Here is a 56,361-nt window from a genome sequence, read left to right on the forward strand (position 1 = left end):
ACCGAGCGCACTGTCAGCCGCAACCTCAACCCGTTAATGGAAGACCCATTCTTCCGTAGATTTTTGGAAGAAGATCCGCGCAACAAAACTCCCAGAGAAGAACGCTTACGCGGTCAAGGTTCCGGCTTCATTATTGACAAAAGTGGGATTGTGTTAACCAATGCTCACGTAGTTGACAAAGCCGATCGAGTAACTGTCACCTTAAACGACGGCCGGACATTTCCAGGAGAAGTCCAAGGTACTGACGAAATAACAGATTTGGCTGTTGTCAAAATTAATACTAAACAAGCAAACTTACCCGTGGCAACACTGGGAGATTCTGATGCGGTGAAAGTGGGTGATTGGGCGATCGCCGTGGGCAACCCCCTGGGATTTGACAACACCGTCACCTTAGGCATTATCAGCACCCTCAAACGCTCCAGCGCAGCCGTCGGCATTCCCGACAAGCGGCTCGATTTCATTCAAACCGACGCGGCCATCAATCCCGGCAATTCCGGCGGGCCACTGCTAAACAGCAGAGGAGAAGTGATTGGTATCAACACGGCGATTCGAGCCGATGCAATGGGTATTGGGTTTGCAATTCCGATCGACAAAGCCAAGGCCATCTACGCGCAGTTAGCCAAGGGAGAACAAGTCAGCCATCCGTTTTTGGGGATTCAGATGATTGCTTTGACTCCAGAAATGGCCAAAGAGAATAATGCTGACCCCAATGCTCCTGTGATTGTCCCGGAAGTTACAGGTGTGTTGGTGATGCGAGTTGTGCCCAATACGCCTGCTGAGAAAGCAGGGGTTCGGAAGGGGGATGTCATCGTTCAAATTGAGGGTGAGAAAGTGACTCAGCCTGAACAGTTGCAAAATTTGGTGGAAAACAGCAAAATTGGTCAAATTCTGAAACTGAAGGTGCGCCGGGGTTCCCAGATTAAGGAAGTTGCTGTGACAACGGCTCAATTGAGGGATTTTTAGCCGATCGGGAATCAGATCATCTGAACTCATAAAAAACAGGACACAGCACTGCTGTGTCCCTACAAATGAATTTAAAACCCAGTTTAAAAAGACTTAAAGTCCCCGCCAGACTGAGTTTTTTTACTCAACCAATCCTTACCCAATCTGATTGTCACATCCGACTGCAAAGCACCGGTACTCTCAACTAGCACCTCTCCAAAACCCAAAGACTGGCGAATCGCTTGGGCACCTTTAATGTCGCCGTCTTGAGCTACAATTGTTGTTACATCTAGCGGTTCAGACCAAGCTTTAGAAACCTGAACATTCCGATAGCCTGCCCGAGTTAAAGTCGTGACAAAATCTTCAACAGCCGATTGATCGCCCGTACTGTCTTGAATCGCCACCTTCAGAAAAGTCGAATCAGCATTCTCGATTGTCCAAGTATTTTGACCGTAGTCAAAATGCTCTGCCACCATAGTTTCGATCGCATTTTGGTCTGGCAACCAAAAACTTGCCTTGTAGTCCTTAGGATCGCTGAATTTGCCGGGAACCATCAACATCTGCACGCCAGCGCGATCGGTTTGAGTAGCAAAACCAGCTAAGGCCACCAATTCTTCTATAGTCAAATTCGTATCAAGGTGAGACTGAATCACCGACAAAATCTTCGGCAAGCGAGACAGCAAACCAACATTAACTTGCTCTTCCACAAAAGCCCGCATCAACAATTGCTGGCGCTGTACCCGCCCGATATCGCCTAAATCGTCGTGTCGGTAAAGCAAATAATGCACGATTTGTTCGCCGTTGAGACGCTGTTTGCCAGCCTTTAAATCAATATATAAATGCTGGCTTTCATCGGTATACTTCATGTCTTTAGGGACATTAATAGTAATCCCACCAAGGGCATCTACCAAACTTTTGATGCCTTGAATATTGACTGTGACATAGCGGTCAATTCCCACACCGCCCAGCAGTCCGCTGACTGACTTCGCTGACGAAGCCGGGCCGCCGTAGTAATTAGCTTCATTGATTTTCACAGTACCCCTACCTTCAACATAGGTACGGGTGTCTCGCGGAATGGAAAGCACACTTATTTTTTTATTTTGAGGGTCAAACCTCACCAACAGCATGGTATCGGTTAAGCCCTTGAAAGAGTTTTGCCAGACATCGTATCCCTGCTCCTTATCGGGATGGCCGTCGAGGTCTGAACTCAGAACCTTCAGTCCTAAAACTAAAATATTAACTGGGCGAGTGAGCTCCGGCATCTTCATGCTGAGCTTTGCCATGTCGCCTTGAGAAAACACTGCCGCTTCTTCAGGGCTCAACTTTTGTTGCTGAAGCGGTGTTGTGGAAAGAGAGACGGCTAGCAGCGCTCCGGCGGTGGCTGAGAGCATGGCTACTCCAGCCAAACCAAAACCAAAACCCAGCCAACGGCCTCGGTGCGGCTGGTGCGATTTTTTGGTTGGAGGTTGAGCAGTTGATTGTTGGATAGGGTCTTGATTAGGAGTTTTTTGAGCTGGCACTGGCTTCCTCACACACAACAAAAATAAAAAAGATCGTAGCAATATGTAGTATCAAGCTGAAAACGCACTCAATCAATACGGTAGGGGCTGAAAAGAACCCTAAATTATGATAAATGTTTGCCGACCACTTGCTCGGCTACGCGGCTAATTCCGGGCAACCATAGCGGTTGACGCTTCCAGAGGCGAACCATCAGTCCCAGAGCGACGATGAAATAGCTGGTTGTCAGCAGGCTACTCATTAATAACATGGCAAGTGTCGGAGATTCCGCAGAAATCGCGGCCCCTTCTAAAAGAATATGTCCTAAGAGCCAACTAAAAGCAAGGGCAATTGCCAAGCGGCTGACGGCTTGGCGTTCGGGGCTGCCCTGACGGCGGTAAAGATTCCAGAGGGCGGGAAAAAAGCCAATGACTGGGATCATTAATACAAACAGACTTGCACGATCGAGTTCAGGATTGTCTAAGGGATGTGTATTTTTCATAGTTGGCATTCAAAATTTACAGGAGGTCTAGTTTTGCACAAAACTTATTTGTTAGGCGGAAAATTTATATCCTAAACCAAAAATCCCAGAGCAGGGCACGTTTTGCACAAAAATTGTTGGTTAGAGGCCAAGTTTTTTCGCTAAACCTGCCCCTACCTATTATTCACAACTTTTCGACCCGGAGAGCCGTATTTTGATAAACTGGATACAGCACAGGAGACAGGAGACACAGACTTAGCCATGACCAAATCTCAAAAACCGATCGTTATTTCTCCATCCATATTATCAGCCGATTTTAGCCGTCTCGGAGAAGAGATTCAGGCTGTCGATCGAGCTGGGGCTGACTGGATTCACGTAGATGTGATGGACGGTCGCTTTGTTCCTAATATTACTATCGGGCCGATGATTGTCGAAGCAATTCGTCCCGTTACTACCAAGATAATCGATGTCCACTTGATGATTGTGGAGCCGGAGAAGTACGTCGAGGACTTTGCTAAGGCTGGTGCTGACATTATTTCCGTTCACGCCGAGCACAATGCTTCGCCTCACTTGCACCGCACCCTCGGTCAAATTCGGGAATTGGGCAAGCAGGCTGGTGTGGTGCTGAATCCTTCGACACCCCTAGAGTTGATCGAGTACGTGCTGGAACTTTGCGATTTGGTGCTGATTATGAGCGTGAATCCGGGCTTTGGCGGTCAAAGTTTTATCCCGGCGGTGCTGCCGAAAATTCGCCAGTTGCGTAAAATGTGCGACGACAAGGGCCTCGATCCTTGGATTGAGGTGGATGGCGGTTTGAAGACGAACAATACTTGGCAGGTTCTGGAAGCGGGCGCAAATGCGATCGTCGCGGGTTCTGCTGTGTTTAAGGCGAAGGATTACGCAAGTGCGATCGAGGGTATCCGCCACAGCAAGCGCCCGACTCCTGAGTTGGCTGCTGTCTAATCAAAAATTCGATCGCATCCGATGAATTACTAATAGACTTTTCCCAAAATTATCGCTTCACAGGCAAGATGTCTGTGAAGCGATAATTATTAGAGAGATGTATAGCCTTTCGATCTCTCATATTAGGTACGCGAACGGGATATGGCATAGGCCTCCGTGTAATGTAGTTGTAGAAGCCGGAACTTCCCACCCAGGCGGAATCATACCAATTTGACTGCTAACGTTACCGAGCAGTTTTTTCATCGGGATTGTAAATAAGCATAACTAAAGCCTTTTTCCCGATCGGCATTACATCCGTTACATCCGTTTCACAATCCGCTGCCCAACTTTCTTCTTCCTTTTACTTACTTGCTTTTTTAGTGTTCCCAGACACCAGCCTGGGAACCCATCTTAAATGACGCAGAATTGAGATTGCAACCAACAAGTTAAAAAGACCCAAAAACTTACTTTTTCGTGTCTCTTTCCCTGTTATTTGGAGACACTCGCGAGAATCTTTTCCATCTCAGAAATCTCGACAGCACCGGAGAAAGTTTTGCCATTCATAATAAAGAATGGAGTGCCTTCGATACCCAATTGTTGAGCCAGTTGCACGTCTTTCTGAATGGCTGCTTCGGCGGCGGGGCTGTTGCGATCGCTGTTGAATTTATCTAATTTGAGATTGAGCTTTTGGGCGATCGATCCGTATAGTGGCTCGCCTAACTCTTTCTGCCCCTCAAACAAAGCACTGTAATATTCCCAGAATTTGCCCTGCTGCCCAGCAGCCCAAGCTGCTTTAGCTGCTGGCAGCGCTTGAGGGTGAATAGAAGTCAAGGGAAAATGCTTGTAGGCTAAAGTAACTTTGTCCTGGTGTTTTGCCATAAACTGCTTGACATTATCGTAAGCGCGGGCGCAAAACGGACATTGAAAGTCAGAGAATTCTAAAAGTACAATCTGCTGCGAAGCTGAGCCGGTGGTGGGAGAATCCCCGATCGCAGATTTGGGATTTGTTTTCATCTCCTGCAAAAATGACTCCTGCGCTGCTTTGAGAGACTGCTGCTGCTGTTGCTGGTACCCTTGTACCGAATCTAAAATTGCTTGGGGGTTTTCGCGGATAATCTGCAAAACTTGCTCTTTCAACTTGGGATCGACTGAATTGCCAGCCGCTGACTGGGCGGGGGAACAACCGATAAATACCAGGCAACTCGCAAGCAGTGCAGCCAAGCAGAAGGCTTGTTGGCTGCGGAGTTTTCGCCAAATAGTAGAGATGTTCATCTTTTTTCCTGGTTTACGGCAACACTTAATCCTACATTTAATTTTGCGGAGTGTCAGGTACGCCTGATCTGATATAAAAGATCAAAGGACGATCGCCCGGGCGATCGTCCTTTTATTTGCTGCACGTATTTGCTGCACGTATTATCAGCCTTTAGGCTTTTCTGAATCCGAGATTATTTACGATTGCTGAGCCATTTAGCAGCAACTATTCCCAAAATACCTGCAACTACTGGATTCCCCAAAAACTTCATCAAACTCGGCTCTTGGGCGAGCACATCTCGGAAAATATCCGGGTGATTGTGATAGGTAAACGAGGCCAGCTTAGTAACATCATCAGCAGTCATGCGACTGGCGTGGTGGGTAGAAAGTGCTAGCTGCTTTTCCAATTGGCGATCGTTCAATCCTCTCTTGTCCAACTGCTTGAGGAACTCCCGCGCCACGTCGTCGAGTTCCTTTGGCTTAATTTGGGCGATCGCCTTTTGCAATTCCGGTTCCAACTGCGCCGGCGGTAGCGAGTCATGATTCAGAGAACTCCCGAATAATTTTTTGCGCTGATCCGGCGAAGTTCTCTGAGCAAAATCGTCAAAATTATCGTACTCTTCACCGGTTGTCTCCGGCATCACTTCTTTATTTCCCTGAGCCAAATCCTTCATGATTTGACTCTTATAATTATCGCTGCTACTCATGGTATTTCTTTCCTAATCTGCACAAATTTTCTGTTTCAAATCTCGATGATTTCGCCAGCCCTAAATTCCAAAATGCTATTAAAGCTACGCGATCATTTAAACTTTCTTACCAAATCAAGAATTGTATTCAATCTGATTTGATTGCTGGTCGTACTTAGCAGTCAAAATCAGTTTTTTATCAGGAGCGTACATCAAAACACTTACATCCTGGTTGGGGAAATTGCGGTGAAAACCTTGAGCTAAAGACTTCGCCAAATCTTTCACTTCATTAGGGCGGACTTGCGGAGTAATTACAACTCCCAACTTATTATTGTCACGCACGTAAGCATCTTGAACTAAGCCTTGAGCAGTCTTTGTTACCCATTGACCAAAGTCTTGACCTGCCGCAGTATTGCCGCGTTCTAGTTGCGCGTAATAACCCTGACTGCCGCCAATTGCTACAGGTACATTAGTCGGTTGTTGGGCGGAAACGCTGGGGGCGCAAGCAGTCGTAACGGCCAGCATTAAAGCCAACATTAGACCCGCAATAATTTTTCCGCTCTGCTGCAATAAACTCACCTTTTTTCCTCCGGTATGACAACATTTTCAATAATTGAGAGGGTCAGCTTTCTCGACCCTCTCAATTAGTATTAGAATTAGTCTAATTTCTTTTTGATTTCATCTTTCACATCTTCGACTGCGTGACGAGCTTGTGCTTCTGTTTGCTTCGCTTTGCCTTCAGCTTTGTCCTTGGGGTCGCCAGTAACATTGCCTAGGGCTTCTTGAGCCGCGCCTTCGATGTTTTTTGCAGTTGCCTTTGCTTTATCTTCAATGCTCATTTGTTTGTCCTTATCTGTATCTAGTTTTACACTTTCTACTTATTATCATAGGGAACAAGTAGTTCGGTTGCACTCTACCTGTAGGAATAAAGTTTGATGTATTCGGAGTGTACAGAATCTAACAGAAGTCAGGAATAGGGAATAGGAAATCAGGAATAGGAAATCAGGAAAAATTATTCTTGAATCGAGGATAGACTAGGACTTTCCTGCTGACCGTTTTTTGACCTAAATTACTAGCTGCAACGAACGAAGTGTAGTATCGCACAAAAAGTTCGGCGTAAAGCCATTGGTGCACCCAGAACAGTATTTTTTTAAACCCAAAAAAATTTAAAATTTAAAATTTAAAATTTATATTGAATGCGGCCGACTTCCATCGAACTTCAAAAAGCGGGTGTGGGCAAGACCGTCTCTTACCCACACCCTCTAAAAATTGGCATTCGTTTTAATCTGGCGTATGGTGACATTCTGTATCTATTTTTTGCTGCAGTTCTGCTTTTAACTGTTCGACAGCGCGCATAGTTTCAGCCTTTTGTTGTTTCTCCTCGCCTAGGGATTTTTCAGTTTCCTCGCCGAGCAATGTTTCTCTGGATTTTGGTAGCGTGACTTGTAGGTCGCTGACCCTGGTGGTTGCGTTTGGTTCAATATTCATTAGTTTTCACCCAACTCTTTGCAAAATTTATTTTTAAGAAGGCTACTTAAGAGTTAGCCTTAGATATATGCTAAGCGCGATCGCAAAGACTTTCCTCTGCCTGAAGGGAGATTAGGGCTGGGGAATAGTTTTTAGTTTTTATTTCTTAATTTAATAGTCAGACAAATCAGGCAAACCTGAATCGGCCGGAAGAGAGATATAGCTTTTCGATCTCTCATATCAGGTACGCGAACGGCATAGGGCATAGGGCATGAGGCTCTCCTCACTTTTTTGAGAACCGCTATATAGCAGTTACAGTTCTCATATGAGGTATCGCCCAATCTCCAAATCCAAAAATTGAAAATCTCAAATATTCACCTTTTTGAGAAAGGCTATAGGGGAAGGAGAATAGTGCTTGAGTGCGCGAGATTGCTTTGTGACTCGCGCGCGGGGAGTGTGGGGAGTGCGGGGAGTGTGGGGAGTGCGGGGAGTGCGGGGAGTGTGGGGGAGGGATAGAATTTTTGGGGTATCGCGCATTTATGGACTTTTGTCGTTTGTTTGATGAGGCGGTTTCGACATCGGTACAAGATTAAGAGAGAAATAGGCGACAGATTGGTGCAGACTGAGGTCAAGGCGATCGAGTTTGACGGTTAAAATCAACAGGGTGGGGGAATTCCCAAGTTTTGTGGCGATCGCCCGAACAAATCTGCTAAACCAGAGTTAGCATCAAGGCTGACTTCCTGCAGGATCGAACTAAAATTTATGTTATTAGTAAAAAATATCTAAAACCCTATGGGAGCAAGCAGCAGTAACCCTCTCGAAGCAGCAGGCCTAATTCGTGAGCCGATAAAAATAGGCGTGTTGCATTCGCTGACGGGCACGATGTCCATCAGCGAAATTTCTGTTAAAGACGCGACGCTGTTGGCCGTTGAGGAAATTAACGCTGCTGGAGGAGTGCTCGGACGCCCCTTGGCAGCGGTGATAGAGGATGGAGCCAGCGATTTGCAGACTTTTGCTCAAAAAGCTAAGCAATTGCTCTTAGAATCGCAGGTGGCGGTGGTATTTGGCTGTTGGACTTCGGCGAGTCGCAAGGCTGTACTGCCGGTTTTTGAGCAGGGCAACGGGTTGCTGTTTTATCCGGTGCAGTATGAAGGGCTAGAACAGTGTCCGAATATTTTTTATACTGGTGCGGCCCCGAATCAGCAGATTGTGCCTGGGGTGAACTATTTGCTGGCTCAGGGGAAGCGGAAAATTTTTCTGTTGGGTTCGGATTATATCTTTCCCCGCACGGCAAATCTGATTGTGAAAGCTCAACTGGCAGCACTCGGAGGAGAGTTGGCTGGGGAAATGTATCTGTCGCTGGGTTCTAGGGATGTGGATGAGGCGATCGCACATATTTTAGCAGTGAAACCGGATGCGATTCTCAATACTCTTAACGGCGACAGCAATGTGGCTTTTTTCCAAAAGTTGCGAGAAGCTGGCTTGAAACCGGAAAATTTGCCGGTGATGTCGGCGAGCATAGCAGAAGAGGAAGTGCGGGCGATCGGGCCGTCCAATATTGCTGGACATTTGGTGGTTTGGAACTATTTTCAAACGGTGGATACAGCGGAAAATCAGAAATTTGTCAAGGCTTATAAAGCGAGATACGGGGAAAATCGTGTCACGGATGACCCGATCGAAGCGGCTTATTTGGGCGTTTATTTGTGGAAGCAAGCAGTAGAAAAAGCTGGTTCGACAGATGTGGTTAAAGTTAGGGCGGCTGCTAAAAATATGGAGTTTGCAGCTCCATCGGGCATGGTGAAAATAGATGCCCAAACGCAGCATATCTGGAAAACAGTGCGGATTGGTAAGGTGCGATCGGACGGTCAAATTGAGGAGATTTGGAATTCGGGCGCACCGGTGCCGCCAGATCCTTTTCTTAAAGGCTATCCTTGGGCGGCGGCATTTACTCCGAGGCAGATCTCGGTGGGAACTCGGGCTTCTTTGATCGGGCTGTTTATGATCTTGGTACTGATCACTTGGATGGCGGTGGGAGTTGGGTGGATCGGTGCTGTTCAGATGAAAAACTATTTGCTGGCAATAGAAGCTGCCTCGGCGGCGGCGGGAGTTCCTGACGAATTAATGGGGGTGCTGGTGCAGCAAACTCTGTTTGTGGCGAGCGGCACTCAGCACTGGCTGATGGGGGCTTTGGTTTTGAGTTCGATCGCGGGAATAGTGGCTTTTGTGTCGGTGTCGTCGCTGATTCGGAATATCGGCTTGCTGCGACAAGCTGCGGAATTGATGGCGAGCGGGGATTTGACGGCTCGATCGCCTATTGTGTCTAATGATGCGATCGGGGTGCTATCTTCTACTCTCAATACAATGGCTCAGCAAATTAGCAGTTTGCTCAATGGTTTGGAGGTGCGGCAACGACAGCTAGAGGAGCGATCGATCGAATTGGAAGTCGCTAAGAACGCTGCGGAAGCTGCTAACCGGGCGAAAAGCACTTTTTTGGCAAATATGACTCATGAGTTGCGGACGCCCCTAAATGCGATTATTGGCTACAGTGAGCTGCTGCAAGAAGAGGCTGTGGAACTCGGCGAGGAAGAGTTTGTGATGGATTTGGCAAGCATTAATATGGCAGGCAAGCAATTGCTGAACATTATTAGTGACATCTTGGATATTTCTAAAATTGAAGCAGGAAAGATGACTCTTTTCTTGGAGAGTTTTGATGTGTTGAAGTTGGTGGAGCAGGTTGTGACTACAGTTCAACCGCTGGTAGGGAAAAATGGCAACACTTTGACTATCAATTGCGATCGCAATATTGGCACGATATACGCTGATTCGGCGAAGCTGCGGCAAGCGTTGTTGAATTTGGCGAGCAATGCTGCTAAGTTTACCGATCGAGGCAAAATTACAATTAATGTTTGGAAGGAAGAATGGGAAGTTTGGCCGGTGGACAATTCCGAGGAACTCTCGGAAATTGGCTATGAGTTTGACAAATATTCGATCGTGTTTCAAGTCACTGATACGGGCATCGGCATGACTGAGGATCAGGTGTCGAGGCTGTTTGGAGCTTTTGCGCAAGCGGACGATTCCACTACCCGCAGGTACGGCGGCACGGGTTTGGGGCTGACAATTAGCCGGAAGTTTTGCCAGATGATGGGCGGGGATATTACGGTTGATAGCGAGTTTGATTGCGGTTCTACTTTTACGATTCGCTTGCCGACTGCGGTTAAAAGCGAGCAAGAAGTGGAGGGCGATCGAGCATCGGAAGAAACAGGGCTGCAAGAAGTGCGATCGCAACCGCTGGAACTTCCCGATGCTGCAACTGTGCTAGTAATTGACGACGATCCAGACTCGCGGGATTTAATCACTCGCTGCTTGTCGAAACAAGGATTTTGGGTACTCTCGTCAGCTAGCGGTGAAGCAGGGCTTCAGTTAGCCAAGGAGTCGCTACCGGATGCGATTACTTTGGACGTGATGATGCCGAGTATGGACGGCTGGGCGGTGCTGTCGGCGTTGAAAGCCGATCCGGATTTAGCTAATATTCCAGTGATTATGTTGACTTTTTTGGACGACCCAAATCATGGTTTGGAATTAGGAGCGGCGGAGTATTTAAGGAAGCCTGTAGATTACAAGCACTTTGCTGATTTACTGAGCAAATATCAACGTCCGCGAAATTAGCGATCGGTCATATCATGCCCGATGGATTACCATAATAAAAACGGTTCGTAGTGCGGACTTCAGTCCGCTCCCGGATTGCGGACTTTAATCCGCACTACGAACCTGACTTATCGAAGTTAATCGATCGGACACGATAGGAAAACGAGAAATTTAAGATATGACTGATAGAACTGCATTGCTTAAAAGGATTACTCAAACACTTGGTAAATGTGGCGGTCGCCCCTGTATTCGCGACATGAGAATTCGTGTTAGCGACATTTTAGAACCTCTAGCAGACAATGTAACAGCTAGCGAGATTCTATCTGATTTTCCTGATTTGGAACCAGAAGACATTCAAGCCTGTCTGCTTTTTGCATCTCTCAGCATAGATTTCCCCAGGATCGCAGTATGATTTTCTGGTTGAATGCTCAATTGCCTCCAAGTTTGGCGAAATGGTTAACCGAAACATTCGGTGTCAACGCTGTTACATTGCAAGAGCTTGGGTTGCAGGATGCTCAAGATATTGAGATATTTAATAGGTTAAATTAATAGGTTAAATCAATTACTTTAGACGGTTCAATTGCTGAATCGCGAGGGCCAGTAAATTTGCTACGATTGTTTCATTAGTCATTAGCTAACAGTGAAAAACTAATCACCAATTACTAATGACCAATGACTACTGACCAATGACCAATGACCAATGACCAATGACCAATGACCAATGACCAATGACCAATGACCAACGACTAATAACTAATGACCAATGACCAATTAATCTAAAAATCCCATTAAGGTCGAGCTGTCGTCAATTTCGTTTGAGGCAATGGGGCGCTCTCCTCCCATTGTGGAGTAAACTTCATCAATGTGCAGAGTGCTGGCGGCAATGGGTCGCGCACCGGACATATTGAACATTTCGCTGACTTGCATGGCGCTGGAGCCGATCGGTCTTCTGCCGAGTGTAGCAACCACTTCCAAGTCGCTGGCTTCGATCGGGCGATTGCCTATAGTGCCGTAGGTTTCGCTGATGTGCAGGGTGCTAACGCCGATCGGGCGATTCCCCGATATCGAGACTGTCTCGCTGATGGTAAAATCATCTGGGCCGACGGGGCGGTTATCATGCATGAGTTGCGGGCGATAAAGTTGGATGCCCGCTGATTGGCCTTCGCTGGTGGCTGGTAGGGCCTTGGTAGTGCCTTTGTTGCGGGCGCTCGCTTTGACTTTATCTTTGGGTGTGAGAGCCATAATTTTTTTCCTTGCTAATTGCTGGGGGTTGATTGCTGGGTTCGGACAACTGCTTTTCTGGGCTTTCTGCTTTCTATTGCGGCCGATGATTAAAATAGTATTACAAAGTCTAACTATTTTCTGAACGAAATTGCAGAATCCCTATATTTTTGTTAAGATTTATCGGTAATAGCTACATTTTCCTATGGTAACTGCGGCAGCATCTTTTCAATTGCAAGCGCCCTTCCAGCCCACGGGCGACCAACCGCTAGCGATCGAGCAACTCGTCAAAAGCATTTCTGCGGGCGATCGATTTCAAACCTTACTCGGTGCCACAGGTACGGGCAAAACCTTCACCATTGCCTCGGTGATCGAAAAAATCGGTAGACCAACCTTAGTCTTAGCACACAACAAAACCCTGGCAGCTCAACTGTGCAACGAACTGCGAAATTTTTTCCCCAACAATGCAGTCGAATACTTTGTCAGTTATTACGACTACTACCAACCTGAAGCATACATCGCCGTCAGTGATACTTTCATTGAAAAAACCGCAGCAATTAACGACGAGATCGATATGCTGCGACACTCCGCCACGCGATCGCTCTTTGAACGCCGCGACGTAATTGTTGTAGCATCAATTAGCTGCATCTACGGTTTGGGAATGCCCGCAGAATACCTGAAAGCTGCTATTCCTTTGCAAGTAGGAATGGAAGTCAATCAGCGGCAAGTTTTGCGAGATTTAGTCAACGTCCAATATAGCCGCAACGACACAGAATCAGGCAGAGGCAAATTTCGCGTCAAAGGCGACGTTCTAGAAATCGGACCCGCCTACGAAGATAGAATTATTCGTGTCGAATTCTTCGGCGACCAAATCGATGCCATTCGCTACGTTGACCCCGTAACTGGTAAAATTCTGGCAAGTACAACCGCTTTAAATATTTATCCAGCGCGCCACTTTGTGACGGCAGATGATAAATTAGAGGCAGCTTGTCAAGGAATAGAACTCGAATTAGAAGAACGACTGGTAGAATTTGAGAAAGAAGGAAAACTATTAGAAGCTCAGCGATTAGAACAGCGCACCCGCTACGATTTGGAAATGCTGCGCGAGGTCGGCTATTGCAACGGAGTCGAGAATCATTCGCGGCATTTAGCAGGTAGAAATGCTGGGGAACCGCCAGAATGTTTGATTGATTATTTCCCGAAAGATTGGATGTTGGTGATAGATGAATCCCACGTCACAGTGCCGCAAATTCGGGGAATGTATAACGGCGATCAAGCGCGGAAAAAAGTATTGATTGACCACGGTTTTCGGTTGCCCAGCGCTGCCGATAACCGCCCGTTGAAAGCGGAGGAATTCTGGGAAAAAGCTAATCAGTGTATTTTTGTTTCTGCGACTCCTGGTGATTGGGAAATGGAAATATCGGAAGGCAGGGTTGCTGAGCAAGTAATTCGCCCTACTGGCGTAGTCGATCCGACAATTTTTGTGCGTCCGACGGAGGGACAAATTGATGATTTGTTGGGGGAAATTAAGGAGAGAGTAAGTCGGAATGAGCGTGTTTTGGTGACGACTTTGACGAAGCGGATGGCGGAAGATTTAACGGAATATTTGCAGGAAAGGGCGATTAAAGTTCGGTATTTGCACTCGGAAATTCAGTCGATTCAACGGATAGAAATTATCCAAGATTTGCAGGATGGTAAGTTTGATGTATTAATCGGCGTTAACTTGCTGCGGGAGGGTTTGGATTTGCCGGAGGTGTCGCTGGTGGTGATTTTGGATGCGGATAAGGAGGGGTTTTTGCGATCGGAACGTTCTTTGATTCAAACGATTGGGCGGGCGGCGCGCCATGTGCAGGGACAGGCTATTTTGTACGCGGATAATTTGACGAAAAGTATGATTAAGGCGATCGATGAAACGGATCGCCGCCGGGGGATTCAGGTAGCCTACAATAAGATGCACGGGATTACGCCGCAACCGATCGCGAAAAAGCGATCGAGTAATGCGATTCTGGCGTTTCTGGATGTGTCGCGTAAGCTAAATTCTCAGCAGTTGGATGAGGTTTACGAACAGGTGAATGAGTTATCTTTAGATGAGATTCCTCAGTTAATCGGGCGGTTGGAGGCGCAGATGAAGGCGGCGGCGAAGAAGTTGGAGTTTGAGGAGGCTGGTAAGTTGCGCGATCGAATTAAGCATCTGCGCGATAAGCTGTTGGGACATTAAGGAAGAGTGGGAGGATATGATGTTCGATCGCATTACCTTCGATCAAAAAATTATGGGAGGGAGAGCTTGCATTCGAGGAATGCGAATCACTGTTTCTTTGGTAGTGAGTTTAGTAGCAAATGGGATGAGTGTAGGAGAAATCTTGGCAGCTTATCCCTATTTGGAAGCTGAGGATATTAAAGCTAGTCTCCAGTATGCAGCATTTTTGACCTGGATTTTGGCGAGCTTTTGGCTATCAGTTCTGAATCTCTTCCAAGTGTGATTATTTTAAGACTGCAAAACACTATTCCAGCGTTTGTTCGTGCTAGATTGCTTGCTGTTTTGTCAGAGTGCGGTGAAGATTTGGAAACAGGTGCGATTGTGACAGTGGAAGATAATCGTTATCGAGTGCGGCGACTGCCTATTTAGGTAGAAAAGAGTAGAATCGGCGGTTGAAACCGCGTCTATACAAGCAAAACCCGCGGCTCGACTGAGCTTCGCCGAACGTCCTCCGTGGGTTGAAGAATGGGCAGGGAGATTATGCGATCGCATTAAGCATCTGCGCGATAAACTGTTAGGACTTGCGTAGAAATAAAATCCCAGCCCTGCAATTGTATTGTCGAAGGAGTAGCCAAAGGATTGGTATAGTATTAAGCTGCAAGCCCCTAAGCTATTTCCTGATTTTCTTGCCAGTTTTCCAATATCTAGGGGCTGTTTGAGGCCCCTTTGCACCCCCTTTGCACCCGCCGTGCGATCGCAATTAGCCTGGTTCAATGCCCGTCACGCTTTTGGGCAAGCCGGCCCGAAAAATCAACTCGGCAGTCAACCTCAGCTCTGGAAAAGCCAGCGACTCAACAGTGTCATCGCCCCGAAACTGCTTGCTCTGGTACTCCCCGTCTACTAACTGGCAAACCGAAAGGGTGGGTTGTTTGGGATTGCCGATAAACTTGCGACCGCCCAAACCGAGATAGTCCACAATCCAGTATTCGGGAATGCCTATTTCTTCGTAGTCAGCGAACTTGAAATGGTAATCATCTCGCCAATTGGTGCTAACGACCTCTACAGCCAATCGCACCGAACTGCCCATCGTAATGATGGACTCCCTTTTCCAGCGCGGTTCGGACTGGCGTAGAGCGGGCAACTCCAGAACAATTACATCTGGCTGATAACCTGCTTCGTTGCGGACGGGTTTGAGTAGGTACTCTTTCGGCACGATGCAGGGTAATTGTTGCTGCCGAACCTCTAAAAACACTTCGCCAGAAATAAACCCGGCTACGGCCGAGTGGTCGCCTGTTCCTAAAGGCATTTCGACAATTACTCCATTGTGTAGCTCGTAGCGGCGGACAGAGTTCTCTGGATACCAGGCCGCGAATTCGTCAAACGTAACTGTTTGGGGGATTGCTTGGGTTTGGATCATGATGTTCTGATTCATTTACGCGCTCACATTTCTGTACATAGCTGTGCAATGCTGGAGATGTAACGATAGCAATCCCGTCATTACTGACAGAACAGGTCGAATCCGACAAAGCACGTAACAAAATATTACGTGCGCCGTTCAAATCTCGTCCAATTACCGTTTGGCAATTCGGACATTTGAACACTTTAGAGCCACCAAGCTTGCGATGAATATGACCGCATTTTCCACAAGTTTTGGACGTATAGGCTTCAGATACATCAACAACAATCGAACCATTTCTGTCGGCTTGGTGTTTGATGAATTGCTTGAAACGATAATGCGCCCATGTCAGCATTTGACGTGCTGACTTTTTATTGATTTTCCGTTTAGCACGTCTCACCATTTGAGACGTTTCAAATGTTGGTAGGAAAATAACTTGGTAATTTGTGGTCAGAAAGTGTGCAGCTTTTTTATGAAGTTCATTAACAAGATTTTGAATCTTGCTTCTGATTCTTTCCGCAGCCTTTCTTATCGCTCTTCGTTGCTTGGAAGATACTCTAGTCATCTTTCCCATTAACTTGTCAAGATATTGACACAGGCGGGTGATTCTTCCGATATCTCCACTACCAATCTCAATTACTTTTTCCGAGTCGTAGCCCGTGAGGAATGTCCGAATACCAGGGTCTAAAGCAATTGCCGAGTTAGCTTTTGATGGTTTTGAGTCATATTCTTCGGGAAAAATAGCGAACCAATTACTACGATGCAAAACAAGCTGAGTCCCATATTTGCAAGACATTGGAACAGGCTCGGATGCGGTGAATTTTAGTCCTTTAACTTTTGACTTAAACCACATCCCGCCCCTGAAGTTGGCATCATTGAATTTAACTGTAGAGCGAAGATTGCGAATGCTTCGATACTTGGCATCATGGCTAGCAGCATACGCTCTGTGAGCGTCGAAAATAGCATTTTGCCTGATATGACATGGTGTATCTTTTACCCACTTTGGTAAATCTGATTGCATGATTTTGTTACGCAATTTGAGCTTACCTAGACGGTCTTGCTTTTGTTGAGAAATTGCCTGGTTGTAGCAATATCGTGTTGCTGCCATCCACGTTTTCCAAATCTTGCCCAGTGCTGGCTCTGGGTAAATCTGAATCTTCCTTGATTTTAGTTTTATACTTTCGGAGTCCGTAGAGTCTACAGGAAAAGACGTGAATAATGGCAAGGATGTCTTCAACCATTTCTCGCTCTGGAGAAAGATTGTCTTGGTTGAGAACCACGATTTTTGTTCCATCGAGCTGACAGAGCCATTCAATGAGTTCAAAACCAAATCTGGCAAGTCGGTCTTTGTGGGCAACAATAACAGAGCCGACATTGCCTGTACGGACGGCTTCCAAAATGGATCTAAGTCCTTGCCTTTTGAAATTAAGCCCGGAGGCAATGTCGGTAATGAGTTCGGCTGATGGATAGAGTTCAAGTAGTTTTGCAACTTGTCGGTCAAGGTCAGATTTTTGTCCTCGACTAGAGACTCTGGCATACAAAATTGTTCTAAGGTTGGTTTTGTTTTGTCCGGCATAAGAATTAATTGAGTATCGTCGTTGACCAGCGGGTGTGCGGATGGTTTTGATAATGCCATCCTTCTCCCACCGTCTGAGCGTATGCAAGCAAACTCCAAAATGTTCGGCTGCTTGTCTTGGGGTTGAGTAGGTATCCAATTTATGAATAATGCTTACTGCTTTCACAACTTAGCAAATAATTCAGATATTTTCAGTAAAATTCAATAAATCAACCTACAGGACTATGCTCCTTTGCTAGACATCCGCTAGACATTAACTAACTTCCTTGCTTTCCTTGCCCCGCTTAGCTTTGGTGGCTCATGGGGCTTTGGTTTCTGTGGGTACGCTGACTTGATCCGACGCTCGCTCCTTCCTCTCTATCAAGGCTTTCTTGACCAAGACAAGAACCAGTTGAGGAATAGAACGAAATTCAGAATCAGCCCATTTTTTCAACTCCTTGTACTCGTCAAAGTCAAAGCTGATGGTAGTTCTCGGTCGCTTGGTAGCCATATCGCGCAGTTGTCTATACATATCAACATTATCCGCGACTGTCTACCCAGGCTTCAATTTACCATCAGGTACATCACTTGTCAACTGTGATGTACCTGTATATTACTATAGCACCTATAGACGAATCGATTCCAAATCGATTTCAAATTGATTCCCCTAACCAGGCTAAAATATGGAACTCGAAAACCCGACTGTGATTGACGTAGAGGCTGAAGAAATCGATTACCACGAACAAGAATCGATTGAGTGTTGATACACAGCAGCACAGATTCAAAGCATCTTAGGGTTGAACAAGGCGGCATTGCAGAAAGCGATCGCCAAACTGCAAAACATCTACAATATCGAGCTTAAAGCCCTACGCAGAGGGAGTGCCAGAGCTACGGAATACTCCCAGATGGCTTTAGGGACTTGCGTAGAAATAAAATCCCAGCCATGCAATTGTATGAGACTTGCGTAGAAATAAAATCCCAGCCATGCAATTGTATTGTCGAAGGAGTAGCCAAAGGATTGGTATAGTATTAAGCTGCAAGCCCCTTAGGTCATTAAACTCGGCGCCTGATCGCTCGCTGCTTACAACACGCGAGCGGGGACGCTCCCACTCGGATATAATTCCGAGATAACCGGATTAAATTCAACCTAAGAGCCAGCATTTGCCAATTCTTCTCGCAGCATTTTCTGGTAGACTTTGGGCAAACTAGAACTCATAGAATTGTTCTCAATTCCATATCCCAAACTCGTCCAAGTTCCCGAAAGCATCCGCAAAACATCAGTTAATCTTTCCTGCCGCAACATCTCAGGAATATCAGCTTTCCAAAATTTGCGATCGCTCAACCAAGCATAAACCACAGCATCCTGATCTTCCGGTTCAAAACTGTAATCTGCCCAGAATAAAAAATCAGCGCGACGGGCGTGATAACGCTTCGCCTTATCATTCCAAGTCGTAGTCAAAAATTGATATCTGCCCGCCGCCGTAGTACACTTACCCCGATTCGGGCCGTTAACAATTCTCACGCACCAGTCAGGATGACGGCTCAAATCTAATATATATTTTCCGCCGTAAACAACGTGATAAGGCCGAGAAACATTTGACTCGCTAGCAGAAATAGTACGCATCAAAGCTCGAATATAAGGATCGCCCGTTTTCATAGCTAGCGGTGGCGATTTGCTAACCCGACTCGCCGCAGACGAAAACTGCTGATTTCCTCGCAAATTGGCAACCAAAAAAACAGCGCCGCCAATCACAGCGCCGATTAAAAGTAGAAATCCGAGGATTTGAATTTCGGCTCGCCTCAGCAAAGTTTTTTGGCGGCGGCGCAATTTCTTTATTTCAAATGCAGTCATTTCCATTTCGGTGATTTCGGCTAATTTTTGAGTCGCCCGCATCCGGCGTACTCGAAAATCGTGTTGATATAGCGGCGCGGCTAATAGCGTTAAACTCGATAAAGCCCCCGCCAATTTTACCAGCCAGAAATCTAATTCACCGGCGATCGCAATATTTGTGAGAGTAGAGATTCCTGTGAGTAACTTAGCTGGATCGATCGATCGCGCGGGCCAATAAAAAAGAGCAATTTGCACCAGTAGCGACAGATTAAATGCCAAAAAAATCACTACAACAGCATTCAATCCTTCTCGAAAGTGCGATCGAACTCCAGTATGCCGCCGCTTGAACTTGCGCGCAACTCGAAAGCGGCTCGGCAGCATACTGAGTAAGGGATTGATGATTTTAACGACTAAAAAATGGGCGACAAAGAACAAAGGTAACTGAATTAGCCAAGCCGCCAGGAACAGAGTTAGAAAGCCGATATCGTCGCTGGCGAAAGGAATCCCGCTGCGAAGGACGAAACTAAAACTCTGGGCGAGAGCAAATGCCCTTAACCACGAAATCGGATAGGGCAACCAAGCTGGCCACTTGAGAATTTTCATGCTGAGAGAGGGAAATTTCAATGGCGGATTGTCAAACTCTTAAGATTTTGCCAGATTTGGCGATCGAAAAATTGCGATCGGGTGCGGAGCCTCCAAATTTCGACTTAAATCAAATAGTTTTTTGTCTAACGCACACCGTCAACGACTGATTGCTTGTACATTCTAACTTTTAGAGCTAAGCTTCAATAAATATCTAACTTAAGGTAGATGGCTCAATGGTTAATAAGTTATTAAGCAAAGTAACGATCGCTGTGGGGCTGTCGCTGCCACTGTTAGCGTTGACAGCACCTAGCGTTTTCGCTCGCACGGTCAGAGTTGCCGTGATCAACAACAGCGGCAAGACGATGACAGCCGTTTATATGTCTGCTCCCAGTAAGGATACGTGGGGAGAAAACGAGCTAGCTGAGCCCATTGCCGATCGGGAAAAGGCAGATTTTGCGTGGAATCAAGGTGACTACGAAGGCGTGGATGCGGGCTGTATTTTTGATGTCAGAGCCGAATACTCGGATGGCCAATCCACAGAGTTGGATGCTGTTAACCTTTGTAAAGAACCAGCGCTCAACTTCAGATAGTTCATAATTTAGTAGACAAAAATCGGGTTTTTTCAAGTCCGATATTCATCAAAAAGATTTTGGACTTTGGAAAAACCCGATTGATGCGATTTTATCGGTTAAAAAAACGGTTTCTTTGTTAGCTACCAGGGGCTAAAGAAACCGAGTTTTTTACCTAAACTGCTGGCTGAAACCCGTCTTTTCGTAAAAAAACTGCTGGTTGAGCGTAGCCGAAACCCGGTTTCTGGACACCTGTGCGCCAGCCCTAATTCAATCAAACTACACTAGCAAACAACTCCTCAAAACTCTTTTGCGGGGCCTCCGGCTTCGCCACAATTTCCACAACCTTGTTGCGAGAAGCCGGCTGAAACAGCGCCTCCACGCAGACTTCAGCTACTTTAGTGCGGGGAATGCTGCTTTCAAACATTGTGTCTGCGCCCGTCATGACGATCGCATCTGAATTATCCTCATTTTTGAGACCGCCCGGACGGACAATGGTATAAGTCAAGCCGCTTTTCTGCAAATACTCCTCGGCTTGCTTCTTCCAAACCAGAATCAGCCAAAACAGATTCAACGGGTGAAAAAACTGAGAAACGCACAGAGAAGTCACCAGCACAAAATGCTCAATTCCCTTAGCCTTAGCTGTCTCCACCAAATTTTTAGTCCCCTCAAAATCCACCTTGTAAGGCGCTGTGGGGTCAAAACCAGGGGCTGCCCCTGTCGCGCACAGCAACACCGTACTATCGCCGATCGCATCGCCCAGAGAAGTCGCATTTAATACATCCCCAGTCACTAACTCTACCTCCGGTGGTAAAATTTGTCTAGCTGTCTCTAGATTTCGGACTAAAGCACGCACGGGAATGCCCCGCTTGACTAATTCTGTGACAATTCGGCGGCCCGTCTGGCCTGTGGCTCCTGCTACAAATGCTTTCATAAGTCAAGTTATGCTGTTCTAGGGTAAGTTTTTTTGCTATCTATTTCTCAATTGTAGGGAGGAAACTCCCTTACCACATCCCCAACCCGATCGATTGGCGCGTATTACAGGAGAGCATACGATGAAGCTGGATTCCGCTGAATATCAAACTGTTGAAGCTACTGACGAAAATTGCTACCCAGATGCGAGTTTTGGGCAGCCCGAAAGTGGAGCTGCGGATGCAACAGATGAAGTGGAGCCGATTTGGTTTCACACGCATTTTGAAGACAGCATGGAGATGTACGCCGATGCTGCTACGGTGGCTGAGCATTTGAACAATCACAAGAGTTGGTTTTGCCAGTGCGCTTTGCCGATGACGGCCCAGGCGATCGGCGAAAACGGCTATGATTTGTTAATCGGGCGTTTTGGGGCTTTCGGCTACCGAGTCGAAGCGAGAATTGGTTTAGAATTGCTGCCACCTGACGCTGAGGGCTGCTATTTGATTAAGACAATCCCGGTTCCGAATTATACCTCGCCCGGATATGAGGTGGATTTTCGATCGGCAATGAAGCTAGTGGAGATACCCTCTGACGAGTTTGCTGCCGATTGGCCTGCGTCAGAGCGTGCTCAGCTACCGCCTGCGATTACCAGTGCTACGTGGAAGCTGGATTTAGCTGTAGGGGTTTGCTTTCCTAAGTTTATTCGATCGATGTCTCAACCTCTGATTGAAAAAACCGGCGATGCCCTTTTGGAAAAAATCATCAAACAAGTCAACCGTCGCTTGACTTATAAAACTCAGCTACTTTTTCACGAAAGTTTGAACATTCCTTTTCCGAAAAATCCTAAGAAACACTAACAAAACTTCCGCCTCAACTCACATTTGTAGGGTGCGCACTGCGCACCTTACCCCTCGAAGTAATTCCTTAGACATAGATAGCAACTTGGCTAAAGTTTGATTTTAGGGTTGAACTAGGTCTAACTCTACAAATGGAGCAGCCACTCTCCCGAACCAAACCTTTTCTAATAACAGTTGTTCAATTGCTTTTCCACGATAAATAAATTTTCCTCTCGGCTCCAAATCTTTTTGATAGCTGAAACGAAATTGATATTTCCCTGGTTTGAGTTCGTCACAAACCCAAACACTACCATCTCCAAAATCTATGGTTAGCCCTGTATAATTACCCTTGTACAAGAGGATAGTATCTGGAAATAAGGTAACAGTTTCTCCTGGCATGGCTAAAATAAAATCCGATGCCGATGGTAATCTAAGTACATTGCTGTTTCTACCCCACTCTCTTATTTTGCCATCCGGTTCCAGAAGTTATGGAATTAATGTTGTATATCCACTGAAGTGAAGAGGGTTCGGAGTACCGTTGGTAATTCTCATCCCTAACTCTACAAAGGTATAACCATCCGAATTAGGTTTTTTACCAAAGCACAGGGGATTTAAGCCCCAGCCTAAAAACTTCGCTGTCAACTGTCAACTGTCAACTGTCAACTGTTAAGCAGCAAGTGTTTCAGATCACAAGGCCGGTCGATCGCCCTCACTACCAAAAAACCTAAAAATATGTCAAATTAAGTAAGGGGTTATCAAATAACTCATGCCATATCCGTAGAAAGTTATGACAACAAAACTAAGAGCTACAGACACAGAAAAAATGGAGATAGACTTGCAACAGTTGAGAGCAGACCAAGAACTGATTCTCAACCAAGTAGACAATGCGATCGCTCTGTTCGACTCGTCTGACAGCTTAGTTTTGTTTAACCAAAAATTAGCAGGAACCTGGGGACTGTCCCCAGAATGGCTCGCTACACAGCCTAAGTGCGACTTGCTGTTTGCCGAAATTGTCGATCGCGGTTACTTGTCGCTTCAGCAGTGGGAACAGTTTCAGGAAGCACTGCAAAAATCTCAGGATGAAAGTTTATCATTTTATTTCGAGCAATCGAATGCTATTTGTTTGGAGGTGTGCGCCACAATTACCAACAGTGGCGGGCGGCTGTTTACCTTTCGAGACGTTACAATATACCAAAAATCCCAAGCTAGCTTGAATGCAGAAGTCAGGCGGCTGACATTTCTGTTAGGTTTAACCGAACGCCTGCAAAACTCTCACAGTTTGCAAGAAATAGGTCAGTTTGCTCTTACCTATCTGGTAGAGGCAACGAATGCTGCTTTCGGAGACGTAAAAGTGATTAGCGGCAAGGGAAACGACAGACAAGCGGCGGCGATTTCCAACCAAGTTTCTAGTCAATTTCTGGCTAGTTACGGCGAACCAGTCGCCGCCGGAATGCAAAAATTGCTCGACAAAGGCATTCCCTACGGCACCGGTTTGCTGTGGGAAGTGGTGGCAACCGGTAAACCTTTGTTGGTCGATGATTATGCCCAACATCCCAAGGCTGTGCCACAATTTCGGCATCCGGGAATCGGACAACTGGGCATTTTTCCGATCGCATCTACCGACGGCACAATCATCGGAGTGCTGACGCTGGAGTCGCGCAACGTCAAAAAACTGCAAGCTTCCCTCCACCAAGAAGTGCTGGAGGCTGCTTGTCGCACGCTGGGGGCGGCAATCGAGCGGGCTCAAACACAAGAAAACCTCCGCCAAGTTAACGAACAATTAGAGTATTCTTCTCAGTTAAAATCCGAGTTTTTAGCCTCGATGTCCCACGAATTGCGGACGCCTCTCAATAGCATTCTCGGCTTTTCTGACTTGCTGCTGCGCCAAAGATCCGGCCAGTTGAGCGATCGACAAATCAACTATGTAGAACTGATCGAAAAAAGCGGTCAGCACTTGTTGCAGCTAATCAACGATATTCTCGATCTTTCTAAAATTGAAGCAGGGAAAGTAGAACTAAATTTACAGCCGGTGCGCGTTCACGAACTCGCCACCGACTGTCTGAAAATGATTCAGCCGCGCGCAGACAAAAAGCGGATCGCTTTGTCTTTAGAACTCGATTACCGCATTACTAAAGTTTTGCTCGACGAGCGGCGAGTCAGACAAATTGTGATTAATTTACTTTCTAATGCTATCAAGTTTACCCCGGAACGGGGACAAGTTAAACTCAGCGGGCGTCTGGCCTACGGCAGCGAAATGAGCGACGATTACCGCCCTGATTGTTCTCCTGTAAATGCCAGCACTCCTTACTTTTGTCTTGAGGTGAAAGACTCCGGTATCGGCATTCCTCAAGACCGCTGGCACTTGCTATTTCGACCTTTTCAACAGGTGGATTCTTCCCTGACTAGGCGGCACGAAGGTACAGGTTTGGGTTTGGCCTTGACTAAGCGTCTGGCGGAATTGCACGGGGGAACTGTTTCTTTTCAATCTGTTTGCGATCGCGGCAGTCTGTTCCGCGTTTGGCTGCCTTTGACGGAGATGCGTCAAGAGTTGGGAACTTTTGCCAATTGTGCCTTGGATTCCAAGTTAGTCCCTGCTTCTGCGATCGCATTACCAATTGGTAGCAAGCGGATTTTGGTGGTGGAAGACCAGCCTTTTAACCAAATGTTAATTTCGGAGGTGATGGAATTGGAGGGGTTCGGGGTAGAGATTCTCGCGGATGGGAAGGCGATGGTCGATCGCATCCTTGCCGCCTCTACTGCGCCGGAGTTGCTGCCGGATTTGATTTTGATGGATATTCAGTTGCCGGATGTTGATGGCTTTGAGTTGATGCGCAGAGTTAAGGCAGATCCTGTCTGGGAGTCGGTACCGATGATTGCGGTGACGGCGATGGCGATGGCTGGCGATCGCGATCGATGTTTGGAAGCTGGCGCTTCGGCTTATTTGAGCAAGCCGCTGGATCTGAATTTGGCGATCGCCACAGTCCGTTCTTTTCTCAACTAACAATAATTATTTGCAGTTCCAGCAATGCGATTTATTACAAGTTATAACAAGAAAGGTTAGACTCAATAGTAGATAAATATCTATAGGACTTGCGTACACTTGCCTCCGAAACCCGGTTCCTAAGAAAAATATCGAATTTAATAACCAGAAATACACGAATCAACCAGGTTTCGAGCATCTACACGCGCCAGTCCACAGCTAAATTCAAAACCTATCATATTCCATGTCAAACAAGTCGCCCTGCATCATGTTGGTTGATGACGAGCCAGCTAATCTGATTTTATTGGAAGAGTTATTGCAAATGAAAGGATACGCCACAGTATCGGCGCGATCGGGCGATGAAGCCCTTTCCCTCGCCCGCGCATCTCAACCCGATTTAATTTTACTGGATATCATGATGCCGGAGATGGACGGTTTTGATGTGTGCGATCGCCTGCGGAATGATACGGCTTTGCAAACAGTACCAGTGATTTTTTTGACGGCTCTTGATGACGATTCCTCTCGCCTTAGAGGGTTGGAAATGATGGCCGATGATTATTTAACAAAGCCTTTTAACAGTCGCTTGTTGCTGGCGAAAGTTGAAAATATTTTGCAGTTGAGCAAAATGCGATCGCAAGCTGTATCTTCTCAATTCAACCAGCAGGTAAAAGAGCAAAGCAAACGCCAAATTGCTGCCGCTTGGGAGGCTAATGAGTATCTTTCTGAAAAATTTCAGCTATTTGTGCCGGAGCAGCTTCTCGAACGAATTGCGCCCCAAGGAATAGAATCGATTCAGTTGGGCAATGTCACAGAAGAAGAGCTGACTATTTTATTTTGCGACATTCGCGGGTTTACGGCGATCGCAGAATCCCAAGAAGCACGCGAGACTTTTGAATGGCTGAATGCTTTTTTTACTAAAATGAACGATTGCATAACATTTCACGGCGGGTTTATTGACAAATACCTAGGCGATGCTATCATGGCAGTATTTGACCAGCCGAATTCTCACGCAGTAAATGCGATCGAAGCCGCAGTAGCAATGCAAGAAAGTTTGCAGGAATTTAATGCCCAGCGCCACAAATACAATTTAAAATATCCCGTCAATATCGGTACGGGAATTAACACAGGTATCGGCATGATTGGCACTTTGGGTTCCGATCGCCGGATGGACTCTACAGTCATCGGCGACGTGGTAAATACAGCTTCTCGGTTAGAAAATTTAACCAAAATATACGGCTGCCAAATTATTGTTAGCGAAAATGCGATCGTTCATGCGAGAGAATTTCTAACTAACACAAGTCCAAACTCAACAGAAAATCTATTATTAAAGTGCGACTTGGAAGCGGAAAAACCAAAGAGGATGATTTCTACTTCTCACGCAACAGCAGCCGACAGCCATTCGCCAACCAACAATTATTACTATCGCTGGATCGATCGAGTAACCCCGCGCGGCAAACAGCAAGCCATTGAAATCTACGAAATCTGGCCCGCCTCCAGTCCCGACTCTGAAGCAAAACAGCTTACCCAGGTTTTATTTGACAAAGGAATTCAAGGATGGCAATCCGAAAGATTTGTCGCCGCCTTGGGATATTTTCAGCAACTAATCGAACAAAACCCTGCGGATACAGTCGTCAGTTTTTATATAACCCGCTGCCAGGAAAAACTAGGTCTTATACCTGCAAGTAGCAGCTCAGAAATGAGATAAATATAATCGGTTCGTAGTGAAAAATTGAGTCCTATATTGAAAGTGCAAGTAAGGACTCAATTCCTCACTACAAACCTATGAGAATATTTTAATTAGAGTTCACATCAAACAGTCGTCAAAACTTGCTCTCTCAACTTCCCAATCAACTCATTAACCCCCCCAGAATTCAAACGATAACTCAAAGGATGACCGATTAAATAAGCCGAACTTTGAAACAAAACATCAATTTCCACCAAACCATTTTCCCGCAAAGTTTTGCCAGTAGAAATTAAATCCACAATCGCCTCCGACATACCCGTAATCGGCCCCAACTCCACAGAACCGTAAAGCGGCACAATTTCCACCGGCAAATTCAAATTATGAAAATATTCTCTCGCACAGTTTACGAACTTAGAAGCAACTCTACCGTGAGGAGGCAAATCCACACTTCGCCGATAGGGACTAGATTCCTTCACCGCCACCGATAGCCGACACTTACCAAAATTTAAATCAACTAAATTAGCAACTTTCGGTTTTTTTTCCCGCAATACATCATAACCCGCAATTCCCAAATCAGCTTGACCATATTCTACATAAACCGGCACGTCGTGCGTTCTTACCAGCAAAGCTTTTGCAGTTCCGGTAGGGTCATAAATTTGAAGTTGACGGTTAGAGGAATCGAGAAAAGCACTGAAGTCTAATCCAACCGATTTAAACAGCCGAATGCTATCTCCTAACAGTCCGCCTTTGGGAAGTGCAACAGTAATCATGTCAATTTTTAGAGTGTAAATTGCTCAATTTGGGAAGGGGGCGATCGCGGCACAAGCAGAAACAGCTTTTACCAAACCCAGAATAGCACATAGAGTTCACAGCGGAAAATAAATTTCGGGTATTGCTCGATCCTTTGTTTGGGTATATATTATATTTAGTCAGTTTTTTCAAGGGCGGTCACTATGGAAAACAATCAAGAGTTTGAGAGTCAAGAATTTGACGGAGAATTTCACAGTGTAGACCCGGATTCCCTGAAAATTACAGTAGATGAAATCCTCTCAGGCGGCGGTGTAGAGGCCGAGGAAATGCACTATACAGTGGTCGTACCTACCGCTAACGATGTCAAACTCGACCGACACAGATCATTCAATGCCAAATCAGGTGTGTTCGGTACAGCCCCCCGATCGCCGTTTGCAGAAAAACGCGGAACGCTGGGAGGCTGTTAATTTGACATGCTTGCAGAGGCTGGTGCAGAGAACTGGGCGATCCTCTTCGTTGGCGTAGCCCCCGTAGGGGATCGCCATTGTGTGTCACGCATCTAACAGTGTATTCAACTCTAAAACTTAAAATTTAACGGGCGATCGCCAATAGCTGACAGCTAAATTATGACTGAATTGACACTTGTTATTGGTAACAAAAATTATTCTTCTTGGTCGCTGCGTGCTTGGCTGGCGATGAAACAAGCTGGACTGGAATTTGCCGAAGTGAGAATCCCCCTAGATAGCCCGACAACCCACGAGGAAATTCGACGCTATTCTCCTTCGGGAAAAGTGCCTGTTTTAATTGACGGCGATCTGAAAGTGTGGGAATCTTTAGCAATCTGCGAATACGTAGCCGATCGCTTTGCGAATGATTTGTGGCCGGCCGATGTAGCCCAAAGGGCGATCGCCCGTTCCATCTGCGCCGAGATACACGCAGGATTCCAAAATCTGCGCGAAAATATGCCGATGGACTGCCGCAACCGCTATCCAGGTGAAGGGATCACTCCCGGTGTCGAAGCAGAGATCGATCGCATCTTTGCCATTTGGCGCGAATGCCGCCAAAAATTCGGCACAGGCGGCGATATGCTGTTCGGAAAATTCACAGTTGTTGACGCTATGTTTGCCCCCGTTGTCCTGCGTTTTGTCACCTACGGAGTCAAATTAGATTCATCAACAAAAGCTTATACTGATGCGATTTTGTCACTGCCGGCAATCCAGGAATGGGTAGCAGCAGCTTGCAGCGAATCGGAAAATTTTGCACATTTTAAGGTGTAGTAAAAATTAGTTCAATTAACCTAAAATCTCAAATCTCAAATCAGGATGCGGATTCTTTTAGTTGATGATGAAGTTGAGTTTACTGACCCCTTGAGTCGAGTTTTAAGCCGCGAAGGTTATACCGTTGATGTGGCATTTGACGGCGCAAATGGCAGCAATTTAGCAATGCAGGGAAATTACGATTTGCTAATTTTGGATTGGATGTTGCCGAGACAAACCGGATTGGCAATTTGTCAGAATTTGCGATCGCAAGGACGGAATACACCAGTCCTATTTCTGACCGCCAAAGACACTATAGACGATCGCGTACAAGGACTCGACGCAGGCGCAGACGACTATCTAGTCAAACCATTTGAACTGCGAGAGCTCCTAGCCAGAGTGCGCGCCTTGCTACGTCGCCCTCCAACTTTTGACGCCGAAGTGGCTGTCGGGCGGCTGCAAGTCGCAGATTTACAGCTAGACTACGACAATCAAATAGCCTATCGGGGCGATCGGACAATTGACCTATCAGAAAAAGAATGTCAATTATTAGAATACCTAATGCGGCATCCCGGTCAATTACTAACACACGAACAAATCCACCAATACTTGTGGAGTGAAGCAGAAAAACCCAGCAGCAACGTATTAGCAGCTCAAATTCGCCTGCTGCGGCGCAAAATAGAAGCACCGGGTGAATCCGTCCTAATTCACACAGTCTACGGCAGAGGCTATCGCTTTGGAGAAGATAGGACGGCGGTTGAAACCGCGTCTTCTCAAACTAAGTCCGCCTCTGCGGACTGAACAAAACAACCTAATTTTAACCTTCCACTATTCAACCCGCTTTTCTAAGCTTTTGTCTGTATAGACGCGCTTTAAACCGCCGAGTCTTCTTGACAAACCAAAGTAATTACTGTCACCTCCGGCGGACAAAATAGCCTCCCCGGCGCATAAGTCCCCAAACCGCGATTCACATACAACAAATTACTCCCAACCCGATGCAAACCGCTAGCCCATTCCCAATGAGTAACTACTCGATCGAAAGCCGAGAGAAAAGGAATGAACTTTCGGATTGCTGGAGGAATCAAATAACCAATCTTTCTCACCCAAGCATACAAAGGCCCGATCCCAGGAATCACAATTTGACCGCCGTGAGTGTGCCCAGAAAACTGCAAATCAATCCGCCACTTTTGCAGATTTTCAGCAGTATCAGGATTGTGAGACAACACAATCCGAGGAATCGCCGGATTGATTGATATCATTACAGGTGTAGGCGCAAAATCGCCAGACCAAAAATCTGCAAACCCAACTAAAGCCAATTCAGACCCCAAAGGATAAATAGCTTCATTGTACAAAACCCGAATACCTGCATTATTCAAAGCATTAGCAACCTTAATTTTTGCCCCTGGGTAATAGTGATCATGATTGCCTAAAACAGCGTAAATTCCCACCCGACTCTGCAAGTTTTTCAAGCGCTGCACTAAGTCATAAATAGGTGCGGGATCGTAGGTAATAAAATCTCCGGTTAAAAAAATTAAGTCTGGTTCCGCTTCATTAGCCGCTGCAATCGCCTCTTCTAGCAACCATTCCGACAGCCGCTTCCCGTCATAATGAAAATCAGTAAGCTGTACAATTTTAGTACCCGATAGATTTTCTGGAAGATTTGCGATCGGTATTGTTAAACAGTCTACCCGCAGTTTCCCAGTTAATAACCTGTGCATAAATCTAAGGTTTATTGACAGAGCGCAATTTATAGCTTAGCAAATAAACAGGCAAGACTGCAAAACTAAATATTTTTCCCTCTTCATTAAAAATAAGGGTGATGTTTGGAGCGTTGCTTAAATGCACAACAGCTTAGGGCGGACAGAATATAATTAACGACTAATAACTAAGTAGGTAGGTACCAATAAATTCGTCTACGGGGATGGCTGCCGCTTTTTCTCCAGATACTGCTGGTGGTAATCTTCTGCTAGATAAAAATCACCAGCGGGTAGGATTTCAGTGGTAATATTTTTGTCGTATTTACTGGAGATTTGTAATTTGTGTTTAGACTCACGAGCCGCTTTTTCTTGCTCCGAATTGTGATAGAAAATAACAGATCTGTACTGTTCGCCTCTGTCGGGGCCTTGGCGATTGATTTGGGTAGGATCGTGACAATTCCAGAATACATCTAGCAATGCTTCGTAACTCACTTGCGATCGCTCGTATTCTACCAACACTGCCTCAGCGTGACCGGTGATGCGGGCGCAAACATCCAGGTAGCAGGGATTTGGCCAATGACCTCCTGTGTAGCCCGCAGCAGTCGAGACGACACCCGCAACGGCGCGAAACTTGTCTTCGACTCCCCAAAAACAACCGGCGGCAAATGTGGCTTTTTCCATTGTGTTAAGAAGAAGGAAGAGTTGACAGTTGACAGTTGACAGTTGACAGTTGATCGAAGGAAGAAGGAAGAAGGAAGAAGGAAGAAGGAAGAAGGAAGAATAGAATTGGAACAAGGAAGAAGGCTTTAGTTATCTAGCGCAATGAAGCCACAAGACATATACAGCAAGCTTTTTAGCGATCACTATTTTATGTTTAATTAATTAAGTAAGTTGATTTACTTAGTTATCTGATTGCGATCGAACTTGGTACTCTAATTATACTTGACAGATTCCCATTAGTGTGCATTCCCAAACTAATCGCGGCTGTACGTAGTTTAGCAAATATTGGCGGGCTTTTTCTAAGGGCTCTAAGGGCGATCGGCTAATCCGCCCTGCCAAAAATTGCTGCCAGTAACAATGCTGTAAATAATCGATTAACCACAACTGAGATTCAGTATCTAAAGTTTTATCAATTTCCTTGGCTAACTCTAAAGCCGATCGCAGATTTTGAGGTAACTGCTTCACTTTTTGCAGGAAATCATCGGGTATTGATTGCAGTTGCTGCCAAATAGCAATTGCTTCCCCAGGACTTCCCTGCGCCATCCCCATTACTTCGGGATGGGATAAAATCTCGGCGAATCCTGCTTGCTGCAAAACTTGTGCCATTGCTTCGGGATTCAGTCGAGAAAACTGGATTTTTTGACAGCGGGAAATCAATGTTGGCAGCAAAGCTTCCACAGTTGGAGCAATTAAAATTAGCGCTGCTTTTCCCGGTTCTTCTAATGTTTTTAATAAGCCGTTGGCTGCTCCTTCACCCATTGTTTCTGCTTGTTCCAAAACTACGACTGAACGCCCAGCTTCTAGGGGCGGTCTGCTTAGAAATTCACCGATTTCTCGAACTTGTTCTAGGCGAATTTGAGGCGGTGCTTTTCGCTTTAAGCCTGCTTCTTCTGCTTCTTTTGTGGAAAGCCGTTTGCCTTGGTTCATGTAGGTTGGTTCTACCCAGAGTAAGTCTGGATGATTTCGCTGTCGCACGCGATTTTGTACGGATTCTGTCGATCGCCTTTCGGGAAGATTGGCTGAGAATAAAAGCTCGATGAAACACTGGGCGGCTAAGCTTTTGCCGATACCGTTAGAGCCTACAAATAAGTAACCGGGAGCAATTCGGTTGCGATCGACTGCTTGGGTTAGTAATTCTACGGCTCGATTTTGTCCGATTAATGATGTGAAATAATCCATGTGACAGTTGATAGTTGACAGTTGATAGTTGACAGTTGATAGTTGATAGTTGATAGTTGATAGTTGATAGTTGATAGTTGATAGTTGATAGTTGATAGTTGATAGTTGATAGTTGATAGTTGATAGTTGATAGTTGATAGTTGATAGTTGATAGTTGATAGTTGACAGCCCCCTGACGCACCCTATGGTTAGTTAGGTAGGAACTTAGAAATCGGTTTTTTTATCGAGATTGGGGATTTTTAGCAAAAAGTTTGGTAAAAAACCCGGTTTCTGGCTACGTATGTCAGCTTACTTTTCAGCATTGGGATTATTTGAATATCCCCAAGCTTCTAACTTGCGAGTTACGATAGCTTGAATTTCCTGGGCGATTGCATCTTCAGGGCGATCGGCATTGATCCGGACAATTCGAGATTTATTTGACTCGGCTAATTCTGTAAAACCTTGCTGTACGCGCTTGTGAAACTGCAAATCAGCTTGCTCGATGCGATCGCGCTCTCCCCTAGCCTTTACCCTCGCCAAACCCGCCTCCACGTTAATATCCAGCCACAAAGTCAGATCGCTTTCCAAGCCGCCGGTGGCAATAGCATTCAACTGTTTGATTAAATTTAAGTTAAGATTGCGACCGTAGCCCTGATAAGCAATCGTCGAGTCTGTAAAACGATCGCATAAAACAATCGTTCCCTTCGATAACTCAGGTTTGAGACAAGTTTCGACGTGCTGAGCGCGATCGGCAGCATACATCAATAATTCTGCCATCTCGGATACAAATTCTTCCGGATCTTGTTTTAATAGCAAATGTCGCAGTCCCTTTCCCAACTCCGTACCCCCCGGTTCGCGAGTAACCACCAACCGGACTTTCTGAAAGTAACTTGCTCGCAGCAAATGTATCAATCGCTGCATTTGCGTAGTTTTACCCGCACCTTCAACCCCCTCAAACACGATAAGTTTGCCCTTCATTGCCCTAACTTTCCATCTAAATAAAATAAATCCATATTGTTCTGTTCATCTCTTCTAGGTTCGGTATGATAATAAAATCTAAATGCCTCACCGCTGGAGTTTTCTATGGCTCGCTATACTGGGTTTTTTATCGTTGCCGTTCCCATCGACCGTCTCCGTCAGTCCCTGATTGAAATTTTAGAGTCATGCAATCTTGACATTATCTACAATACAGGAGATTCGCTCATGGCTCGCGAAATTCCCGGTCAAGTTTCGATTCCCAAACTTGTCACCGCCGAAGTCCTAATTGAGAAAAACACGGCTAGCGACTCAGAGGTTCGGATGAACTTCGTGATTAAAAACGAGGAATTGCCCTTGCAAACCAACAACCACTGCCGTCAAATGTTCGAGCTAGTCAGTCATTCAATTATGAATAACAATAATTGGCGACTCTTGGAAAGTATGGCACTGTAGCCATCAGCCATTAGTCATTAGTCATCAGTCATTGGTCATTAGTTCCTAGCTAATCACCAATAACTGATGACTTTTATGTGGAAGGCCTAAATTTAAGCTCGAAAGTTCCGACGACGCAGCAGCAAAGAATTTGTAACTACGCTAACAGAACTAAACGCCATAAATGCACCTGCCGCCGCCGGACTGAGTAGGATTCCAGTTGCAGGCAGTAAGAGACCGGCCGCAACCGGAATTCCCAGAGTATTGTAAGCAAAAGCCCAGAACAAATTTTGGCGAATCTTATTAAAAGTAGCGCGCCCAAGGTCGATCGACTCAACAACATCCATCAAAGCATTTCGCATCAACACAATTTGAGCAGTCTCAACCGCCACATCAGTGCCACAGTGCAAACCGATACCAACATCAGCTTGAGCCAAAGCCGGCGCATCATTGATACCATCTCCCACCACAGCCACTTTACAGCCTTGGGCTTGCAAACTGGCGATCGCCCTGGCCTTCCCATCCGGCCGCACTTCGGCCAAAACATCAGCCGCCGTCAAACCTAGCTGCTGCGCCACCACCGCCGCAGCCGACGCAGTATCCCCCGTCAGCATGATCACCCGCAATCCCATTTCCCGGAGGCGATCGACCGTCGCCTTAGCATCCAGCCTCAGAGTATCTTTTAGCCCGATTACCCCCAGCAAAACGCCCCCAGAAGCCACGTAAACTGCCGTTTTGCCCTGCAAAGACTCCGACAATTGCGTCGCCACAACGACCCCCTGCTCGCTCATCCACGCGGCATTCCCAGCGAACACCCGCCGGCCATCCACCAAAGCAGAAACCCCAAATCCCGGTTCCGTGTAGAAATCCTCAGCAGGTAGCAGCGGCAAAGCTTGTTTTTGAGATTCCAGTAAAATCGCGGCGGCGATGGGATGACAAGCGCCTCTTTCCACCGCCGCCACAATTTGCAGCAGTTTTGAGTCAATTGTGGAACAGGCATCTTGTCTGTTTCCAGAAACATCATCAATTGCGGAAATTGTGGAAATTGTGGAAATTGTGGAACAGGCATCTTGACTATTTCCGACATTAATATCCGAGTTAAAATCCAAATCAGAATTCACAAAAATCGGCAAATAATCAGTGAGTGTGAGATTGCCGGTTGTGAGAGTCCCAGTTTTGTCAAAAACCACCGTATCTAATTGATGTACCCGTTCCAAAACATCACCGCCGCGAATCAAAAGCCCGCGTTCCGCCCCGATGCCAGAACCGACTAAAATTGCAGTTGGGGTAGCCAGTCCCAAAGCGCAAGGACAAGCAATAACTAAAACTGCGATCGCCAATTTCAAACTTAACAGCAAAGAAGATTGATAATGAATCATGGGTAATTGATTTCCCAGATTGATTGCGCCGTGTTCCATATTCATCGCCCCTTGTCCTAAAAGCACAGAAGGCCAAATATGAGTGCCGGCAAAATACCAAAATAGGAAAGTTAAAGCCGATATCGCCATTACGCCATACACAAAATATCCGGCGACAGTATCAGCTAAATTTTGAATTGGTGCTTTGCGAGTTTGGGCTGCTTGCACTAAAGCCACCATTTGGGCTACAGTTGTTTCTTGACCGGTGCGAGTTGCCCGCATCACAACTGCCCCGGATTTATTGATAGTTCCCGCCGCGACTGTATCTCCTGGTTGCTTGAAAACTGGCATCGATTCGCCAGTCAGCATCGACTCATCTACAGTTGTTTTGCCTTCGCAGACTTCGCCGTCTACGGGAATTTTTTCGCCTGGCAAAACTTGCAGCCATTCTCCGACTCGGACGCGATCGGCTGGAATTTCAATGTATTGTGGATTGTGGAGTTGAGATGTCGAGTTTACAGGCAATTCTTGAGAGCCCAAATCTAAAATTGGGAGTTTAAAATCAACTAAGCGGGCTGTCGCGGGTTGTAGTGCGATCAAAGCTTGTAAAGCTGATGCAGCGCGCCGTCTGGCTTGCTGTTCGAGAGTTTTGCCCAACAAAATAAAGCCCAGCAGCATCACTGGTTCGTCAAAAAAGCACTCCCATCCCATGCGTGGAAACAGCAGCGCCGCGTTGCTAGCGGTGTAAGCTGTGACTGCGCCTAAAGCTACTAAAGTATTCATGTTGGGTGCGTTTCGCCACAAACTGCGGCACCCGTCAACGATAATCGGGCCGCCAGGTAGCAGCAATGCGAGGGTGGCGAGTCCCCAGTGAAACCAAATGTTGCTGAGAATTGGGGCTTTGGTGCCGAGTACGTGACCTAAACCGGATAGAATAATTAGGATTAGGGCGATCGACAATTGATTGATTTGCTGTCGAATTTCTTGCCGCCGTCGTTCAATTATCGCCGCTTCCGCTTCCCGCTGATTTCCACCTAAGCGAGACTGGGAGGGAAATCCATTATCAGTCAATTTTTTTGCTAAAGCTTCTGCATCGACAGCCCCCGGTTGACACTCAACCGTTGCGACTTCTACGGCTAAGTTAACGCAAGCTGAAATTACGCCTGAATGCTGCATGAGTTGGCGTTCAACTGCTTTGGCGCAGCCCGCACATTTCATCCCGCTGACATCGAAAGTAACAAGTTCTGGCGGCGGTGATTCTTTAACTGGGATGATTTCGGGTTGAATTTCGGGGATTGCTTTGGGGACAAATTGCATGGTTTTTTTTGGTATTGATTAGAATATTTTGGTGTTTCGGAAATTGTTTAATGCAAAAATGAAATAAATGTATCCATTTTGATAATAGATAGTTTCTCCGGCATCTACCGAAAGTGTTAGTTTTTTTTAATTTTTCTCCCAATTCTGAAGATTAGATGGCGGTTGAAACCGCGCCTACACAGACAAAACCCGCCTTCGCGGGTTGAAGATTAGACGGTTATTGTCTTCAGTCCGCGGAGGCGGACATGGTTTGTATAGACGCGGTTTCAACCGTACGTCTTATATTAGTTAGTATCGATCTTTTACTTGACGAATTTAGCTATGACAGAATCACAGAAATTTTATATTGTCAAACGTCCTGCTGGCAATTGCGAGATTTTACCCATCGCCCAAATCGAACAGCAAAGCCCCACTATTATAGAACAGTGGGGCCCTTATGATTCTGCTGAAGATGCGATCGCCCGACGCATCGGATTAATTCGTGCCCGAAAATGTCAACCGCAATAAATCAGATTCCATAAACCGTTCGATTGTTCGGACTTTAGTCCTTCAAAACTTGGAAATGACTGAAGTCCGAACGATCAAACTTGCTACTTAGATTTAGAAGGTGTCGGACTCGGTTTGGCCTGCGCCGCAGTCGGTTTAGGTGACGCAGCCTTCGGTTTCGACTCAGCCTTATCGTTCCCGGTTTTACCAGTAACTTGCTTTGTCAAAACTTCCAAAGCTTTCGCGTACTGCGGATCTGCCGTCGTAGCAATTTTATCGCGATCGCGCCGCAACTCCTGTTTTTGAGCATCAGTGAGTTCAACCACAAAATCCGGTTTAATTCCCATGTGATTGATATCGGTGCCATTGGGAGTAAAATACTTGGCAATTGTCACCGCCAAACCGGAACCATTTCCCACGCCGCGTACTGACTGAACTAAACCCTTACCAAAGGTTTTAGTTCCCACCAAAACCGCGCGCTTGTTGTCTTGCAAAGCACCGGATAGAATCTCGCTAGCACTTGCTGAACCGCCGTCTACGAGTACAACTAAGGGTTTGTCGGTGATCTCTCCCTTGTTTGCAGTTTGTTTGTCTGCTTCACCGACGCGATCAACCGTTGAGACGATCGTACCTTCTTTGAGCCACATCCGAGCAATTTCAATACTGCCGTAGAGCAAGCCGCCGGGATTTGAGCGCAAGTCTAGGATGTAGCCCGTCACCTTTTTCTGTTCCAAATCCTTAATTGCCGATCGCATTTCCGATGCAGCATTGGCGCTAAACTGATTTAAGCGAATATAGCCGATTTCGCCGATCGGGCTTTTCTGCACCGACTTCCGCACGGGATGAATTTCAATTTTCGCGCGTTTCAGCTTAAATTGTAATTCCTTGGTATCCCGCAAAATAGTCAGCGTCACCTCAGTATTCGCCTGGCCGCGAATCAAACTTACCGCTTGATTCGTATCCATGCCTTCCGTGCTCTTGCCGTCAATCTTAGTAATGATATCTTTTGCTAGAATACCAGCAGTAAAAGCCGGAGTATCCTCAATGGGAGAAATCACCACCAACTTCTTAGTTTTCTCATCTTGAGTTAATTGAATCCCGACTCCAATCAACTCCCCAGAAGTTTCAACCTGCATATTTTTGAACTCTTCAGGGTTCATAAACCGCGTGTAAGGATCATCAAGCTTCTTCAGCATTTCGCGAATTGCCTTATAAGCTTCCTCATCGCTGGTATAAGTCCGGTTCAAATAATCATTTCGCACCGCTTTCCAGTCAACCTGGTTAAAAGTGCCATCAACATAACTTTTGTCAATAATCTGCCAAACTTCATCAACCAACTCTTTAGGACTTCCCCGAAAAGAAGCCAGAGATTTAGAACTGCAACCAGTGTTGACAAGAGTTACAGCAGTGAGTGCAACTGCTGTAGCACTTAGAATAAGGCCTCGTTTTGTTATAACCATTTGTCTGACGCGCCGGAGCAAAAGATTTCAGAATAATCACGCCCAATCTAACACAGGCAAGGCTTGGTCGGATTTTGGATACATATTTATTCAACTTTGCCAAGTTGTATTCCCGAAGCCGAGGCTGCCGCGCCTGAATGCGGACGCGGGTGTAGGGGATGGATTTGCAAATGCCTAGAATCCTTTGTATATCTGCTGCACAAGTCTCGATCCCCTAAATCCCCCTTAAGAAGGGGGACTTTGAGAAGACTTTCTTGTCCCCCCCTCTTCTTAAAGGGGGCTAGGGGGACTTTGATCGCTCTTGTCCCCCCCTTCTTAAGGGGGGCTAGGGGGGATCTGGCCTCGGATAAAAGCGAGATTTTTCAACGGTTTCAGGCGATTGTTGACACCAATGGCTTTGAGCATCGCCCCAAACCCCAAAACTAAATCCAGTAAAACTTACTCAGGTTCAACCCAGCGATCGTCCGACTTAATCAAATCAATCAATTCTGCCACACCCTGAGACTCAGGAACCTTCTTAATCTCATCCCGGCCACGGTACAGAGAAATATAACCCGGTTGCTTCCCGACATAGCCGTAGTCAGCATCAGCCATTTCTCCAGGCCCATTGACAATACAGCCCATAACTGCAATATCCAAACCAGTGAGATGCTTCGTCGCCTCCCTCACTTTGTGGAGCACATCCTCCAGATTAAACAAAGTGCGGCCGCAGGAAGGACAAGCCACATACTCAACCATCGTTTTCCGCAATCCCAAAGCTTGCAGAATGCTGTAACAGACAGGAATCTCCTTTTCCGGCGCCTCTGTCAGCGAGACGCGAATCGTGTCGCCGATACCGTCAGCCAACAGCGGGGCGATACCAGCCGTGGATTTAATGCGGCCGTATTCGCCATCCCCAGCTTCCGTAACGCCCAAATGCAGCGGGTAATCCATCCCCAATTCGTCCATCCGGTACGCCATCAAGCGGTAAGCAGCCACCATCACCGGCGCGCGGGAAGCTTTCAGGGAAATCACGATGTTGCGGAAGTCGAGGGATTCGCAAATTTTGATAAATTCCAGGGCCGATTCCACCATACCTTCGGGGGTGTCGCCGTAGGTAAACAGCATCCGTTCGGCGAGGGAACCGTGATTAACGCCGATTCGCAAAGCTTTACCTTGATCGCGCAGGGAAATCACCAGAGGTTCGAGGGTTTCGCGGATTTTTTCGCCAATTTCCGCGAATTCCGCATCAGTGTATTCAGTTCTGTCAGCTTTCGGCTTCTCGAACACGTAAAGTCCCGGATTGATTCTCACTTTGTCTACGTGTTTGGCGACTTCGAGGGCAATTTTCATCCCGTTGTGGTGGACATCAGCAACCAGGGGCACGGTTTGGTAGGTTTCTTGCAATTTTTGCTTAATTTCGGCTAAAGCTTTAGCGTGGGCCATGCTGGGCACGGTAACGCGGACGATTTCGCAGCCAATCTCGTGCAATCGCCGAATTCCTGCGACTGATCCGTCGATGTCGAGGGTGTCTTCGTTAATCATCGATTGTACGACGACTGGGTTGCCTCCGCCGATCGTGATGCTGCCGACTTTGACGGGACGGGTTTTGCGGCGTTTGATGCTGGTGTCGAAAATTGGTTGGCTGGATGCGGTTTTAGTTGGATTCGGCAGAGTTTGCATAGTTGATTGGTAGAGTTTTGTTACGAAGGTCTATAAAATTGTGTCTGCTGTTTTTTAGGTTGCCATAGAAAGGGTCTGTTTGGACAAACAGGTTGATCGAACTAAAAGCCAACCATCACCGGGAAGGCGAACTGAAGTTGAATCCGTGCAACTAAACCCAACCTACAAAATACAGTTAAGATACAGGCTAGGCTGAGATAAACCTTGATATTGGTTGGCGGTGAGGGGAATGGTTTGGACACCGGGGCAGCGGTTAAATGGCGATCGGTATATCATTGAAGGCAAGTTAGGTGAGGGCGGCTTTGGGGTCACGTACCTAGCGCAGAAGGCGCAAAACAGGCAGCGGGTTGTCATCAAAACGCTGAAAGATGAATTATTGAGCGATCGAAATTTTGCCTGGTATCGGGACAAATTCCGGGATGAGGCGCTACTGCTATCTTTGTGCAAACATCCCAATATTGTGCAAATAGACAACTATTTCATTGATGGTGATTTGCCCTGTATTGCAATGGAATATGTGGCAGGAGAAGATTTGTGGAAATTGGTAGAAAAGCGCGGTATTCTGTGGGAAACCGAAGCTTTAAACTACATCCGCAAAGTGGGAGAAGCCGTAATAGTAGTTCACGAAAAAGGTTTGCTACATCGGGATATCAAGCCACAAAACATTATGGTACGCGACAATTTTGATGCAGTTTTGATTGACTTTGGTTTGGCACGGGGATTTATTCCAGATCGCACTCAGCAAATGACTGTTGGATTAACACCTGGTTTTGCGCCTCCCGAACAGTACGGGGAAATGGGCAGATTTGCTGAGTACACAGATGTTTATGCTCTGGCGGCAACGCTATACTATATGCTAACGAGAACACCACCAACTGCTGCATTTATGAGGGCTTTAAATCATCCTTTAAAGCCGCCGTTTAAAATTAATCCTAATATTAGCGATGCGGTGCATCGAGCAATTCTTAAAGGGATGGAAATGGATGAGACAAAGCGCCCTCAGTCGGTGGAAAAATGGTTGGCTATACTTCCACAAGCCACCATTGGCAATTGGGGACAAAGAGGGGGTGTTTTGCCAACGATTCCTAGCCCACAGCCAGCGCCACAACCTGTAAATTTAATTTCAGCAAAAGGAGTTGATTATCGTCAACTCGATCGGCTGTTGGCTAGCGGAAAATGGAAAGAGGCGGATGAGGAAACTGCGAATAAGATGCTGGAGGTAGCGGGGAGAACAGAGGAAGGCTGGCTGAGAAGTGAAGATATCGATCGATTTCCCTGTGCAGACTTGCGAACTATTGACCAACTTTGGGTAAAATACAGTAATGGACGTTTCGGCTTTTCGGTACAGAAACGCATCTATGAAAGTCTGGGGGGAACTGGGAAAGATGATGAGAAAATTTGGAAAGCTTTTGGCGATCGGGTAGGTTGGCGCGTGAATAAAGAATGGTTGTACTACAACGATTTAAAATTTAACACCAAAGCACAAGAGGGGCACCTCCCAAGAATGGGTTTGAGTGTGGGGGGGAGGTTTGGACTGTTGCGGATTAGGGTGGGGTACTCTTCTCTCGCGTCGAGACTTGTAGAGTGTAACATCTAAGGGTTACAGGGTTTCGTGAAGATTTATGACAGAGGCTTAAACCACGAAACTGCGCCACTTCTAGGTTTCCGATACCGGGCACTGGCCGGACTCAAATAAAAGGCTACCAGCGACACTAATTGTTAACATAATGTTTGATGTCGAATGAACTTTCAAATTATCGGAAACATTACTAATATTCAAACAATAGCAGTTGGCAACTCAATTCGGGAAGTAGAACGTTTGCAGAAAAATTATGGCAATGGACGTTGGAGAAAACTCAAAGGAATTGCAACAATTATCCTGACTGATGGTACAGCCTGCGAAGCTGAGTTACATTGGTACGAAGCACACGGCATTGGGAAAAAAGAAATCAAAATCAAATATATTTTATAGGAGGAGGCATGAATCCCCATAACTTAGAAACACAATTTGTAGTTTGCATTAACAATCAAGACTATCAAGCATCCTTGGAAGTGCGAAAAATTTATCGAATCATACCCGATAATCGCGCTGCGGAACATCAATATATCCGAGTTATTGATGAATCAGGAGAAGATTATTTGTATCCAGTCTCATATTTCGTGCCGATAGAATTGCCGAAAGCCGTAGAAGCAGTATTTGCATAGACAAAGGTTATGTAAGGGCGGATTCACGAACATCTATGTCGATGAATAGCAATTTAAATAAACCCACCCCCGCCCAATATTGTGTTACAATAAATAAACCTGAGTGTTAACATCGCAAATGTATGACAGCCAAAATACACATCAGCAAATTAGGTAATTCCTTGGCTTTGCCAATACCAGACTACATAGTAAAGTTTTTCAACCTTAAAGCCGAAGATTCAGTAATTTGCAGCATAGAAAATGGGAAACTGGTCATAGAGCCTGTAAATAATAAAATATCAAAGTATACCCTAGATGAATTATTGGCAGGCGAAATAGAATCTAGCGAAGAAGTCTCTTGGGGAAAACCAGAAGGAGAGGAAGTTTGGTAAACTATATCCCCGAACGAGGTCATTTTATTCGCCTCAATTTTGACCCTCAAGCAGGACACGAACAAATGGGGACTAGGCCTGCACTGGTGGTGAGTCAAACTAAATTTAACCGAAAAATGGGGTTTGTGTTCGTCTGTCCCATTAGCAACACACAACGCAAAAATCCGTTTTATGTTCCCATTCCAGAAGGTGAAGCGATAACAGGTGTAATTATGACGGATCAACTGCGTTCTCTAGATTATCGCGCAAGGCAGGCAAGTTTTCTTAGTGAATGTCCAGAAAATATAATTGAGGAAGTCTTGAGGCGAATTCAACCTATTTTGTTTGAGAATGTGACTGTTGATTAATAGTTAATCAACAGTAAATAGGTCAGAATTAGATTTTCGGTGCTCATTGAGAATTACCACACTGACGCACCCTACCGCTTGAGATTGCTTCACATTCGATCGCACGCCATGACATACAAAATCGCAGCTACCAGAAATGATATCATGTGACACTAAGGTTCGTACTAAATAGAGTCATGGAAGTCCACAAGCGTGAAATTCAAACCTATGAAACCTTAGAGGGAAAAATCCCTTTTGAAGACTGGCTTGATGCTTTGCGCGATCGCGAAGGGAAAGCTAAAATAAAAGGTAGACTTCAGCGGGTTGCTCTTGGTAATTTAGGAGACTGTAAAGCAGTAGGAGAGGGTGTTTCCGAGTTAAAGATTGACTGCGGCCCCGGCTACCGGGTTTATTTTGCAGAAAGAGACTCAACTATTATACTCCTCCTTTGCGGTGGAGATAAAAGTACCCAAGATCGAGATATTCGCAAAGCCAAAGAATACTGGATAGAATTCAGGAGTAGAGACGATGCCTAAAACGCACAGTTACCATGATTATCTGATTAACTCCCTTCAAGATATTGAAGAAACTGCTGCTTATATTCAAGCAATTTTAGAAGAAAAAGCACCGGAACCTGAACTGTTACTGACGGTACTCAGAGATGTACTTAAAGCTCAAAGTCAAGTCTCTATCATAGCTGAAGACGATTTACAAAATTGGGCTCAACTTCAAGAATTGCTGAAAGCATCAGGGGGAGAAGAGATTTACCGATTTATTGGTTTGCTGAAGGCTTTAGGATTAAAGACAGAGATTGCAGCTAGTCAAGGTAAAACACCAGAAGTATCAATAAATTCTCGTGAAGTAGGGTGCGTCAGCTAGGGAGAAGGATTTGGCGTTTTGTTTCATCCTAGCGTGGAGGACTTTTAATGCAAAACTTAACTCAATTAACTCAGCTTGAATTAGTGCTTCTTGAATTAGTGGCTAAAGGTCAAGGAAAGTGGAGTTGGTACGAACTCGCCAATGCACTTTCCCGTCGAGATGTACCGCGAGAACCAGACATGATGGTTGTCTTAAAAAAACTGTCTGCTGATGGCTTGGTTAAACGATATGTAGAAACAGGTTCGCCCCGCGACAGATGGGAATTGACGGCGCAAGGGTCGATTTTGCTGACAGACACAACTGCTTCTGAGCTTACTAATTTATGCAAATATGTTGAAGTTTAACTTAAAAACAACATTTGTAGTTTGCATTAACAATCAAGATTATCAAGCATCCTTAAAAGTGCGAAAAATCTATCGAATCATACCGGATAATCGCGCTGCGGAACATCACTTGATTGGAGTTATTACCGTATTGAATTATACCCTGCTCGCGAGCGTCGCGCTTGCACTGCGCTCGGAAAAATATTATTCCGATGCAAACGGCAACAATATCATACATCTCTAAATTAGAAGCGGTATGTTGTTGGGATGCGAGCCCTGTTTGAGCGCTGAAGTACAACAACTTACCTCTGCCTTCATAGACAAGATTGTAATTCTTGATCTGCTGTTGAAATACATCTGCGTTGGGCTGGGTTTATCTACCTTGAAGGAGCGGTTTTGCGATCGATCAAAGATTTATCCAATAAGTCTCAACCCATAAATCTAATCAAATCACCACTTCCCCAACGCCCCCCAAACAGTACCCGAAATTACGCCCCAAATCGCCCCCAAACCAGCTCCCACGATCGCACCCGCCACAGGCGCCAACTGCACCGACACCCCACTGCTGACAGCCGGAAACATCGCAGAAACCCCCGCCCCCAACACCGCACCCGCAAAAGTCCCCAAAAAACTGCCCCAAATCGAACCCAAAGCCGCACCGCTGACACCCGAAGGCTGAAACGACACCGGCAGCTTCGGCGCAAACCCACAAACACCCAACAAACTCCCAGAAACCACACCCCCGATCGCACCCACACCCGCCGCCACGATCGCCACACCCAGCAATAAACCCCCAAACTCGATCATCGGCCGCATCTGCCCGTTATATTGCTGCCAAACCACCAACCCAGCCCCCAAACAAACACCAGCCCAAGTCCCTAAAAACGCTCCCCAAACCGCCCCCAAAAATGCTCCCCGCCGGCCCCACACTCTGCCCATTGGCAGCGCCAGAGGAGGCGGAAAACCAGCCCAAACACAGCCCCACACAGTACCAATCCCCGCGCCAGATAAAATCGCCTGTCCGATCGCCGAATTATCACTAATCGCCCCAAACACCACACCGCTGATCGCAGCCAAAAAGAAAGCCCCCCAGAGAGTCCCCACCAAAACTCCCCCCCACTTCCGCCAAATCTGGTTCGGCGACAAAGTAAAAATACCCCACATCATCCCAAAAAAACTGCCCCAAATCGAACCGACAAAAATCGCCCCCAAAATCGCGCCGCCACCCTCAGTGATTGCCGAAAAAATCCCCGCCACCGCCGCTAAACACAAAGTGCCCCAAACACCACCCCAAGCAGCATCCTGAACAATGCGCTCAAACTTGCTAGGGGGAATCCGAGGCACCGGAGTCCGACTCCGAGAAGGAATCGGTAGCATCGGCAGTTGATAGTTGCCCATTTGGCGTGGCAGCCCCGTGGACTGGTGTTGGCGGCGCACTGCGGTCTCCCTCACGACGGGCGGTGGCTGGGGCTTTTTACGCTTGGTTTTCGCGGGCTGCAAGTGCAATCCGTTACTGACTGCCTGCCGCGAAGGAAACGGATCGCGACCTTTGAGAAGTTTTGCCCGATCGCACCAAGGGCACCGACTCAAATGATTTCCGTATTTGTGCTGAGTGTTTTTGCTGCAAGTAATTAGGGAATCTTCGGCTTCCCGAATCGCATTCACCCAAGTTTTCGCATCCGGGCGCGCCGCCGGATTGCCGTGCCCTTCCTCAAAACAGCGGAGAAACATCTGCCGCAGTTGGGGATGCAGCATCTCGAAGGCTGGCGCAGCGGGCATCGGGCGGTAGGGTATCCGCTTGGTACCGCTGGGAAAATGGCCCGATCGAATTCTCGCTTCTAAAGACGGCGGTTCGTCGCTACCGAGATAAACTCCCGAAAACGGGTGCGTACCTTCCATCAGCAATTGAAAAATTAATACCGCTAAACCGAACAAATCGTGCTCTGGAGCTCGATCGATATCACGGAAAGTCTGCCCCTGCAATTCCGGCGGCGTAAACTCCGGTTTCCCCACCGGACACCGATAAACGTAACCTGTATAAGGATCGCGCACTTGAAACGAATCGGTGTCTACCAGCGTTACCAAAGCCGTATCCGTGACGAGAATGTTCGACTCGTTGACATCGCCAATGACGTAACCCCTGACGTGGAGGGCGTTTACAGCCGAGGCGAGATTTCTGGCGGTGCGATGGAGGTAAAGATAGTTAAATAGCGGTTTTTGTTCGCGCCTGGTTTTGGGTGTGTAGAAAGTGTGTACCGGCAAGGCTTTCTTGACGCGCGGCATCACAAAACCGACGATTTTTTCGCGCCCGCCGACAGTATGCAGCAAATCTATCGGCCAAGCAATTGATGAGTGTCCCACTTCCGAGATCGGCGCATCCGGCGGCATACTGAACATGACAGTGAGTTTGTCGCCGTCTTCGTCTGTCGGTTTGTGGTAGATTTTTGCTACAAGGGACGAGTCTTTGGCGATCGGGTAGATGCGACCTTCACCGCCACTGGCGATCGCGCTGTTGGTGTCGATCGCAATCAGTTGTCCGCTAAATTGGCGCTGCAACTGCATAGAATTCCGTTAGGGGATAGAGGATTAATCAATTTGAGATTTGAGATTTTGGATTTTAGATTAAAGAAAGCTACCCCACTGATAAACCCGTAATTCTATTTTATTGTGAGATGGGCATCCTGCCCGTCCTGGAAAACTCAGCAAGAGGCTTTCGGGCCTGTTCCACAATAGTTCAATTTTGCAATTGTGCTTACAATCGATCGGGATCGATTCCCATTTCTCGCAGTCTTGATTCTAAAGCTTGCGATCGCGATCGTTCTTGTTCCAGCAGCATTTCTGCCTGTTCGGCCCGCTGTCGTTCTTGTTCAGCCCGCAGCCGTTCTTGTTCGGCCCGCGCCTCGGCTTGCTGTCGCAGTCGATCGATCTGAGCAAAACTCATAAATGGTTCTCCAGAGGGCCCGAACATTTCGAGTCCTGTTTCAGATAATTGAAACCGCACTCCCAGTCTCGGACTTACCCAACCCTCCATTTGTTCAATCTGTTCTAATTTTCCCTCAACCCGCAACCATCCTATCAGTTCCAATTTTTCTGGATCGTACAAATAGTATTCTTCCACACCGTAGCGTTCGTAAAATTGAAATTTTTGCATCATCGGAGTCAGACGATTTCCCGGCGACCAAATTTCAAAGGCGACTTGCGGCGCAATATTATCTTCATTCCACTGTTGGTAAGAACCTCGATATCCTTTGGGGATGCCAAAAATTGCCATCACATCTGGTGCTTGGCGTAGTTTATTATTCCCTTCCACTGGATACCAAAGCAAGTCACCTGCTACCAAAACATTTGGATCGTCTGCAAACAGCAATTCTAAATTTTCTTTAATCCAAACGATTAATCGAAACTGATCCGTATTGTTTGACATCGGTTCGCCGTTATCGTCGGGGTAGATGATCTTTGATTTTTCGGGAGATTGCAGTTGTGTAACCATTGCTGTTTTCCCATTTTTTTTAGGAGTTGATTTTATTTTAGTCGATCGCCTGTTTCGTCTTCCAGTTCGTCAACTGCGGTTTTGATGAAATTATCCACCAGCCAGTCGCGGGTACGCGAGAAATTGCTCTCCAATTCTAGGTAATGACTGCCTAATTTTGTTTTAAAGTCTTTCGGGAAAATCTCTTTAGCCCCTAACAGATTTTTCCAACGAGTTAGCTGGCTGCTGTTGCGATCGGGAAAGCGGTTGTACAGATAGTCGATCGCGATCGCCTCAAGAATGTCCGCCCCCAGGATTTCCCGCCGTTTTAGCTCATTTTCCAGCGTACCTTTCGACTGCTGAGTTAGATCGAGATGTTCTCCCAGAGTTGGTTCAATCAACTTTTGAATCAGCCAGTTACCCGCACGGCAAAAATCGCGATCGAACTCTAAGTAAATCGCGCCAAACAAAGCCTCAAAAGTCTCAGCTAAAAAAATATTGTACTCGCTTTTGTCTGTTTCTTTCCCGCTCCTAACCCGCCAACTAAGTTCCTTCAATTTCCAACTTTGTGTAAATTCCGCCAGTTTTTTATTGTCTGCTAAACGAGATTTTAAAGTTGAGATAGCATCGCAGTTCAGGTAGGGATATTCGCGGTACAGGTAATCGGTAACAACAGCACCGAAAATCGCTTCCCCTAGGAGTGACAGCCGTTGCTGCTTCACCTCTTGCCCAGTGGGAGACTCGTGCGGGCGATCGCACTCGCTGGTATGGCAGTGGCTAGTCAAGGCGATTTCCAGCAGTTTGGTTTGCCCAAAGTCCGAAAGGTCGATCGCTACTTTGACTGCTTCAACATCTACCTGTTTAATTTTGATCAACTCTAATTCTTCTTCACATTTTCCCCACTTTTCCAACCAATCACCGCCAGCATCTTCCACATAGAAATCAACAAAATCTACCCCATGATTCATCCAATCATCCTGCATTTTTCGGGCAGCTTCTAGTTCTTCAAAGACTTTTTGCAAGTTGCTTTCAACGGTGCTTGTGCCTTGTACTGTCATAGTATTGATGTTGATGTAATTTGATTTTATTTCCAACAACTTCACCGCGATTAAATCAAATCTCTATCTTTCGTAGGGTGCGCAATGGGTACCTTACCGCTATTGATTGCTGCGGTAAATCTTCCCGTTGCTTAGCATTTGTATCAAGTACCTGTTGCCGCAGTTTGCCAGACACCTCCCGGAAATAGAAAATGGGAGGAAAAATCTTGGCATAGCCTTCCTTTTTGCGGGAAGCGGGCTGAGGGTTAGGTTTGTGGCCTTGTCTAGAATTCTGCAATATGTGAGTTATTCAAAATTTTTTCTTCACCGAGTTTTTAGCAGTCGAACTATTCTCAGCAGCAGATCGGGTGAATTTATGGGAATTTGAGGTAACGACCTGCGGGCAAATTATCACTATTATATAATGCAATGTTAACTAACTGGTTCAGGAAATTTGCATCTTTTGTATCATAACTTAAAAATAGTCCTCTGTCAATCCCCCAGCCTTGAAGAGTTTGTTGCCATTGTTGATATTTTTGTTCCGAAAACTCATCAGAAAGAGTGGTGACTTGAATGCAGAGGGGCTGCTGTTGGCGGTTGCTAACGATCGAATCGGTTGCCATAGAAAGATCTGCTACATAGCGATACAAAACACTGCCTTGGCGTTCGACTATCCGGGAGGCGATCGCACGAATGACGCCATCGTCAGCCGGATCGAATTGACCGGTCTTGAGTTTTTGTTTCCAGATGTAAAATTTGCGATCGTTTTCACTCAGCCATTTAGGAAATAGATAGCCGTACCAATACCTTTCTCCTGGAGTCATTAACTCAAACGCCGCTTGTTTTTCTATTTCCGAAGGTAGAGATTGAACTGCCAGCCAAACCTGAGAATCTCGGATAAGCTGTAGCAAAAAAGCCACCACAAATTTCTTAGCAGTTAGCGAACCGGGTTTAACATCTTTCACCCAGCGATTGATTTCATCCAATCTTCTCGCCAAACTCGGATCTATGAGAGCTGCTTCGCTAATTAGGGAGTTGAGCTTATCCTTAATATCTTGTGCTTGCAAGTGACGACCTACTGTACAGACTAAACCAGAATTGTGTGACACCTCGATTTTATTATAGAACCGCACCAAATTTTCGCCTCTGATTACACATCTCGCAAAATTGTTGTGGGTAAGTATCCTACCAGCCCTTGACTTTATTTGAGTAGATGCCTATTCAATAGTTGCTGCAGATTCCCGCACGCGCAGGTACAATAAAACAAAATAAATATTGATGAACGGTGTGGCTAAAAATGCGAGTAGATTACTTGCAATCTGAGATGCTAGGGATTGGCCCGTCAGAGCGATGAATAGGGAAATCAATATTATTGGCACAAAAACGACAAAAACTATCAGACAAGTCGCTCGACATACCAACCACCAGCGCCCTTTAGTTAATTCCCAACTGCTGCTAAGACTGTCCAGCGCCGAAGAGTTATCAATGACGGTAGCGTAACATGAAAATATTAAGCGATATGATACATAAAGCCCGGGAATTATTAGTGCAATGAAACCGGCCAACACCAGCAGCGTACACAGAATATTAACCAAAATAATGTGCAGCAATCTTCTGTTTGCTTGATTGAAAGCTTGACCAACAGTTACTTGATTTCTAGTCAAACTTCGGTAAGTGTAGAAAATCAGGGTTCCCGACAATAAAGGAATAGCCACAAACCAGTAGATAATATTGAAAGTAATACCTGCTGAACCTAGATTGCCAAAACTATTGAGCGCGGTAAATATCAAACTGGGAGAGTTGATTATCAACAGGGGAGCGTATAGAGATCCCGTACTAGCAAATGTTTCCCGCAACAAGTCTCTGGCACTAATTTGTTGAGCTGTCATAATTTTTTATCCGGCTTGTGTAAGTGGATTTGAACAGATTAGACATTACTCGCAAAAGTTGCCAACAATAATGTTAAATCATCATCGGTGCGTTCGGAGACTCTGGGCGATCGCAAAAACGACTCTAACTGCTCTTTTGCATCCGAATCTTCCTTCGCTTCGCCCGAAAACCGAAACAACGGCGTAAAAAACGGCTTGTGGGGGGTACCTTCGGGGATTTTGAGAGCTAGCATTTGCAAGCCATCGGAAAACACAGCTAAGTGCCGCAGTTTTTCCCGAAGTACCTGAAATTGCGCTGTTTCGATCGCATTTGGTGAAATCAAAAAGATAGTTTCGTTGATATATTCGCCGCAGGGAGGTATGGTAAGGGCGATCGCATTTCCCGCACTATCACCCGCCACCGCCGCACCATCACCAATTTGAGCAACTGCGATCAATTCCGGTGTAGCAACAACCGCAATTAAAGTGCAAGCCAAATCTCTCGCCGCCACTTCCCGCGTTGCCGCTTCTGCTTCCACAGCCGCCCGTGCGACTTGCAGAGAAGCTGTCAAAAATACCTGCCACTCGTCATCACTTTCAGGCTGCAAATCCTGTTGGCAAATCGTTTCCACAACCGCTTCCACAGCAATTTTCGCTCCAACTTCGGCGAGTGTAGCCGAACCCGCGCCGTCAGCCACTGCTGCCACCAAAACACCGTTAGGCAAGACGCGCCAACAGTGGGCATCTTGACAGGGCTGCGATCGTTTTTCGTGGCTCGTACCAGTCACCGATGCCGCGACAACTTGCCAATTAAAAGATGAATTCTCCATTAATAACTCTTTTATTCAAAACTTCGTAAATTCAAAATGTAGGGTGTACAATGCCCACTTTAACCTGTTCTGTATTTAAATTGAATATTTTGGGTGATGCTCAAAGCTCACCCCACAAGAGTTTGATTATTTCTTGAGATACAATTTAAATGCTGAGCGAGCTTACCGCTTGTCACTGCCAACTGCCAACTGACAACTGCCAACTGCCAACTGTCAACTGCCAACTGACTAAACAGTTCCCCATCCGGGCGGCGGTAATGCGACTTGTTCATCAATTTTTGAGTGAGAAACTCTCTGCATACTAGCCGACAGCCAGATGAACATCTCTCGAAAATCTAATCCTCTCAATTTTACAGGCGTGCGCTCGACAATTTCCGCCAGACGGGCGATATTAGCACCTTCCACTCCGACAGCAAAAAACGCCACGCGCTTATTAGTTTCTTCCTGTTGAATGCGCTGTGCTGCTATTTCCACAACATCATCTGATTCGCCTTGAGGTTCACCATCGGTAATCATAAATACCCACGGGCGATAGTAGGTGATCCCATTGTTGCGGTATTCAGATTTACGGGCGGCAATCAAATCTAGTGCTAGCTGAATGCCGGCGCCCATGTGGGTTTGTCCTTGAGCAGTCAGCAGCGGTGTCTCGAACTGGTCGGCGGTCACGAAGTCTTGCACAACTTTGATATTATTGTCAAAGGAAATAATCGCGACTTCGACTCGCTTTTTAGCTAGTTCGTCTTTAATTAGGTCATTCCTAAAAACTTCCAGCCCCTCATTCAAGGCATCTATGGGTGCGCCTTGCATGGAGCCCGATGTGTCCAGCAGGAGGACGCAGGGACAGCGCGGCTCTGGGTTTTCGGCAAATTCTACGGCTTCGTCTAGTCTCATGGTTCGGGGTTGACCTTGGAGTGGCTCGGTTTTTAGGTTGGTTACTTTATAGCAGAAGGAAGAAGGAAGAAGGAAGAAGGAAGAAGGAAGAAGCGATCGACCGCATGGGTTAGGAGCATTAATCACGTTCTAATCGTCTCGATCGCATTTTACCATTTCCGTGAAATATAGCGTGTTAAATATCTGAAGGGCGATGGCTTACGCCCCGCTACGCTACGATCTTGTGTTCATCCGCGTGCATCCGCGTGCATCTGCGGTCAAAAAAACAAATTCATTCCTGTCTGTGGTAACATAGGTTGATAGTATTCCTGCAAAATAAGGATAAGTCTGATGATTGCAAAAATCAGCTTTGACCAATTTCTTGTAGAATGTCCCGAAGATGGATTATACGAACTGGTGAACGGAGAGATTATCGAAATATTTTCAACCAGAAATCATATTGATGTTGCTAACTGCATCTTAGACTCTTTTCACGCTCAAATAAAAAACCTGAGCTTAAATTATGTAGTGACAAGCAAAACAGCTATCAGAACTGTAACTAAAGCCGGAGTCGAACAAGGACGGAGACCCGATGTCAGCGTAATCGATCGCGATTTGTGGTATTCTGACCGTTCTGCCTATGCTGCTATGCGCGAACCAATTCAGTTAGCGGTGGAGGTAACGTCAATGAATTGGAATGTCGATTATATTCATAAATTGGATGAGTATCAGCGTCTAGGAATTGCCGAATATTGGGTTGTCGATTATTTAGCAATTGCTAGCTCTAAATTCATCGGAAAGCCAAAAGTTGCGACTATATTTGTCCACCTTTTGGATGCAGACGGTAACTATCAAACAACTGCATTTAAGGGTAGCGATCGAATTGTGTCGCAGACTTTTCCAGAATTAACGCTGACAGCCGAACAGGTGATGAATGTTTAAATTGGTTTGCTCTAGAGAGCCAGTCCGTCAATCTATACAAAATTACTGCAAATATGAAAACTGGTTCTGATAAAAAAGCTATTAGTGCTTGGGATTACAAACCTTGGTGGTGTCAGCCTTGGTCGATTCTTTTGACTGGCACGAGTCTGATTTCCGGTAGTTGGTTTTTGCTAAAAACTGTTTGGATAACTGTTTTAGTCGCGATTCCTTTATTAGCTTGGATGGGATTTTTCTTATTAGTTTGGCCGAAGTTGATGGTGTCTAGCGGTGCTTTAGATTCTCATTCAGATTAGGTTTTGGTGGTGCGCTGTTTGAGTAAGGTGCGCCATCAGTGCTCTACGTTTCTAGCAAAGTCTCGATCCCCCTAAATCCCCCTTAAGAAGGGGGACTTTGAAAAGTGGACGGTTTCGCCCTTAACAAAAGGGGCTTTGACGCTCTTGTCCCCCCCTTTTTAAGGGGGGCTAGGGGGGATCGATGGCCTAACGATCAAACAGTGTTTCGCACGCTACAATAACCCTACATTTGCGGGTAATAGTCTTGAATTGCTTTCACTTCCATCGGGTGAGATTTGAGCGATCGAATTCCCGCTGCTGTCGCTTTGGCACCGGCTATTGTCGTAATAATCGGGATTTTGTAAGTCAAAGCTGTGCGGCGGATAAAGATGCCATCGGCGCGGGATTCTTCGCCGGAAGGTGTGGTAATAATTAGTTGGATATTCTCATTCTTGATCGAATCCAACAAATTTGGCCGCCCTTCATGCAGCTTCAATACCAAATCTATATCTAAACCTTGCTCTAGCAAAACTTTCCGTGTGCCGTGGGTTGCTACTATTTTGAAACCCAATTCCAAGAATTCCTTGACAACCGGTACTACTGCTAGTTTATCCCGATCGCGCATCGAAACCAACACAGTTCCCGACAACGGCATCACTTGGCCTGCGCCGAGTTGAGCTTTGGCAAATGCTTTGCCAAAATCTGTGTCAATCCCCATGACTTCGCCAGTCGATCGCATTTCCGGCCCTAACAATGTATCAGTTCCTGGGAACTTAGCAAATGGTAGCACAGCCTCTTTCACAGAAACGTGAATTGGTACAATCTCTTTAGTAAAACCTAAAGCTTCCAGAGTTTGACCTGACATGACTCGCGATGCCATTTTTGCTAGCGGAACCCCGATCGCTTTTGACACAAAAGGTACTGTACGAGAAGCCCGCGGGTTAGCTTCCAAAATGAAAACTTGTTCGCCTTGTACAGCAAATTGAATGTTCATCAACCCGATCACTTTCAGGGCTTTTGCTAGTTCGATTGTCTGGCGGCGGATTGTGACTAAAGCTGCGTCGGGAAGGGTTTGGTAAGGGATAGAACAAGCCGAGTCGCCGGAGTGGATACCCGCTTCCTCGATGTGCTCCATAATACCGCCGATGGTGACATTGCCAGTAATATCGGCGATCGCATCTACATCCACTTCGATCGCATTTTCCAAGAACTTGTCAATTAAAATCGGATGATCCGGTTCTACAAGCACCGCATAAGTCATGTAACGTTCCAATTCTGTATCGGAATAAACAATTTCCATGCCCCGCCCGCCCAACACGTAACTCGGCCGCACCACCACCGGATAACCGATGCGCCCAGCTACTATCAAAGCATCCTCAAAACTCCGCGCCAAACCGTTAGCTGCTTGCTGAATATCCAATTCCCGCAGAATCTTTTCAAATCGCTCCCTGTCTTCAGCAGCATCAATAGAATCCGGCGAAGTTCCCCAGATTTTTGTTTGTACGTCAGGATGATTTTCGAGAGCCTTTTGTAAAGGAATCGCCAATTTCAGCGGCGTTTGTCCGCCAAATTGAATGATTACTCCTTCGGGATTTTCCGCCTCAATGATATTGAGAACATCTTCTTTAGTTAGCGGTTCAAAATACAGGCGATCGCTTGTATCATAATCTGTTGAAACCGTCTCCGGGTTCGAGTTGACCATAATTGTTTCAAACCCATCCTCACCTAGAGAATAGGAGGCGTGACAGCAACAATAATCAAACTCAATCCCCTGTCCGATCCGGTTCGGACCACCACCTAGAATCATCACTTTGCGCTTAGTAGAAGGCAAAACTTCCGACTCCGGCGCGAGACTGTGGCCAACGGGCGAAATCTTCTTTTCTTCATCGCCCAATTCCCAAATTGCCGCTCCCACTTCGTAGGTGGAATAATAATACGGTGTAAACGCTTCAAATTCAGCGGCACAGGTATCAACTGTTTTGTAAATCGGTATTACGCCCAAATCTTTGCGGTAGGCGCGGACTTCATCTTCCGATGTTTTTGTAGCATAAGCAATTTGGCGATCGCTAAATCCCAACTGCTTTACTTCAAACATTGTCTCTTTTGTCAACTGCTTGAGCGTTGTTCGTTTCAAGAACTTCTCTGCTTCCAACAATTCCTGCATTTTATCCAAAAACCAGGGGTCAATTGCTGTGAGCTCGAAGACTTCTTCCACCGACATTCCCATCATCATCGCGTGGCGGACTGTAAAAATGCGATCGGGATTTGGTGTCCGCAATCCGGCGCGAATTTGTTCCAAACTCGGCAATTTTTCCGGTTTGTCGCACCCGAAACCTGCGCGGCCAGTTTCCAATCCCCGCAGCGCTTTTTGGAAAGATTCGTTGAAGCTGCGCCCGATCGCCATTACCTCTCCAACTGACTTCATTTGCGTCGTCAGAGTCGGTTCGGAACCTGGGAACTTTTCAAAAGCAAATCGGGGAATCTTCGTCACCACGTAGTCAATTGTCGGCTCAAAAGACGCGGGAGTTTTCTTGGTGATATCGTTGGAAATTTCGTCTAAGGTGTAGCCTACCGCTAATTTTGCCGCCATTTTGGCAATGGGGAAACCGGTTGCTTTCGAGGCCAAGGCAGAGGAACGAGAAACCCGTGGGTTCATTTCAATTACAATGAAATCTCCGTTAACTGGATTCACCGCAAATTGAATGTTAGAACCGCCAGTTTCCACTCCGATTTCGCGGATAATTTTAATCGAAGCATCCCGCAGGCGCTGATATTCTTTGTCGGTAAGAGTTTGGGCTGGTGCGACGGTAATCGAATCGCCGGTGTGAACGCCCATCGGGTCGAGATTCTCGATCGAACAAATAATCACTACATTATCTGCCAAATCCCGCATCACTTCCAGTTCGTACTCTTTCCAACCAATCAAAGATTGTTCGATCAAGATTTGCGATACGGGACTCGCGTCAACACCACCTTGGGCCATTTCTTCAAACTCTTCTTGATTGTAAGAAATACCGC

Annotated in this window: 60 protein-coding genes (2 of these 60 running past the window's edge); 28 read left to right on the top strand and 32 right to left on the bottom strand. The window is 46.3% G+C overall.

Annotated elements, in window-relative coordinates; all coding sequences use genetic code 11:
• Positions 1-963, top strand: the 3' portion of a protein-coding gene (locus K4039_RS03195) for an HhoA/HhoB/HtrA family serine endopeptidase (RefSeq protein WP_265233677.1). 255 nt of this gene lie to the left of the window's left edge; 963 of the gene's 1,218 nt are visible here — the last part of the coding sequence; its start codon lies off the left edge, out of view; its stop codon occupies positions 961-963.
• A gap of 83 nt (positions 964-1,046) precedes the next feature.
• On the opposite strand, the gene K4039_RS03200 is transcribed toward K4039_RS03195, so the two are convergent.
• Together K4039_RS03200 and K4039_RS03205 are read right to left on the bottom strand one after the other, a co-directional pair.
• On the bottom strand, positions 1,047-2,462 hold the full coding sequence (locus K4039_RS03200; protein ID WP_265233678.1) for an LCP family protein: 1,416 nt from the start codon (positions 2,460-2,462) through the stop codon (positions 1,047-1,049).
• Positions 2,463-2,566: 104 nt separating this feature from the next.
• The gene (locus tag K4039_RS03205) at positions 2,567-2,941 is read right to left on the bottom strand and encodes a hypothetical protein (RefSeq protein ID WP_265233679.1); all 375 of its coding nucleotides are present in this window, start codon (positions 2,939-2,941) and stop codon (positions 2,567-2,569) included.
• A 240-nt stretch (positions 2,942-3,181) separates the two neighbouring features.
• On the opposite strand from K4039_RS03205, the gene rpe reads away from it, so the two are divergent.
• Positions 3,182-3,883: a ribulose-phosphate 3-epimerase gene (gene rpe, locus K4039_RS03210; protein WP_265233680.1), complete on the top strand. Its 702-nt coding sequence runs from the start codon at positions 3,182-3,184 to the stop codon at positions 3,881-3,883.
• A gap of 468 nt (positions 3,884-4,351) precedes the next feature.
• Here rpe and K4039_RS03215 read toward each other — a convergent pair whose 3' ends face one another.
• The 6 genes from K4039_RS03215 to K4039_RS03240 all read right to left on the bottom strand — a co-directional run bounded on the left by K4039_RS03215 (position 4,352) and on the right by K4039_RS03240 (position 7,803).
• Positions 4,352-5,134 carry a DsbA family protein gene (locus tag K4039_RS03215; RefSeq protein WP_265233681.1) on the bottom strand — a complete coding sequence of 261 codons (783 nt, stop codon included), beginning with the start codon at positions 5,132-5,134 and terminating at the stop codon, positions 4,352-4,354.
• A 173-nt stretch (positions 5,135-5,307) separates the two neighbouring features.
• Positions 5,308-5,820, bottom strand: a complete 513-nt coding sequence (locus K4039_RS03220) for a hypothetical protein (protein ID WP_265233682.1) — start codon at positions 5,818-5,820, stop codon at positions 5,308-5,310.
• 114 nt (positions 5,821-5,934) lie between these two features.
• Positions 5,935-6,378 (bottom strand): hypothetical protein, encoded by a 444-nt coding sequence (locus K4039_RS03225; RefSeq protein ID WP_265233683.1) that lies wholly within the window; start codon positions 6,376-6,378, stop codon positions 5,935-5,937.
• Between the two features lie 77 nt (positions 6,379-6,455).
• The gene (locus K4039_RS03230) at positions 6,456-6,638 is read right to left on the bottom strand and encodes a CsbD family protein (protein WP_265233684.1); all 183 of its coding nucleotides are present in this window, start codon (positions 6,636-6,638) and stop codon (positions 6,456-6,458) included.
• 442 nt (positions 6,639-7,080) lie between these two features.
• Positions 7,081-7,287: a hypothetical protein gene (locus tag K4039_RS03235; RefSeq protein WP_265233685.1), complete on the bottom strand. Its 207-nt coding sequence runs from the start codon at positions 7,285-7,287 to the stop codon at positions 7,081-7,083.
• A 345-nt stretch (positions 7,288-7,632) separates the two neighbouring features.
• Positions 7,633-7,803, bottom strand: a complete 171-nt coding sequence (locus tag K4039_RS03240) for a hypothetical protein (RefSeq protein ID WP_265233686.1) — start codon at positions 7,801-7,803, stop codon at positions 7,633-7,635.
• Between the two features lie 255 nt (positions 7,804-8,058).
• On the opposite strand from K4039_RS03240, the gene urtA reads away from it, so the two are divergent.
• From urtA to K4039_RS03255, 3 genes are all read left to right on the top strand, one after another.
• Positions 8,059-10,932, top strand: a complete 2,874-nt coding sequence (gene urtA, locus K4039_RS03245; protein ID WP_265233687.1) for an urea ABC transporter substrate-binding protein — start codon at positions 8,059-8,061, stop codon at positions 10,930-10,932.
• A 157-nt stretch (positions 10,933-11,089) separates the two neighbouring features.
• Positions 11,090-11,323, top strand: coding sequence for a DUF433 domain-containing protein (locus K4039_RS03250; protein ID WP_265233688.1), 234 nt, complete (start codon positions 11,090-11,092; stop codon positions 11,321-11,323).
• Positions 11,320-11,460: a DUF5615 family PIN-like protein gene (locus K4039_RS03255; protein WP_265233689.1), complete on the top strand. Its 141-nt coding sequence runs from the start codon at positions 11,320-11,322 to the stop codon at positions 11,458-11,460. Before K4039_RS03250 ends, K4039_RS03255 begins: the two co-directional genes overlap by 4 nt.
• Positions 11,461-11,682: 222 nt before the next feature.
• Here K4039_RS03255 and K4039_RS03260 read toward each other — a convergent pair whose 3' ends face one another.
• A complete protein-coding gene (locus K4039_RS03260; protein ID WP_265233690.1) occupies positions 11,683-12,153 on the bottom strand; it encodes a hypothetical protein in 471 nt (156 codons plus the stop codon).
• 184 nt (positions 12,154-12,337) lie between these two features.
• Here K4039_RS03260 and uvrB point away from each other — a divergent pair, with 184 nt between their 5' ends.
• The 3 genes from uvrB to K4039_RS29875 are packed head-to-tail and all read left to right on the top strand — an operon-like array spanning position 12,338 to position 14,758.
• Positions 12,338-14,350, top strand: a complete 2,013-nt coding sequence (gene uvrB, locus K4039_RS03265) for an excinuclease ABC subunit UvrB (protein WP_265233691.1) — start codon at positions 12,338-12,340, stop codon at positions 14,348-14,350.
• Between the two features lie 16 nt (positions 14,351-14,366).
• Entirely contained in the window at positions 14,367-14,612 is a 246-nt protein-coding gene (locus K4039_RS03270) for a DUF433 domain-containing protein (RefSeq protein ID WP_375339777.1), read from the top strand.
• Positions 14,609-14,758 carry a hypothetical protein gene (locus tag K4039_RS29875; RefSeq protein ID WP_375339778.1) on the top strand — a complete coding sequence of 50 codons (150 nt, stop codon included), beginning with the start codon at positions 14,609-14,611 and terminating at the stop codon, positions 14,756-14,758. The genes K4039_RS03270 and K4039_RS29875 overlap by 4 nt, the downstream gene beginning before the upstream one ends.
• Before the next feature lie 331 nt (positions 14,759-15,089).
• Here the strand turns inward: K4039_RS29875 and K4039_RS03275 are convergent, their stop codons facing one another.
• The 5 genes from K4039_RS03275 to K4039_RS29740 all read right to left on the bottom strand — a co-directional run bounded on the left by K4039_RS03275 (position 15,090) and on the right by K4039_RS29740 (position 19,714).
• Complete coding sequence (locus K4039_RS03275) at positions 15,090-15,746, bottom strand: Uma2 family endonuclease (RefSeq protein WP_265233692.1); 657 nt, start codon at positions 15,744-15,746, stop codon at positions 15,090-15,092.
• Positions 15,706-16,833, bottom strand: coding sequence for a transposase (locus K4039_RS03280; protein WP_265233693.1), 1,128 nt, complete (start codon positions 16,831-16,833; stop codon positions 15,706-15,708). Before K4039_RS03280 ends, K4039_RS03275 begins: the two co-directional genes overlap by 41 nt.
• A complete protein-coding gene (locus K4039_RS03285) occupies positions 16,769-17,440 on the bottom strand; it encodes an IS607 family transposase (RefSeq protein WP_321161513.1) in 672 nt (223 codons plus the stop codon). Before K4039_RS03285 ends, K4039_RS03280 begins: the two co-directional genes overlap by 65 nt.
• Before the next feature lie 159 nt (positions 17,441-17,599).
• Positions 17,600-17,812 carry a hypothetical protein gene (locus tag K4039_RS03290; protein WP_265233694.1) on the bottom strand — a complete coding sequence of 71 codons (213 nt, stop codon included), beginning with the start codon at positions 17,810-17,812 and terminating at the stop codon, positions 17,600-17,602.
• Between the two features lie 615 nt (positions 17,813-18,427).
• Positions 18,428-19,714: a glycoside hydrolase family protein gene (locus tag K4039_RS29740; protein ID WP_321161509.1), complete on the bottom strand. Its 1,287-nt coding sequence runs from the start codon at positions 19,712-19,714 to the stop codon at positions 18,428-18,430.
• A gap of 20 nt (positions 19,715-19,734) precedes the next feature.
• Here K4039_RS29740 and K4039_RS03300 point away from each other — a divergent pair, with 20 nt between their 5' ends.
• Together K4039_RS03300 and K4039_RS03305 are read left to right on the top strand one after the other, a co-directional pair.
• Positions 19,735-19,863 (top strand): hypothetical protein, encoded by a 129-nt coding sequence (locus K4039_RS03300; protein ID WP_265233695.1) that lies wholly within the window; start codon positions 19,735-19,737, stop codon positions 19,861-19,863.
• 66 nt (positions 19,864-19,929) lie between these two features.
• Positions 19,930-20,286 carry a hypothetical protein gene (locus K4039_RS03305; RefSeq protein WP_265233696.1) on the top strand — a complete coding sequence of 119 codons (357 nt, stop codon included), beginning with the start codon at positions 19,930-19,932 and terminating at the stop codon, positions 20,284-20,286.
• A 253-nt stretch (positions 20,287-20,539) separates the two neighbouring features.
• Here K4039_RS03305 and K4039_RS03310 read toward each other — a convergent pair whose 3' ends face one another.
• Positions 20,540-21,199: an NAD(P)H-binding protein gene (locus K4039_RS03310; RefSeq protein ID WP_265233697.1), complete on the bottom strand. Its 660-nt coding sequence runs from the start codon at positions 21,197-21,199 to the stop codon at positions 20,540-20,542.
• Positions 21,200-21,320: 121 nt separating this feature from the next.
• Here K4039_RS03310 and K4039_RS03315 point away from each other — a divergent pair, with 121 nt between their 5' ends.
• Positions 21,321-22,034 carry a DUF1997 domain-containing protein gene (locus K4039_RS03315; RefSeq protein WP_265233698.1) on the top strand — a complete coding sequence of 238 codons (714 nt, stop codon included), beginning with the start codon at positions 21,321-21,323 and terminating at the stop codon, positions 22,032-22,034.
• A gap of 102 nt (positions 22,035-22,136) precedes the next feature.
• Here the strand turns inward: K4039_RS03315 and K4039_RS03320 are convergent, their stop codons facing one another.
• Positions 22,137-22,412, bottom strand: a complete 276-nt coding sequence (locus K4039_RS03320) for a hypothetical protein (protein WP_265233699.1) — start codon at positions 22,410-22,412, stop codon at positions 22,137-22,139.
• A 388-nt stretch (positions 22,413-22,800) separates the two neighbouring features.
• On the opposite strand from K4039_RS03320, the gene K4039_RS03325 reads away from it, so the two are divergent.
• Positions 22,801-25,014: an ATP-binding protein gene (locus tag K4039_RS03325; RefSeq protein ID WP_265233700.1), complete on the top strand. Its 2,214-nt coding sequence runs from the start codon at positions 22,801-22,803 to the stop codon at positions 25,012-25,014.
• Between the two features lie 223 nt (positions 25,015-25,237).
• On the top strand, positions 25,238-26,698 hold the full coding sequence (locus K4039_RS03330) for a response regulator (protein ID WP_265233701.1): 1,461 nt from the start codon (positions 25,238-25,240) through the stop codon (positions 26,696-26,698).
• A gap of 104 nt (positions 26,699-26,802) precedes the next feature.
• Here the strand turns inward: K4039_RS03330 and hisG are convergent, their stop codons facing one another.
• Positions 26,803-27,447 (bottom strand): ATP phosphoribosyltransferase, encoded by a 645-nt coding sequence (gene hisG / locus K4039_RS03335; RefSeq protein ID WP_265233702.1) that lies wholly within the window; start codon positions 27,445-27,447, stop codon positions 26,803-26,805.
• Positions 27,448-27,630: 183 nt separating this feature from the next.
• Between hisG and K4039_RS03340 the strand changes: the two genes are divergently transcribed.
• The 3 genes from K4039_RS03340 to rppA all read left to right on the top strand — a co-directional run bounded on the left by K4039_RS03340 (position 27,631) and on the right by rppA (position 29,484).
• Positions 27,631-27,894: a hypothetical protein gene (locus tag K4039_RS03340; RefSeq protein WP_265233704.1), complete on the top strand. Its 264-nt coding sequence runs from the start codon at positions 27,631-27,633 to the stop codon at positions 27,892-27,894.
• Positions 27,895-28,053: 159 nt separating this feature from the next.
• On the top strand, positions 28,054-28,704 hold the full coding sequence (locus K4039_RS03345) for a glutathione S-transferase family protein (RefSeq protein ID WP_265233705.1): 651 nt from the start codon (positions 28,054-28,056) through the stop codon (positions 28,702-28,704).
• Positions 28,705-28,749: 45 nt separating this feature from the next.
• The gene (gene rppA, locus K4039_RS03350; protein ID WP_265233706.1) at positions 28,750-29,484 is read left to right on the top strand and encodes a two-component system response regulator RppA; all 735 of its coding nucleotides are present in this window, start codon (positions 28,750-28,752) and stop codon (positions 29,482-29,484) included.
• Positions 29,485-29,555: 71 nt separating this feature from the next.
• On the opposite strand, the gene K4039_RS03355 is transcribed toward rppA, so the two are convergent.
• From K4039_RS03355 to tmk, 4 genes are all read right to left on the bottom strand, one after another.
• Positions 29,556-30,401: a metallophosphoesterase gene (locus K4039_RS03355; RefSeq protein WP_265233707.1), complete on the bottom strand. Its 846-nt coding sequence runs from the start codon at positions 30,399-30,401 to the stop codon at positions 29,556-29,558.
• Positions 30,402-30,596: 195 nt separating this feature from the next.
• Positions 30,597-31,061 carry a peptide-methionine (S)-S-oxide reductase MsrA gene (gene msrA, locus K4039_RS03360; RefSeq protein ID WP_265233709.1) on the bottom strand — a complete coding sequence of 155 codons (465 nt, stop codon included), beginning with the start codon at positions 31,059-31,061 and terminating at the stop codon, positions 30,597-30,599.
• 255 nt (positions 31,062-31,316) lie between these two features.
• Positions 31,317-32,279 (bottom strand): DNA polymerase III subunit delta', encoded by a 963-nt coding sequence (locus K4039_RS03365; protein WP_265233710.1) that lies wholly within the window; start codon positions 32,277-32,279, stop codon positions 31,317-31,319.
• Between the two features lie 288 nt (positions 32,280-32,567).
• Positions 32,568-33,236, bottom strand: a complete 669-nt coding sequence (gene tmk / locus K4039_RS03370) for a dTMP kinase (protein WP_265233711.1) — start codon at positions 33,234-33,236, stop codon at positions 32,568-32,570.
• Positions 33,237-33,341: 105 nt separating this feature from the next.
• On the opposite strand from tmk, the gene K4039_RS03375 reads away from it, so the two are divergent.
• Positions 33,342-33,689, top strand: coding sequence for a hypothetical protein (locus K4039_RS03375; RefSeq protein WP_265233712.1), 348 nt, complete (start codon positions 33,342-33,344; stop codon positions 33,687-33,689).
• 92 nt (positions 33,690-33,781) lie between these two features.
• Here the strand turns inward: K4039_RS03375 and K4039_RS03380 are convergent, their stop codons facing one another.
• Entirely contained in the window at positions 33,782-36,343 is a 2,562-nt protein-coding gene (locus tag K4039_RS03380) for a cation-translocating P-type ATPase (RefSeq protein ID WP_265233713.1), read from the bottom strand.
• Positions 36,344-36,664: 321 nt separating this feature from the next.
• Between K4039_RS03380 and K4039_RS03385 the strand changes: the two genes are divergently transcribed.
• Complete coding sequence (locus K4039_RS03385) at positions 36,665-36,850, top strand: DDE transposase family protein (protein WP_265233714.1); 186 nt, start codon at positions 36,665-36,667, stop codon at positions 36,848-36,850.
• Between the two features lie 83 nt (positions 36,851-36,933).
• On the opposite strand, the gene ctpC is transcribed toward K4039_RS03385, so the two are convergent.
• Positions 36,934-38,289, bottom strand: coding sequence for a carboxyl-terminal processing protease CtpC (ctpC, locus tag K4039_RS03390; protein WP_265233715.1), 1,356 nt, complete (start codon positions 38,287-38,289; stop codon positions 36,934-36,936).
• Between the two features lie 438 nt (positions 38,290-38,727).
• Positions 38,728-39,951, bottom strand: a complete 1,224-nt coding sequence (gene ispG, locus K4039_RS03395) for a (E)-4-hydroxy-3-methylbut-2-enyl-diphosphate synthase (protein ID WP_265233716.1) — start codon at positions 39,949-39,951, stop codon at positions 38,728-38,730.
• A 229-nt stretch (positions 39,952-40,180) separates the two neighbouring features.
• Between ispG and K4039_RS03400 the strand changes: the two genes are divergently transcribed.
• The 8 genes from K4039_RS03400 (at position 40,181) to K4039_RS03435 (ending at position 44,076) form a co-directional block, all read left to right on the top strand.
• On the top strand, positions 40,181-41,548 hold the full coding sequence (locus K4039_RS03400; RefSeq protein WP_265233717.1) for a serine/threonine-protein kinase: 1,368 nt from the start codon (positions 40,181-40,183) through the stop codon (positions 41,546-41,548).
• A gap of 144 nt (positions 41,549-41,692) precedes the next feature.
• On the top strand, positions 41,693-41,923 hold the full coding sequence (locus tag K4039_RS03405; protein ID WP_265233720.1) for a hypothetical protein: 231 nt from the start codon (positions 41,693-41,695) through the stop codon (positions 41,921-41,923).
• Positions 41,924-41,931: 8 nt separating this feature from the next.
• The gene (locus K4039_RS03410; protein WP_265233721.1) at positions 41,932-42,156 is read left to right on the top strand and encodes a hypothetical protein; all 225 of its coding nucleotides are present in this window, start codon (positions 41,932-41,934) and stop codon (positions 42,154-42,156) included.
• 122 nt (positions 42,157-42,278) lie between these two features.
• Positions 42,279-42,527 carry an AbrB/MazE/SpoVT family DNA-binding domain-containing protein gene (locus K4039_RS03415; protein ID WP_265233722.1) on the top strand — a complete coding sequence of 83 codons (249 nt, stop codon included), beginning with the start codon at positions 42,279-42,281 and terminating at the stop codon, positions 42,525-42,527.
• The gene (locus K4039_RS03420; RefSeq protein ID WP_265233723.1) at positions 42,521-42,874 is read left to right on the top strand and encodes a type II toxin-antitoxin system PemK/MazF family toxin; all 354 of its coding nucleotides are present in this window, start codon (positions 42,521-42,523) and stop codon (positions 42,872-42,874) included. Before K4039_RS03415 ends, K4039_RS03420 begins: the two co-directional genes overlap by 7 nt.
• A gap of 176 nt (positions 42,875-43,050) precedes the next feature.
• Positions 43,051-43,389 (top strand): type II toxin-antitoxin system RelE/ParE family toxin, encoded by a 339-nt coding sequence (locus K4039_RS03425; protein WP_265233724.1) that lies wholly within the window; start codon positions 43,051-43,053, stop codon positions 43,387-43,389.
• Complete coding sequence (locus tag K4039_RS03430) at positions 43,382-43,732, top strand: DNA-binding protein (RefSeq protein WP_265233725.1); 351 nt, start codon at positions 43,382-43,384, stop codon at positions 43,730-43,732. The genes K4039_RS03425 and K4039_RS03430 overlap by 8 nt, the downstream gene beginning before the upstream one ends.
• Positions 43,733-43,779: 47 nt before the next feature.
• Positions 43,780-44,076 carry a hypothetical protein gene (locus K4039_RS03435; RefSeq protein WP_265233726.1) on the top strand — a complete coding sequence of 99 codons (297 nt, stop codon included), beginning with the start codon at positions 43,780-43,782 and terminating at the stop codon, positions 44,074-44,076.
• A gap of 429 nt (positions 44,077-44,505) precedes the next feature.
• Here the strand turns inward: K4039_RS03435 and K4039_RS03440 are convergent, their stop codons facing one another.
• The 7 genes from K4039_RS03440 to K4039_RS03470 all read right to left on the bottom strand — a co-directional run bounded on the left by K4039_RS03440 (position 44,506) and on the right by K4039_RS03470 (position 52,150).
• Positions 44,506-46,617: a DNA-binding protein gene (locus K4039_RS03440; protein WP_265233727.1), complete on the bottom strand. Its 2,112-nt coding sequence runs from the start codon at positions 46,615-46,617 to the stop codon at positions 44,506-44,508.
• Positions 46,618-46,807: 190 nt separating this feature from the next.
• Positions 46,808-47,545, bottom strand: a complete 738-nt coding sequence (locus K4039_RS03445) for a Uma2 family endonuclease (protein ID WP_265233728.1) — start codon at positions 47,543-47,545, stop codon at positions 46,808-46,810.
• Positions 47,546-47,577: 32 nt separating this feature from the next.
• On the bottom strand, positions 47,578-48,582 hold the full coding sequence (locus K4039_RS03450) for a ribonuclease III domain-containing protein (RefSeq protein WP_265233729.1): 1,005 nt from the start codon (positions 48,580-48,582) through the stop codon (positions 47,578-47,580).
• 353 nt (positions 48,583-48,935) lie between these two features.
• Positions 48,936-49,670: a hypothetical protein gene (locus K4039_RS03455; RefSeq protein ID WP_265233730.1), complete on the bottom strand. Its 735-nt coding sequence runs from the start codon at positions 49,668-49,670 to the stop codon at positions 48,936-48,938.
• A 108-nt stretch (positions 49,671-49,778) separates the two neighbouring features.
• Complete coding sequence (locus K4039_RS03460; protein WP_265233731.1) at positions 49,779-50,450, bottom strand: hypothetical protein; 672 nt, start codon at positions 50,448-50,450, stop codon at positions 49,779-49,781.
• 38 nt (positions 50,451-50,488) lie between these two features.
• Complete coding sequence (locus K4039_RS03465) at positions 50,489-51,259, bottom strand: PP2C family serine/threonine-protein phosphatase (RefSeq protein WP_265233732.1); 771 nt, start codon at positions 51,257-51,259, stop codon at positions 50,489-50,491.
• Between the two features lie 228 nt (positions 51,260-51,487).
• Complete coding sequence (locus K4039_RS03470; RefSeq protein WP_265233733.1) at positions 51,488-52,150, bottom strand: VWA domain-containing protein; 663 nt, start codon at positions 52,148-52,150, stop codon at positions 51,488-51,490.
• 330 nt (positions 52,151-52,480) lie between these two features.
• Here K4039_RS03470 and K4039_RS03475 point away from each other — a divergent pair, with 330 nt between their 5' ends.
• Positions 52,481-53,071 (top strand): Uma2 family endonuclease, encoded by a 591-nt coding sequence (locus K4039_RS03475; RefSeq protein WP_265233734.1) that lies wholly within the window; start codon positions 52,481-52,483, stop codon positions 53,069-53,071.
• Positions 53,072-53,124: 53 nt separating this feature from the next.
• Positions 53,125-53,364, top strand: a complete 240-nt coding sequence (locus K4039_RS03480; protein ID WP_265233735.1) for a DUF6737 family protein — start codon at positions 53,125-53,127, stop codon at positions 53,362-53,364.
• A 223-nt stretch (positions 53,365-53,587) separates the two neighbouring features.
• On the opposite strand, the gene carB is transcribed toward K4039_RS03480, so the two are convergent.
• Positions 53,588-56,361: the 3' portion of a carbamoyl-phosphate synthase large subunit gene (gene carB, locus K4039_RS03485; protein WP_265233736.1), read on the bottom strand. 538 nt of this gene lie beyond the right edge of the window; 2,774 of the gene's 3,312 nt are visible here — the last part of the coding sequence; its start codon lies off the right edge, out of view — the gene reads right to left on this strand; the stop codon is at positions 53,588-53,590.

It is taken from the genome of Lyngbya sp. CCAP 1446/10, from assembly GCF_026130175.1.
Taxonomy (GTDB): Bacteria; Cyanobacteriota; Cyanobacteriia; order Cyanobacteriales; family Microcoleaceae; genus Microcoleus.

Excerpts from the sequence above, each read along its gene's own strand:
- ctpC (WP_265233715.1), bottom strand. The coding sequence starts at position 38,289 with ATGGTTATAACAAAACGAGGCCTTATTCTAAGTGCTACAGCAGTTGCA.
- K4039_RS03480 (WP_265233735.1), top strand. The coding sequence starts at position 53,125 with ATGAAAACTGGTTCTGATAAAAAAGCTATTAGTGCTTGGGATTACAAA.
- K4039_RS03400 (WP_265233717.1), top strand. The coding sequence starts at position 40,181 with ATGGTTTGGACACCGGGGCAGCGGTTAAATGGCGATCGGTATATCATT.
- ispG (WP_265233716.1), bottom strand. The coding sequence starts at position 39,951 with ATGCAAACTCTGCCGAATCCAACTAAAACCGCATCCAGCCAACCAATT.
- K4039_RS03365 (WP_265233710.1), bottom strand. The coding sequence starts at position 32,279 with ATGGATTATTTCACATCATTAATCGGACAAAATCGAGCCGTAGAATTA.
- K4039_RS03425 (WP_265233724.1), top strand. The coding sequence starts at position 43,051 with ATGGAAGTCCACAAGCGTGAAATTCAAACCTATGAAACCTTAGAGGGA.
- K4039_RS03340 (WP_265233704.1), top strand. The coding sequence starts at position 27,631 with ATGGAAAACAATCAAGAGTTTGAGAGTCAAGAATTTGACGGAGAATTT.
- K4039_RS03435 (WP_265233726.1), top strand. The coding sequence starts at position 43,780 with ATGCAAAACTTAACTCAATTAACTCAGCTTGAATTAGTGCTTCTTGAA.
- K4039_RS03385 (WP_265233714.1), top strand. The coding sequence starts at position 36,665 with ATGACAGAATCACAGAAATTTTATATTGTCAAACGTCCTGCTGGCAAT.
- msrA (WP_265233709.1), bottom strand. The coding sequence starts at position 31,061 with ATGGAAAAAGCCACATTTGCCGCCGGTTGTTTTTGGGGAGTCGAAGAC.
- K4039_RS03355 (WP_265233707.1), bottom strand. The coding sequence starts at position 30,401 with ATGCACAGGTTATTAACTGGGAAACTGCGGGTAGACTGTTTAACAATA.
- K4039_RS03290 (WP_265233694.1), bottom strand. The coding sequence starts at position 17,812 with ATGTATAGACAACTGCGCGATATGGCTACCAAGCGACCGAGAACTACC.
- K4039_RS03415 (WP_265233722.1), top strand. The coding sequence starts at position 42,279 with ATGACAGCCAAAATACACATCAGCAAATTAGGTAATTCCTTGGCTTTG.
- K4039_RS03470 (WP_265233733.1), bottom strand. The coding sequence starts at position 52,150 with ATGAGACTAGACGAAGCCGTAGAATTTGCCGAAAACCCAGAGCCGCGC.
- K4039_RS03465 (WP_265233732.1), bottom strand. The coding sequence starts at position 51,259 with ATGGAGAATTCATCTTTTAATTGGCAAGTTGTCGCGGCATCGGTGACT.
- urtA (WP_265233687.1), top strand. The coding sequence starts at position 8,059 with ATGGGAGCAAGCAGCAGTAACCCTCTCGAAGCAGCAGGCCTAATTCGT.
- K4039_RS03305 (WP_265233696.1), top strand. The coding sequence starts at position 19,930 with ATGGTTAATAAGTTATTAAGCAAAGTAACGATCGCTGTGGGGCTGTCG.
- K4039_RS03220 (WP_265233682.1), bottom strand. The coding sequence starts at position 5,820 with ATGAGTAGCAGCGATAATTATAAGAGTCAAATCATGAAGGATTTGGCT.
- K4039_RS03235 (WP_265233685.1), bottom strand. The coding sequence starts at position 7,287 with ATGAATATTGAACCAAACGCAACCACCAGGGTCAGCGACCTACAAGTC.
- K4039_RS03380 (WP_265233713.1), bottom strand. The coding sequence starts at position 36,343 with ATGCAATTTGTCCCCAAAGCAATCCCCGAAATTCAACCCGAAATCATC.
- K4039_RS03300 (WP_265233695.1), top strand. The coding sequence starts at position 19,735 with ATGGCGGATTGTCAAACTCTTAAGATTTTGCCAGATTTGGCGATCGAA.
- K4039_RS03440 (WP_265233727.1), bottom strand. The coding sequence starts at position 46,617 with ATGCAGTTGCAGCGCCAATTTAGCGGACAACTGATTGCGATCGACACC.
- K4039_RS03230 (WP_265233684.1), bottom strand. The coding sequence starts at position 6,638 with ATGAGCATTGAAGATAAAGCAAAGGCAACTGCAAAAAACATCGAAGGC.
- K4039_RS03260 (WP_265233690.1), bottom strand. The coding sequence starts at position 12,153 with ATGGCTCTCACACCCAAAGATAAAGTCAAAGCGAGCGCCCGCAACAAA.
- K4039_RS03205 (WP_265233679.1), bottom strand. The coding sequence starts at position 2,941 with ATGAAAAATACACATCCCTTAGACAATCCTGAACTCGATCGTGCAAGT.
- K4039_RS03325 (WP_265233700.1), top strand. The coding sequence starts at position 22,801 with ATGACAACAAAACTAAGAGCTACAGACACAGAAAAAATGGAGATAGAC.
- uvrB (WP_265233691.1), top strand. The coding sequence starts at position 12,338 with ATGGTAACTGCGGCAGCATCTTTTCAATTGCAAGCGCCCTTCCAGCCC.
- K4039_RS03410 (WP_265233721.1), top strand. The coding sequence starts at position 41,932 with ATGAATCCCCATAACTTAGAAACACAATTTGTAGTTTGCATTAACAAT.
- K4039_RS03275 (WP_265233692.1), bottom strand. The coding sequence starts at position 15,746 with ATGATCCAAACCCAAGCAATCCCCCAAACAGTTACGTTTGACGAATTC.
- rpe (WP_265233680.1), top strand. The coding sequence starts at position 3,182 with ATGACCAAATCTCAAAAACCGATCGTTATTTCTCCATCCATATTATCA.
- rppA (WP_265233706.1), top strand. The coding sequence starts at position 28,750 with ATGCGGATTCTTTTAGTTGATGATGAAGTTGAGTTTACTGACCCCTTG.
- K4039_RS03215 (WP_265233681.1), bottom strand. The coding sequence starts at position 5,134 with ATGAACATCTCTACTATTTGGCGAAAACTCCGCAGCCAACAAGCCTTC.
- K4039_RS03450 (WP_265233729.1), bottom strand. The coding sequence starts at position 48,582 with ATGACAGTACAAGGCACAAGCACCGTTGAAAGCAACTTGCAAAAAGTC.
- K4039_RS03280 (WP_265233693.1), bottom strand. The coding sequence starts at position 16,833 with ATGGCAGCAACACGATATTGCTACAACCAGGCAATTTCTCAACAAAAG.
- K4039_RS03445 (WP_265233728.1), bottom strand. The coding sequence starts at position 47,545 with ATGGTTACACAACTGCAATCTCCCGAAAAATCAAAGATCATCTACCCC.
- K4039_RS03320 (WP_265233699.1), bottom strand. The coding sequence starts at position 22,412 with ATGCCAGGAGAAACTGTTACCTTATTTCCAGATACTATCCTCTTGTAC.
- K4039_RS03250 (WP_265233688.1), top strand. The coding sequence starts at position 11,090 with ATGACTGATAGAACTGCATTGCTTAAAAGGATTACTCAAACACTTGGT.
- K4039_RS03345 (WP_265233705.1), top strand. The coding sequence starts at position 28,054 with ATGACTGAATTGACACTTGTTATTGGTAACAAAAATTATTCTTCTTGG.
- hisG (WP_265233702.1), bottom strand. The coding sequence starts at position 27,447 with ATGATTACTGTTGCACTTCCCAAAGGCGGACTGTTAGGAGATAGCATT.
- K4039_RS03330 (WP_265233701.1), top strand. The coding sequence starts at position 25,238 with ATGTCAAACAAGTCGCCCTGCATCATGTTGGTTGATGACGAGCCAGCT.
- K4039_RS03255 (WP_265233689.1), top strand. The coding sequence starts at position 11,320 with ATGATTTTCTGGTTGAATGCTCAATTGCCTCCAAGTTTGGCGAAATGG.
- K4039_RS03310 (WP_265233697.1), bottom strand. The coding sequence starts at position 21,199 with ATGAAAGCATTTGTAGCAGGAGCCACAGGCCAGACGGGCCGCCGAATT.
- K4039_RS03270 (WP_375339777.1), top strand. The coding sequence starts at position 14,367 with ATGATGTTCGATCGCATTACCTTCGATCAAAAAATTATGGGAGGGAGA.
- K4039_RS03240 (WP_265233686.1), bottom strand. The coding sequence starts at position 7,803 with ATGCGCGATACCCCAAAAATTCTATCCCTCCCCCACACTCCCCGCACT.
- K4039_RS03460 (WP_265233731.1), bottom strand. The coding sequence starts at position 50,450 with ATGACAGCTCAACAAATTAGTGCCAGAGACTTGTTGCGGGAAACATTT.
- K4039_RS03405 (WP_265233720.1), top strand. The coding sequence starts at position 41,693 with ATGAACTTTCAAATTATCGGAAACATTACTAATATTCAAACAATAGCA.
- K4039_RS29740 (WP_321161509.1), bottom strand. The coding sequence starts at position 19,714 with ATGAAAATTCTCAAGTGGCCAGCTTGGTTGCCCTATCCGATTTCGTGG.
- K4039_RS03315 (WP_265233698.1), top strand. The coding sequence starts at position 21,321 with ATGAAGCTGGATTCCGCTGAATATCAAACTGTTGAAGCTACTGACGAA.
- tmk (WP_265233711.1), bottom strand. The coding sequence starts at position 33,236 with ATGAAGGGCAAACTTATCGTGTTTGAGGGGGTTGAAGGTGCGGGTAAA.
- K4039_RS03475 (WP_265233734.1), top strand. The coding sequence starts at position 52,481 with ATGATTGCAAAAATCAGCTTTGACCAATTTCTTGTAGAATGTCCCGAA.
- K4039_RS03430 (WP_265233725.1), top strand. The coding sequence starts at position 43,382 with ATGCCTAAAACGCACAGTTACCATGATTATCTGATTAACTCCCTTCAA.
- K4039_RS03375 (WP_265233712.1), top strand. The coding sequence starts at position 33,342 with ATGGCTCGCTATACTGGGTTTTTTATCGTTGCCGTTCCCATCGACCGT.